Genomic DNA, 57303 nt, shown 5'->3' on the forward strand with positions numbered 1-57303 from the left:
CTCGCTTTATTGCGACCTGATCGCCCGCGCTGCCATCGACGGTATCGCACGTCAGCAGGGCGCTTCCGGCCGCGACATCGGCGCTTCTGAAGAAGCTCCGATCGAGCCCGCTCTCGAAGACGAGGCTGGCGCCTGATTTAGGCCCTGTCTGGCGGTGATTTCTTAATCGCCGTCTCCTCGACCAGGATATGACAAGGCCGTCAAAGACCTTCAATGGGTTGACGGCCTTGTTCGTTTCTAACCGCTCCGCCATGTGTTTTTTTAAAACCGTAGGCGTCCGATGTGGTTGGAACGGCAGGCAGTCTTCATAACGCTGTCACACTAGAGCGGCACCCATCATTTCGATGTATGGCGACGCCGCAGCACTTGGGAATGCGCATGCCCCATCCCGGAACCTCCGGGTTTCAAAGGGTGTGCGGCCGGGTACAGTCATCACCCAGAACTTCGGCACGGCAAATTCCGCCGGCTGACCGATCGAACCGATAAGAGGCAAACAATGACCGAAATCACAGCCGCAATGGTGAAGGAACTGCGCGAGAAGTCTGGCGCAGGCATGATGGACTGCAAGAAGGCTCTTGCTGAAACCAATGGCGACATGGAAGCGGCAATCGACTGGCTGCGCGCCAAGGGCATCGCAAAGGCCGACAAGAAGTCCGGCCGCACGGCTGCCGAAGGTCTGATCGGCGTTGCCACCATGGGTCACAAGGCTGTTGTCGTTGAGCTGAACTCCGAAACCGACTTCGTTGCCCGTAACGACGCGTTCCAGGACCTCATCCGCGGTATCGCGCAGGTTGCCCTGACAACCGACGGCAGCGTTGACGCTGTTTCCGCTGCCACCTATCCGGCAACCGGCAAGTCTGTTGCCGACAGCATCAAGGACGCGATTGCCACCATCGGCGAAAACATGACGCTGCGCCGCTCGGCTGCACTCGAAGTGCCGCACGGTGTTGTTGCGACCTATGTCCACAACGCTGCCGGTGACGGCATCGGCAAGCTCGGCGTTCTCGTTGCCCTGAAGTCGGAAGGCGACAAGGCCGTTCTGAACTCCATCGGCCGTCAGGTTGCCATGCACATTGCTGCAACCAACCCGCTCGCTATCCGCGCTGAAGAAGTTGATGCTGCCGTCGCCGAGCGCGAACGCAACGTCTTCATCGAACAGGCCCGCGAATCCGGCAAGCCGGAAGCCATCATCGAAAAGATGGTTGATGGCCGCATGCGCAAGTTCTTCGAAGAAGTCGCCCTTCTGTCGCAGGCTTTCGTTATCAACCCCGACCTGACCGTCGGCGATGCCGTCAAGGCAGCCGAAAAGGAAGCCGGCGCTTCCATCGAAGTGACGGGCATGGTTCGCCTGCTGCTCGGCGAAGGCGTCGAGAAGGAAGAAAGCGATTTTGCGGCAGAAGTCGCAGCCGTCGCCAAGGGCTGATTATATTTACCCAATCTTGGGAAAACGGGAGGGCATCGCGTGACAACGCGGTGCCCTTCGTGTATCCGCGTTTCGGTTACATTTCCGAGGAGTCATGATGTCTTCCAAGCCGATCTACAAACGTGTTCTTCTCAAGGCTTCCGGTGAAGCCCTCATGGGCGACCAGGGTTTCGGTATCGATGTGGCGGTGGCCGACCGTATCGCCTCCGATATTGCCGAGGCGAGGGCGATGGGCGTTGAAGTCGGCGTCGTCGTCGGCGGCGGCAATATTTTCCGCGGCGTCGCCGTGGCGTCCAAGGGCGGCGACCGCGTCACCGGCGACCATATGGGCATGCTGGCGACCGTCATCAACGCGCTGGCGCTGGCAACCTCGCTGCGCAAGCTCAGCATCGACACGGTCGTGCTTTCGGCAATCGCGATGCCTGAAATCTGTGAGAGCTTCTCGCAGCGCGCTGCCCTTCACCATCTGGCCCAGGGTCGCGTGGTGATTTTTGCCGGCGGCACGGGCAACCCGTTCTTCACCACCGATTCTGCCGCCGCACTGCGCGCCGCAGAAATGGGTGCCGAGGCGATCTTCAAGGGCACCCAGGTGGACGGTATCTATTCCGCCGACCCGAAGAAGGATCCGACAGCCACCCGTTTCGACGAGCTGACGCATAGCGAAGTACTCGGCAAGGGGCTGGCGGTGATGGATATCGCAGCTGTTGCTCTCGCTCGCGAAAACCACATCCCGATCATCGTTTTCTCGATCCATGAGAAGGGCGGTTTCGCGCAGATATTGACCGGCGGTGGTCGCAAGACCATCGTGCACGACAAATAATCAAAAAACGACGTCGCCCCCGGGCGAATCCCGGCCGGCACGGCCGATAGAGATGGAGTATCAAGATGAGTGGTATTGACCTCAACGATATCAAGCGCCGCATGGATGGTGCCATCAACGCCTTCAAGAGCGATATCGCATCGCTGCGTACCGGCCGCGCTTCGGCCAATATTCTCGACCCGGTGACCATCGATGCCTATGGCTCGCGTGTTCCGCTCAACCAGGTTGCGAACATCACCGTTCCGGAGCCGCGCATGCTCGGCGTCAACATCTGGGACAAGTCGATGGTCAATGCCGTCGACCGCGCGATCCGCGAATCCAATCTCGGCCTCAACCCGATCGTGGACGGCCAGAACCTCAGAATTCCGCTGCCTGAACTCAACGAAGAGCGCCGCAAATCGCTCGTCAAGGTGGCCCACGAATATTCCGAAAAAGCAAAAGTGGCGATTCGCCATGTGCGCCGGGACGGCATGGATGGTCTGAAAAAAGCCGAAAAAGACGGCGATATCGGTCAGGACGAAAGCCGTGGACAGTCGGAAAAAGTGCAGAAAATGACCGACGACACGATTTCGGAAATTGACCGCTTGCTTGCCGAGAAGGAAAAGGAAATCATGCAGGTCTAGTATCGCTTGCGATAGACCTGTATTTTATTCGTTTTAATTCCGCGCTTCCTGCTACTGGATCGATATGCCGACGACGACACGTTCCTCCATACCCGAGCACGTCGCCATCATCATGGATGGCAATGGCCGCTGGGCAAAGCAGCGCGGACTTCCGCGCGTGATGGGGCATCGCCGTGGGGTTGAGGCCGTGCGCGAGACTGTGCGTGCGGCAGGCGACTGCGGTATTAGCTATCTCACGCTGTTCGCTTTCTCCTCCGAAAACTGGCGCAGACCGGAATCCGAGGTGAGCGATCTGATGGGCCTTCTGAAGGCCTTCATCCGTCGCGACCTTGCGGAACTGCATCGCGAAAATGTCCGCGTGCGGATCATCGGCGATCGGCAGGGGCTGAAGACCGATATACGCTCTCTCCTCGAAGAGGCGGAGCAGATGACGGCTGGTAATACCAAGCTGACGCTGGTGATCGCCTTTAATTACGGCAGCCGTGACGAGATTGCCCGCGCGACAGCGTCCATCGCCCGTGATGTCGCCGAAGGCCGGCTCAGCGCTGACGCCATTACGCCTGAGATGATTTCGACGAGGCTCGATACATCGGGAATGCCGGATCCGGATCTCATCATCCGTACCAGCGGCGAGGAGCGCCTGTCGAACTTCCTGCTCTGGCAGGCTGCCTATTCCGAGTTCCTGTTCGTGCCGGAATATTGGCCCGACTTCGACCGCCAGCGGTTCTTCTCCGCAATTGAGCAATATGCAACGCGTGACCGCCGCTTCGGTGCTCTGGCCGAGCAGGTTGCCGTGGCAGGCGCCTGATGAGCCGTGAACTCAGACTGCGGATTGTGTCCGCAATCGTCATGGCCGCAGTCATTCTGGCCGCGACCTGGTATGGCGGCATTCTGTTCCGCATCGTTGCCGGTCTTCTGGCGATCCTCATCTATTACGAGTGGTCGACAATTACCCGGATGTCGGAGACCAACTCGACCGGCAATGCCTGGGGCTGGTTTGCGGTTGCCGTCATCGCTGGCAATACGATCTTCGGCGAATCCTCGCTCGATCTGCCGCTTTTATCCGGCTTCACGCTGACTGCGGCACTGTTTCCGGTTTTGCGCGGCAAGAACTGGTGGCTGGTGGGCGGCATTTTTTACGCGGGACTGAGCGGCATATCGCTGGCTGCCATCCGCGGTGACGAACTGGCCGGGTTCGCTTCCATCCTGTTCATTTTTGCCGTCGTCTGGTCGACGGATATCCTGGCCTATTTCGTTGGACGCGCCATTGGCGGGCCGAAACTTGCGCCGTCGATTTCGCCCGGCAAGACCTGGTCCGGCGCTATTGGTGGTGCTGTGGCGGCGGTGATTGGCGGCGCTGCGGTCTCCATGGCCTATCACGGCAGGATCAGCCTGCTGGTGCTGGGGCTCGCGCTTGTCCTTTCGGTGTTCAGCCAGATCGGCGATCTCTTCGAATCCTTCGTGAAACGTCGTTTCCAGGTCAAGGATTCCAGCCATCTCATTCCGGGCCATGGCGGCTTCATGGACCGTGTTGACGGTCTTGTTTTCGCCTGCTTTACGGTATTCCTCATAGCTTTCGTGCATGCGGCGGCAACCGGAGACGTGCCCGGATCGGGCGGCGGTCTGTTGCCGGGTTTCTAGGCGGCGCGAAGGTCACGACATAAAGGGCAGATTGTCATGAACACAATAATGGCGGCGACGGGTTTTCTGACCGGCTATATCGTGCCATTCATCCTGGTGCTTTCCCTGCTCGTTTTTGTCCATGAAATGGGGCATTACCTTGTCGGCCGCTGGTGCGGCATCCGCTCCACCGCATTCTCCATCGGCTTCGGCCCGGAACTGATCGGTTTCACCGACAAGCGCGGCACGCGATGGAAGCTTTCGGCAATTCCGCTCGGCGGCTATGTCAAGTTCTTCGGCGACGAAGATGCGGCGAGCAAGCCGGATAGTTCCGGCCTGACGCAGATGTCGCTGGAGGAGAGGGCGCAGACGCTTTCCGGCGCAAAGCTGTGGAAAAGGGCGGCCACGGTTGCTGCCGGCCCGATCGCCAATTTCATTCTCGCAATTCTCATTTTTGCGGTGCTTTTCGGCATTTACGGCCGGATGATCGCTGATCCCGTCGTGGCCGAGGTGCGTGAAAACAGCGCCGCCGCAGCAGCCGGCGTAAAGCCCGGCGACCGGCTGGTTGCGATCGATGGTGAAAAAGTGATGACCTTCGAGGACGTCCGCCGTTATGTCGGCATCCGGCCGGGCACACCGATTACGGTAACCGTCGAAAGGGCAGGCGAGGAACTCAAGCTGCCCATGGTTCCGACCCGTACCGAGACCACAGACCAGTTCGGCAACAAGCTGGAAATGGGCATTATCGGCATCGTCACCGACCAGACGAGCGGTAATTTCCGCCACATCGAATATTCGCCGTCCGAGGCAGTGGCTGAGGGCGTGCGCGAAACGGGCCACGTCATCACCGGCACTTTCAACTATATCGGCAATCTCGTGACCGGTCGCATGAACGCCGATCAGTTGGGTGGCCCAGTGCGTGTGGCGCAGGCCTCCGGACAGATGGCGACGCTCGGCATTTCTGCTGTCATCCAGCTCGCTGCCGTTCTTTCAGTATCGATCGGACTTCTGAACCTGATGCCTGTCCCGGTTCTGGACGGCGGGCATCTGGTATTTTACGCCATCGAGGCCATCCGTGGCAGGCCGCTTGGCGCCGGCGCGCAGGAAGTGGCGTTCCGTATTGGTATGGTAATGATTCTGGGTCTGATGGTTTTTGCAACATGGAATGATATCAGCAGCTTGATCGGCTGAGGATTGTGTTTTAACGGTTTTGTTAGGGGCTTGTTTACCTTGTTTTTATGCCGAAGTGGCGAATGAGCCACTCTGGATCACGAAGTAAACAGAATTTAACGTTCTGACTTGCTTGTAGGGGAAAAGCAGGTAAAACGACGCACATGGCCGGAGTCGGGTTCCGCCCGCTGAGGGACAACGTAAAAAGGTAAGATTTGAAATGAAGGCTGGTTCAAGATTTTTGAACGCTGTGTCGGCGGTTGCGCTGTCTGCTGGTGTTTCTTCGGTTGCGGGCCTTGGCGTGCTTGCCTCTGCTGGTGCTGCAAATGCAGCGGTTATCAGCAAGATCGATGTTCGCGGGGCCGAGAGGTCCGGTGCGGACTCCGTGCGTTCCAACATCACCATTGCGCCGGGTAAGAACTTTTCCAATTCCGACATCGATGAATCGGTGAAGCGTCTTTACGCCACCGGTTACTTCTCGAATGTCTCCATGCGCGTTTCCGGCAGCACGCTGGTCGTAACGGTCAATGAGAACCAGCTTGTCAACCAGGTCGTCTTCAACGGTAACCGTAAGATCAAGGACGACAAGCTTGCCGGCGTGGTGCAGACCCAGCCGATGGGCCCGTTCAACCAGGCAATCGTGACGGCGGATATCGCCCGCATCAAGGAAGCCTATTCCGCTATCGGTCGTAGCGACGTCGAAATCACCACGCAGACCGTGTCTGTCGGTCAGGGCCGCGTAAACATCGCTTTCGTCATCAACGAAGGTGAACGCACCAAGATCGGCCGCATCGATTTCATCGGCAACAATTCCTATAGCGACGGCCGTCTGGCCGCTGTGATCAATACCAAGAAGTCCAACATGCTGTCGTTCCTGACACGCAAGGACGTCTATAATGAGGACAAGCTGCGCGCCGACGAAGAGGCGCTGCGCCAGTTCTATTACAACCGCGGTTATGCCGACTTCCGCGTCGTGTCTTCCGATGCGGTTCTGGACGAGTCCAAGAACGAATACACCATTTCCATCACGGTCGACGAAGGCAAGAAGTACGACTTCGGCAATGTCGCAGTCGAATCGACTGTTCCGGGTGTTGACGGTTCCGAACTTCAGGGCCTCGTAGAAACCCGCCAGGGTGCAAGCTACAGCGCCAAGGAAGTTCAGCAGAGCATGGAAGCGATCTCCAAGCGCGTTGCCGGTGAAGGTTATCCCTTCGCTCGTGTTACGCCGCGCGGCGACCGTGATATGTCTGGCAACACCATCGGCGTGACCTATATCGTCGATCAGGGCGAGCGCGCCTATGTCGAGCGTATCGAAATCCGCGGCAACACCCGTACGCGTGATTACGTCATCCGTCGCGAATTCGATATTTCCGAAGGTGATGCGTTCAACCAGACGATCATCACTGCTGCAAAGCGCCGCCTTGAAGCGCTCGGTTATTTCTCCAAGGTCAATATCTCGACCGCCGGCGGAAGCGCGCCTGACCGCGTTGTGATCGTGGTCGACGTTGAAGACCAGTCGACCGGCTCGTTCGGTATCGGTGCGGGTTACTCGCAGAACGACGGCGTACTGCTCGAGGCATCGGTCGAAGAAAAGAACTTCCTCGGTCGCGGCCAGTACATCCGTGTTGCTGCCGGTGCTGGCGAAGACGATGCGCGTACCTACTCGCTGTCCTTCACCGAGCCCTATTTCCTCGGCTACCGTCTGGCGGCTGGCTTCGATCTCTTCAAGAACCAGAGCAAGAGCGAAGACTACTACAACTACGATGAACAGGGCTTCGCACTGCGCGTAACAGCGCCGATCACCGAGAACCTGTCGACGACGTTCAAATATACCTATAAGCAGATCAATTATGAAGGTAAGGGCGACTGGCAGAACAACGCCAATCTCGCAGAACCGTATCAGGCTCTGATCCGCGGTGAGGACTGGACCCAGTCCATCCTCTCGAACACGTTGAACTACAATACGCTCGATGACCGCAACATGCCGCGTGAAGGCTGGCAGGCTGCGTTGACGAACGAATTTGCAGGTCTCGGCGGTGATTCCGAATACTACAAGATCTATGCCAAGGCGCGGTATTACTACACGCTGTCCGACGAATACGATGTCATCGGTTCGCTCACCGGCCAGGCGGGTCATGTCATGCCGACGGGCGACAATCTGCTCGTCTTCGACCAGTTCAAGTTCGGCGGTCGTCAGGTTCGCGGCTTTAAGAACGATGGTATCGGCCCGCGCATCGGTTCGGACTCCATCGGTGGCACGACCTACTTCGCAGCGTCTGCTGAAGTCACGGCCCCCATGCCTGGTATTCCCGAAGACTTCGGCCTTCGTCTTGCTGGTTTCGTTGATGCCGGTACGATGTATGGCAACAAGGTCTCGACGTCGCAGACCGTCAAGGATGACAACTCCATCCGTGCATCCGCCGGTATCGGCGTGATGTGGGCGTCGCCCTTCGGTCCGATCCGTGTCGACTACGCCGTGCCGATTGCCAAGGAAGACTACGACGAGGAACAGCGTTTCCGGTTTGGCATGTCCAACACTTTCTGATATCGGCAGTCCAGAACTGCAACTTTGAACGTTCTGGAGTTTCCGGCTGATGGAATACAACGCATTTTTTCCGCCCCACGAGGGACTGCGATTGAAAGATATCGCAGACCGTTTTGGGGCGGAACTGTCTGATGAGGCGGCGGGCGAGCGGATTATCAGGTCCGTTGCACCGGTCTACCGGGCAAAACCGGATCAGCTCTGTTACATTCTTTCCCGCAAGAGCGGCGAAGAGCTGCTGACCTGCGAGGCCGCTGCTGTCATTTGTGACGCGGCCCTGAAGAGCCTGATTCCTTCCCATATTCCCGCATTGATATCGAAGACCCCGCACACGCTGTTTGCGCAGGCTGGTGCTTTGCTGCATCCATCCGCCATGCGGCCGTCGCTTGTTGCTTCGATGGAGGCGGAAATTTCCCCGGCTGCTTATGTCGATCCGTCGGCAAAGCTCGAGCCGGGCGTCATCGTAGAACCCATGGCCGTGATCGGCGCGGGCGTTCATATCGGCGCGGGCACGCGCATTGGCCCGGGTGTCGTTATCGGCTCCAATGTCCAGATCGGCCGCGATTGCACGATTGCTGGTGGAGCGAGCATTCTGGCGGCGCTGCTCGGCAATAATGTCATCATCCACAACGGCGCACGCATCGGCCAGGATGGTTTCGGTTATGCGCCGGGTCCGCGTGGCATGCTGAAGATCGTGCAGATCGGCCGGGTCATCATTCAGGACAATGTCGAGGTCGGCGCCAACACAACGATCGATCGCGGCACGATGGATGACACCGTTATTGGTGAAGGCACCAAGATCGACAATCAGGTGCAGATCGGTCACAACGTTCGCATCGGCCGCCATTGCGGCATCGTCAGTGGCGTCGGCATTGCGGGCAGTACCCGCATAGGCGACGGCGTGATGATTGGCGGCGCAACGGGCATCAATGGTCATATCACCATTGGTGACGGTGTGCAGATCGCCGCGATGAGCGGTGTGGTTTCCGATGTTCCGGCTGGCGCCCGTTACGGCGGAATACCGGCGCGTCCGATGAAGCATTTCCTGCGCGATATGGCCGATATTCTGGCGCGCGTCGATGAGCGTGATAAAAAAACAGGAGAGAAAAACAATGGCTGACGAAACGAAGGCGACGCTTGGCACAGCCGACATCCTGGAAGTCATGAAACTTCTGCCGCATCGTTACCCGTTCCTGCTGATCGACAAGATCATCGAGATTGATGGTAATAATTCAGCGATCGGCATCAAGAATGTGACCGTCAACGAGCCGCATTTCACCGGCCATTTCCCTGATCGCCCGATTATGCCGGGCGTTCTGATCGTTGAAGCCATGGCTCAGACGGCAGGTGCCATATGCGCTCGCAGCCAGGGCGAAGGAGGCCACCTGGTCTACTTCATGACGATCGACAATGCGCGTTTCCGCAAGCCCGTGGTACCTGGTGATCGTCTCGAAATCCATGTCACCAAACAGCGTCAGCGCGGCAATGTCTTTAAGTTCCATTGCGAAGCGAAGGTGGACGGCGCGCTTGTGGCGGAGGCTGATGTCGGTGCTATGATGATCCCCGAGGATCAGCAATGAGCACGATCGCGGCCTCGGCCAGAATTCACCCGACGGCCGTCATTGAAGACGGTGCGGTGGTCGGTGAAAACGTCGTCATCGGTGCGCTCAGCTATGTCGGGCCGAAGGTGACGTTGCATGATGATGTCCGGCTGCACAACCACGCCGTGGTGTCCGGCCTGACGGTCATTGGCCGCGGATCGGTCGTGCATCCGATGGCGGTCATCGGCGGCACGCCCCAGGCGATTCGCCACGATGGTTCGGAAACGACGCTCGAAATCGGTGAACGCTGCATCATGCGCGAAGGCGTGACGATGAATGCCGGCAGTTCCGATGGCGGCGGCAAGACCATCGTCGGCGACGACAATCTCTTCCTCGCCAATTCGCACGTGGCGCATGATTGCCGTCTCGGCAGCCACATCATCCTGTCCAATAATGTGATGCTGGCTGGCCATGTCACCATCGAGGATCGCGCTATTCTGGGTGGCGGATGCGCCGTTCACCAGTTCACCCGCATCGGCCGTCAGGCTTTCATCGGCGGACTGTCGGCGGTCAATTACGACGTCATTCCTTATGGCATGCTGAATGGCAATCCCGGCATTCTCGGTGGTCTGAACGTCGTCGGCATGACACGCTCTGGTATCGAGCGTGCGGACATCCACAAGGTCAGGCGCGTCTACAAGGCGATCTTTGAGGCTGAAGGCACGATCCGCGGCAACGCGGCGGCTATCGATCGTAACGACTATCTGGATTGCCCGCAGGCGCTGGAAATCATCGATTTCATCGGTGCGGGCAGCGACCGCGCGATTTCTTCGCCCAACCGGGGCAAGTGAGCCGTGACAGGTGGCGGGCGTCTCGCCATCGTGGCCGGCAGCGGCCAGCTGCCGCTTTATGTGGCGGCGGCCGCCCGGGAGATGGGCGAGAACCCCTTCATCGTGCGCTTGCGCGATGATTCCCGTTTCGACTGGAGCGGTTTTGACAACGCCGTCATCAGCGTCGGCGATGTCGCAGGGCTTGGCCGTCTGCTGCGCGAAAATCATGTAGACCGTGTCGTCTTGTCCGGCGCCGTGGCGCGCCGGCCGGAATGGCGGGAAATCCGCCCTACCGCCGGCATCCTGCTCAAGCTGCCCTCCATTGTCAAAACGCTGCTCTCGGGTGGCGATGATGCGGTTCTGCAGATGGTGATCAAGATCATCAGTACGCTCGGCGCAAAAGTCATCGGTGCGCACGAGATTGCGCCCGGACTGCTGGCAACCACGGGGCCTTTCGGTGGGCAAAAACCTGCCGAAGAGGATTTGAAGGATATTCGCAAGGCGGCTGAGGCTGCACTTGCGCTCGGCAAGCTCGATGTCGGGCAGGGGGCCATTTCGGTCGGTGGCCGCATCGTGGCGTTGGAAGGTGTCGAGGGCACGGATGCCATGCTGGCGCGTGTCGCCGCTCTACGTGCCGAAGGGCGCATATCGCCCCGCCGTAAAGGCGTGCTGGTCAAGCTCTGCAAGCCCCAGCAGGATATACGTGCCGATCTGCCGACCATCGGCATCGAAACCGTGGAAAATGCGAAAAAAGCCGGACTGGCGGGCATTGCCGTCGAAGCCGGGCGGGCGCTGGTGCTTGATCGTGAGGCGATGTTGAAAGCCGCCGACGAGGCGGGCATATTCGTCTGCGGCATCGATACATCACTCGGTGGTGACATGGTGGGCGGAGACATGATCGGATGACAGCGGCATTAAAAGTGGCGGTAATTGCAGGCGAAGTATCCGGCGATCTCTTGGGCGCGGATCTGATCCGCTCGCTCAAAGCCCGATATGCGGGTTCTGTCGAACTGGTGGGCGTTGGCGGTGAAGCGCTGGAGGCGCAGGGGCTCACCTCCCTGTTCGACTATTCCGAACTCTCCATCATGGGCTTCACGCAGGTTCTCAAGAAGCTGCCGAAACTCATCGCACGGATCAACCAGACCGCCGCGGCCATCGTGGCCGCAAAACCGGACATTCTGTTGATCATCGACAGCCCGGACTTCACCCATCGTGTCGCGAAAAAAGTCCGCAAGCAATTGCCGCAGCTGCCAGTCGTCAATTATGTCTGCCCGAGCGTTTGGGCGTGGAAGGAATATCGCGCCACGGCGATGTTGTCTTATGTCGACCACGTTCTGGCCCTGCTGCCCTTTGAACCGGAAGCCATGCGGCGTCTTGGCGGTCCGCCGACGACATTCGTCGGCCACCGGCTCAGCGTCGATCCCGAAGTGCTGGCGGCAAGGCAGAGGCGGGCTGACCGGCCTCTTCCGGAGCAAGGCCAGCCGAAGACCATCCTTCTACTGCCGGGCTCGCGCTCCACTGAGACGACGCGGTTGATGGAGCCGTTTCAGGAAGCGGCGAAGGCCTTCGTGAGCCGCAATGGCCCCACCCGGTTCCTTCTGCCCACCGTGCCACGGCAGGAACATCGCATCCGCGAAATGGCAGCGGCGTGGCCGGACGATATCAGGCCAGAGATCGGTATCGACTCTGCCTTCAAGTGGAAGGCGTTTGCCGAGGCCGATGCGGCCATTGCCGCTTCCGGCACCGTCATTCTCGAACTGGCGCTGACCGGCGTCCCGACGATCTCGGTCTACAAGACCGACTGGATTTTCACCATGCTGAGCAAGCGGGTGAAGACATGGACAGGCGCCTTGCCGAATCTGATTGCCGATTACGCCATCATACCGGAATATTTCAACGAGGTGGTGCGATCAGGCTCGATGCTGCGCTGGGCCGAGCGCCTGTCTTCCGATACCACCGAACGGCGGGCGATGCTCGAAGGTTATGCGCTGGTGCAGCAGCGTCTGCATACGGAGATCCCTCCCGGCGAAACCGGTGCAGCCATTCTTCTCGATGTCCTGAACACGAAAAATAGCCGCTCAGCCTGATCATATTTCTCCTGTCCGAGCGGCGTAATCGCGGTTCGCAGACAGGTAACGCTCAGTTCCACCTGCCGCCGATCAAGGCAGTCGAGGGCTCTGTTTTAGCGCATTTGATTGCTAGGGCGGCAAGCCGCTGATCATCAGCGGCCCGCGAGCCGTTAAATTTTCGTCTGGCACGGCTCTTGCTTTCAATCTTGTATGCAAGACAGCAATACATCCGAAAGCGCCCAGAGCGCGGTAGAAGACGCCATCATCTCAGGCATTCTTTCCGCGCGCATCCGTCCCGGAACCCGGCTCAGCGAGAACCAGCTCGCCAGCCTTTTCAGCGTGTCGCGCACGCGCATCCGCGAGGCGATGATGCGGCTTGAGACGCGCGGCATCGTCACCGTCAGCCCACGTCGCGGCTGGTTCGTGGTGGAGCCTTCCGCTGAAGAATCCATCAAGGTCTATGAGGCGCGCCGCATCATCGAATATGGCCTTCTGCGCAATCTTTCCACTGTGAGCGCGCAAGGCATTGCCCTGCTTTCCGGTCATCTCGATGAGGAGAGGGCGGCAATTGCCAAAGGTGATCGACAGCGCCTGACCTGCCTGATGGGGGATTTTCACATCCGCATCGCCGAAATCGCCGGAAACGACATCATCGTCGAAGCGCTCCGTGACCTGACGGCCAGAACCATCCTCATCTCCATGCTCTATCAGTCCGATTTCCATGCGCAGCAATCGCATGACGGGCACTGCCGCATCTTCGAGGCGATCAGGGCGGCCGATTTCCATGCTGCCGCCGAACTCGCCATCCGCCATCTCCACGAAGTCGAAACCGGTCTCGATCTCACCCGCAGACCGGACCCGTTTTATGAGCTTCGCAACTCCCTTTCATTGCAGCCCCTTTTCTCAAGCCCCAAGGAGTAGTCTCCCATGTTGTCCAGACGTTCATTGCTCGCCATCGCCGCTGTTTCCGCAACGCTTGGTTTCTCGCCCGCAGCCTTTGCCGATGCGCTTAGCGATATTTCCTCGCGCGGTACGATCCGTGTTGCGGTCCCGCAGGATTTCCCGCCCTTCGGCAGCGTCGGCACGGATATGGCGCCGCAGGGTTACGATATCGACGTTGCCAATCTGATCGGCGAGAAGCTTGGCGTGAAGGTGGAGCTGGTGCCGGTCACCAGCGCCAACCGCGTTCCCTATCTGCAGACCAACAAGGTCGATCTCGTCATCTCGAGCCTCGGCAAGAACCCGGACCGTGAAAAGGTCATCGACTTCTCCACCGCCTATGCGCCCTTCTTCAACGGCGTCTTTGCACCGGACTCGGTTACCGTCGCCAAGGCGGAAGATCTCTCGGGCAAGACCATCGGCGTCACCCGTGGCGCTGTCGAGGATCTGGAACTGACCAAGGTCGCTCCGGCCGACACCACCATCAAGCGTTACGAGGACAATAACGGCACCATCTCCGCCTTCCTCGCCGGCCAGGTGGAAGCCGTGGCCACGGGCAATGTCGTGGCCGCCGCCATTCTGGCTAAGAACCCGCCGAAGCGACCCGAGCTGAAATTCCTGATCAAGAATTCCCCCTGCTATATCGGCCTGAACAAGGAACAGCCGGCGCTGCTGGAAAAGGTCAACGCCATCATCGCGACTGCAAAGACCGATGGTTCGCTGAACACGATCGCGCAGAAGTGGCTGAAAACCGACCTCCCGAAGGATCTCTGACCAACCTGGCAAATCCATGCGCCGGCCGTGTCTGATCCCGGCGCGGCGCATGGTTTGTCCTCCCCGAAAGGAAATATCGGGTGAAATACACATTCGATTTTGGATGGCTTCTCGATTATTACCCGCAGATCGCCAAGGGCATTGCCATCACGCTGGAATTGATTGCCGTCGGCGGCGTTCTCGGCATCGCGCTCGGCATATTCTGCGCCTGGGTGCGCGCGCTCGGGCCCAAATGGCTGCGGCCGCCGGTAGCGACCTATGTGGAGCTCATTCGCAATACGCCATTTCTCATACAATTGTTTTTTATCTTCTTCGGCCTGCCGTCGCTTGGCCTGCAATTGTCGGAACTGAGCGCGGCCAACATCGCCATGGTGGTCAATCTCGGAGCCTATAGCTGCGAAATCATCCGCGCCGGCATTCAGGCGACGCCCAAGGGGCAGTTCGAGGCTGGGGCAAGCCTTGCCATGACCCGTTTCGAAACCTTCCGGCATGTGGTGCTGGTGCCGTCCCTGCAACGCATCTGGCCGGCGCTGTCGTCGCAGGTAGTGATCGTCATGCTCGGCTCGTCGGTCGTGTCGCAGATCGCCGCCGAGGATTTGACCTTCGCTGCCAATTTCATCCAGTCGCGCACCTTCCGCGCCTTTGAAGCCTACATGGTCTCCACCGTCATCTATCTCGTGCTGGCCATTCTCTTGAGGCAGTTGCTGGTCATGGCCGGTAACCTCATTTTTCCGCGCAGGAGTGTCCGATGATCGAATTCTCCACCTGGGATATTCTCAGAAACCTGTTGCTCGCCACGCGCTGGACCGTGCTGCTGTCGCTCGTTTCCTTTGCCGGCGGTGGTCTCGTGGCGTTGCTTCTGCTCTTCATGCGCATTTCCCGCAAAAAATCGATGCGGGTTTTCGCGCGCTATTATGTCGAGCTTTTCCAGGGAACGCCGCTTTTGATGCAGCTTTTCATCGCCTTTTTCGGCCTCGGCCTCGTCGGCATCGATGTGCCGGCCTGGCTGGCAGCGGGCTTGACGCTGATCCTGTGGGCGGCCGCCTTTCTCACCGAAATCTGGCGCGGCTGCGTCGAATCTGTCGCGAAAGGCCAATGGGAGGCGTCGGCAAGCCTTGCCATGGGACGCTTGCAACAGATGCGCTACGTCATCCTGCCGCAGGCCATGCGGGTGGCCGTTCCGCCGACCGTCGGTTTTTTCGTACAGGTCATCAAGGGAACGGCGGTAACCTCGATCATCGGCTTCGTGGAACTGTCCAAGGCCGGCACGGTCGTCACCAACGCCACCTTTCAGCCCTTCACCGTTTATGGGCTCGTCGCCCTCATCTATTTCGCGCTGTGCTGGCCTCTGTCGAAGAGCAGCCAGATCCTCGAAAGGAAGCTCAATGTCGCTCATCGAAATCACTGAAGTCCGCAAAAGCTATGGCAGCAACGAGGTTCTGAAAGGCATCAACCTTGATGTGGAGCCCGGCGAGGTCATCGCCATCATCGGCAAGAGCGGATCGGGAAAATCGACCCTGCTTCGCTGCATCAACGGGCTGGAGACGATTTCGGCCGGTTCCATATCAGTCGCCGGCGCGCAGCTTCTCGACGATGATCTGCATCTGAAAGCTTTGCGGCTGAAGGTCGGCATGATCTTCCAGCAGTTCAATCTCTTCCCGCACCAGACGGTCGGCGGCAACGTCATGCTGTCTCAGACGGTGGTGAAGAAGACACCGAAACCGGAAGCGGAAGCCGTTGCCCGCAACATGCTGGAACGAGTCGGGCTGGCGCATAAGTTCGATGCCTATCCTGACGAATTATCCGGTGGCCAGCAGCAGCGCGTCGCCATTGCCCGCGCACTTGCCATGCAGCCTATCGCGCTCCTCTGCGACGAGATTACCTCGGCGCTCGATCCCGAGCTGGTCTCGGAAGTGTTGGCGGTGGTGCGGGAGCTGGCCAGCGAAGGCATGACGCTGCTGATGGTAACGCATGAAATGAAATTTGCGCGCGACGTCTGCTCCCGCGTCGTTTTCATGCATGAGGGCAGAGTGCATGAAATTGGTCCGCCGGAAGAGGTGTTCTCCAATCCCGCGACGCCCGAGCTCAAGCAGTTTCTCGGCGTTGCCGCGCGCCACTGAGAAATATCCCGAAGACGCCCAACAAAAAGGCCGGCGGGTGAAAACCTGCCGGCCTTTGATCTTACAGGATTTCGAAGCTTAACGCTTGGAAACCGGAACGTAGTCACGTTTGCCGGCGCCCGTGTAGAGCTGGCGCGGACGGCCGATGCGCTGCTGCGGATCCTCGATCATTTCGTTCCACTGCGCGATCCAGCCAACGGTGCGGGCGAGAGCGAAAAGGACGGTGAACATGGTCGTGGGGAAGCCAAGCGCCTTCAGCGTGATGCCCGAATAGAAGTCCACGTTCGGGTAGAGCTTCTTCTCAACGAAATAAGGATCGGAAAGAGCGATCTTTTCGAGTTCGAGCGCGACCTGCATGATCGGATCGTCGGAGTTGCCGGTGGCTTCCAGCACTTCATACATCGTCTTCTGCATGATCTTGGCGCGCGGGTCGTAGTTCTTGTAGACGCGGTGGCCAAAGCCCATCAGGCGGAACGGATCGTTCTTGTCCTTGGCGCGGGCAATGTATTCCGGAATGCGGTCGACCGTGCCGATCTCATTCAGCATGTTGAGCGCAGCCTCGTTGGCGCCACCATGCGCCGGCCCCCAAAGGCAGGCGATGCCAGCCGCGATACAGGCGAAGGGGTTGGCACCCGACGAACCGGCAAGACGCACCGTGGAGGTGGAGGCGTTCTGCTCGTGATCGGCATGCAGGATGAAGATGCGATCCATGGCGCGGGCCAGAACCGGATCCACCTTGTAGTCCTCGCACGGCACGGCAAAGCACATGTGCAGGAAGTTGGAGGCGTAATCGAGATCGTTCTTCGGGTAAACGAAGGGCTGGCCGATATGGTACTTGTAGGCCATGGCGGCGATCGTCGGCATCTTCGCGATCATGCGCAGCGAAGCGACCATGCGCTGGTGCGGATCGGTGATGTCCGTCGAGTCGTGGTAGAAGGCTGAGAGAGCGCCGACCGTGCCGCACATGACAGCCATCGGATGTGCGTCGCGACGATAGCCGGTGAAGAAGCGGCTCATCTGCTCATGCACCATGGTGTGGCGCGTGACGCGGGTGTCGAAATCCTTCTTCTGCGCAGCCGTCGGCAGTTCGCCGTAGAGCAGCAGATAGCAGGTTTCGAGGAAGTCGCCCTGTTCAGCCAGTTGCTCGATGGGGAAACCACGGTGCAGGAGAACGCCCTCGTCACCGTCGATATAGGTGATCTTGGATTCGCAGGAGGCCGTCGACGTGAAACCCGGGTCGTAGGTGAAGGAGCCCGTGTGCTTGTAGAGCGTGGCGATATCGACGACGCTTGGTCCAATCGTGCCTTCCCTTACCGGGAGTTCCACCTGCTTTTCGCCAAGTGTCACTGTAGCGCTTTTTTCCGTCATACTGATCCTCCGAGAACATGCGGGTGGAGGCGTTGAGACACGCCTCGCGGTTAAGCGTCTACCGATTAGCTATATGATCCTGGCGCCGATGCCAAGCTATCCAAAGGTCAAATTGTGCATTGCGGCAAACGCAATCGCGTCGCTTTTCGCTTTATCGATCATGGCAATTCAATCTCGGTCAACGCAGGGTTAAAGGAAAGCATTGCAATCCACCGCGTCGCCTGCAAACCTGTTTCCGGTGCGGCAGGGGCGCGGCGCAGATTGCTTGGTCAAGGGGAAAAACAGCATTTCGGGTATGCCGAAACGATGCAGGGCGGATTGCCCCGCACGGCGGATATCCTGTCACCGCTGCGCCGGACCGGCGAGGTCGCGACATATGATCTGTCGGCCCTCGTCCGCAGGCCGAAACCGCAAACTGCCATTGTCCAGAAAATCACCAACTGCCTCGCCGAGGAACGCGCATTCGGCCATGATTTTCTTTTCGTGCCTGTTTTCATCGGTTGCGGAGCGATCCTCTGGTTTTCACTGGATGCAGCACCTTCTTTGCCGCTTCTCGTCGTTCTTTTTTTGCTCGCCGCCGGCCTGGCAGTCGCCACCCGATATCGCGCGACCCTGGCAGCCACGGCCTGCAGCATCGTCGCTCTGTTGTTGCTGGGCATGCTTTTTGCCGAATTCGAAACGCGGCGGGCAGGGACAGTGGTGCTGGATACGCCCGTCACCACCACCATATCAGGTACGGTGATACGCCGGGAGGTCGATGCCCGCGGCGACTGGCGGTATGTGGTGCAACTGGCTGCGACGGAGGCGCCGACAGTGTCACGTCCTCCGGGAAAGGTCTCTTTGCTGGCCCGCGGCGGCGGCGAGCCGGCGGCACTCGGTGCGACCATCCGCGGCAAGGCGCGGCTTTCGCCGCCATCCGGTCCGGCCTTGCCCGGCCTCAATGATTTCGCCTTCGCCTCTTATTTCAGGGGAATAGGCGCGACCGGCTTTTTTTATAAGCCGCCGCAGACGATAACGGCCCCTGATATCGACGCAAAAGAGGACTGGCTGGAATGGGCCGATATGCGACTTTACGGCCTGCGCACCGCCATTGCCGAGCGCATCCGCAACACCATCGGTGGTGATGCCGGCGCTTTTGCCGCCTCTATCGTCACCGATGAGAGACAGGCCATATCGGCCGGGACGATGGAAGCCCTGCGGCTTTCCGGCCTTGCCCATATCGTCGCCATATCCGGGCTCAACATGGCGCTGGCCTCAGGCATATTTTTTGTGGGGCTGAGGCTCGCCTTCAGCCTGTTTCCGGCTTTCGCGCAGCGCTGGCCGGTGAAGAAAATGTCCGCCTTCGCGGCGCTCCTGATGACGCTTGCCTATTACCTGATTTCAGGTTTTGCCGTTTCCGCCGAGCGTGCCTGGCTGATGATGTCGGTGATGCTGATCGCGGTACTGTTCGATCAGCCCTCGCTCAGCCTCAGGAATGTTGCGTTGTCCGCTCTGGTCATCCTCGCTCTCTCTCCTTCGGAAATCATGGGGCCGAGCTTCCAGATGTCCTTTGCCGCGACGATCGCGCTTGTTGCCGCTTATGCCGCCTGGAGCCGCTGGCGCACCGACCGGGAGCGTCTGTTCATCGGGCGTAAACCGGCGTGGATGACGGTGGCGGGAACGGCAGGCGCCATCATCGGTGGTGTTGTCACCACATCGCTGATCGGCGGGCTCTCGACGGCGATCTATTCGGTTGAGCATTTCCAGCGTGTCACCACCTATGGACTTTTCGCCAATCTGGCGGCTATGCCGCTGATGTCGCTGGTCGTCATGCCCTTCGGCCTCATCGCCATGCTGTTGATGCCCTTCGGGCTTGATGCACCATTTCTGAAGGTCATGGGTTACGGCATGGCGCTTGTCATCGAGGTTGCGCAGGAAGTGGCGTCCTGGGGCGGCAGCGCTGCGACCGGGCGGCCGCATGGCTGGTTCATCGGCATCGCCTCCGTGGGTTTCCTGCTGCTGACATTGCTGCGCACCCGGCTGGCACTGCTTGGAGTTCCACCTTTGCTCCTCGCCTTCGGCCTCTCAGGCGCCGTCGCCCAACGCAGTCTGCCCGATCTGCTTATCCATGAGGAAGGCAAGCTGGTGGCGCTTCTGGACGAGGGCAGGGTCTACACCACAAAAACGCGGCCGCAGGGCTTCATCTATGAGCAATGGCAGAGGGTGCTGCTGTTGCCTGAGAAACCGCTCTCACCCGTCCTTCTCAAGACGGGGTTTCCGGCAACTACCGTTGCTCTCAGCGCAAAATCGAAGCTGGCGCCCGAGGATATGAAGGCCGTGGCCCGGGAGATGATAACGACGCTGAGAGATGCCGCGCCCGGTGTCTTCACCTGCAGGACAGGCATCTGGTGTGCGGCGCGTGCGAAAGGCGGCGAGTTTATCATCGTGCTGGAAGACGGCCGATTTGCCGGGAAAGCCTGTGACATCGCCGATATCGTTATCGTCTCCCGCAGGACGTCGTTTGCGCAATGCCGCTCGGGTGCCCTGCTGCTCGATCGCGACGTATTAAGGCGCATCGGCTCGGTGGAGATAAATTTCGCCGGCAGCGATCAAGCAGCGGTGGTAGGGCGGATGCGCGCGGCAACCGCCGGCACCGATAGGCCGTGGAGTGAACACCGCTTCTATGATTGGAAGAGCGGCCGTTTTGACCATGACGTGCCTGACGCCGTGACCGGGTTGCTGACGGCATCGCAATGAGTGCCGCCAGCCGGGATCATCAGGCCGTGGCGCGCAAATCCGCGGTCAATTCGCCAATGTTGCCGATTTCCTCTTCATGCGCGGCATCGCGCCATGTCTCCTTCAGTCCCGCTTCATACCATTCGCGCATGGCGGGCAGGGCAAGCAGCCGGTCGCAATAGGCCTTCGCCGCCGGCGAAAGATCGGCGCCATAGGTCTGGAAACGGAACGCCACCGGGCAGAAGAAGGCGTCGACCGCCGTGAATTTTTGACCAGCGAGAAACGGACCGCCGAATTTTGCGAGGCCTTCGCTCCACAACGCATCGATGCGCTTTATGTCGGCCGAAAGCCCGGCATCGCCGGCTTTGGGTTTTACGCGGATACCGACCGACATGGGGTAGAGATTGCGCAGCGAGGAAAATCCCGCATGCATTTCACTCGCCGCCGAGCGTGACCAGGCCCGTGCCTGCTTGTCGCTTGCCCAGACGCCCTGATGTCTCTCGGCCAGATATTCGGTGATCGACAGCGTTTCCCAGATCGTCACGCCCTCATCAACAAGGCAGGGCACCTTGCCGGTCGGCGAAAAGCTTGAGAAGGAAACACCTTCACTAAAGGGAACGAGTTTTTCATCAAAGGCGATGCCAAGCGTGCGCATCAAAACCCAGGGCCGCAATGACCATGAGGAATAGTTCTTGTTGGCAATATAGAGATCGTACATGGCGTTTTCCCCGATAGAACGCACATTTCTATACATGCAAAGGGGCCTTGGAATATCGCAAAGAATCCATGGCTCCCATAACGCCAATTGATGGACGGGCCGTCATACACGACGGAATTTCGCAGCAACGAGCGCTTTTGCCAATTTTACAAAGAAAAGGCGCATCAATTCAACGGAACGATGCGCCATTCATTTCGAACGCCAAATCTGTCGCGCCTGAAAACCTATTCGGTTTCAGTGATACCGGCAACAGCATCCAGATCTCAATGGTAACGGCGGATCAACCCCACCAGCTTACCCTGGATTTTTACCCGATCTGGTCCAAAAATGCGGGTCTCGTAGGCCGGGTTCGCCGCTTCCAGCGCGATGGACGCACCCTTGCGGCGGAAACGTTTCAGCGTGGCTTCTTCATCATCCACCAGCGCCACGACGATATCGCCCGGATTGGCGGTGTTGCCGTTGCGGATGATGACGGTATCGCCATCAAAAATTCCGGCCTCGATCATCGAATCGCCTTTGACCTCGAGCGCGTAATGCTCGCCGGAACCCAGCATGTCCACCGGCACGGCCACATCATGGGTATTGTTCTGGATGGCGGAAATCGGCACACCGGCAGCGATACGACCCATGACCGGAATGGTGGCGGCTCCGGCGAAATCATTGGCGGGCGCCTTCGCGGCAGGGGCCTGTTCCGGCTCCTTCGGTTTTCCAAGGCTGCCTTCGATGACGCTCGGCGAAAAGCCGCGCTGCGGCCTTGCGCCCGGCGTATAAGCCTCGGGCAGCTTGATGACTTCCAGCGCCCGCGCCCTGTTAGGTAGCCGGCGAATAAACCCGCGCTCTTCGAGCGCGGTGATCAGCCGGTGGATGCCGGATTTGGAAGCAAGATCGAGTGCGTCCTTCATTTCATCGAAGGAGGGCGGCACGCCGGACTCTTTCATTCTTTCATGAATGAAGAGAAGCAATTCCTGCTGTTTGCGCGTGAGCATGAGGAAAACACCCTTGAGAATCGTCGTTGGAGTCGCGAAACAAATACAGAACGAACACTATATGTTCCATATGTGTTCTGCAATCCCCTAAAATTTCGTGAAGGATGCATATCGAATCCTGATTCAATCTTCGAAACATGAAGAGATCAGGCAGATGATATAAGCAGCGTTGTGAATAGACGCCGGGCGGGGATTCCGGTCAATGAAATTGTCCCGGGAACGGTTTCCAGGTCCGATCACGACCTCGGAGCCGAAGCGGCCTGAACGCGCCGAAGCAACGCAGAGTGATGGCCATCTCCGTTGCTTCTTTTATTCGCCTTGAAGCGACAGCCTCGTGGCGCAGGGTCGGTGACTGCGTTTGCCTGACCTGCTCTTCCGCCGCCTATTTCACGCCGTTGGAGAGGAATGCCTGCAGCTCGGGCGTTTGTGGTTTCTCGAACAGCTGTTTCGAAGCGCCCATTTCCCAGATCTTACCCTGATGCATGAAGACGGTCACATGTGCGACGCTGCGGGCAAAGCTCATTTCATGGGTCACCAGCAACATCGTCATGCCTTCCCGCGCCAGCTGTTCCATGACGAGTAGCACTTCTCCCGTCAGTTCGGGATCGAGGGCGGATGTCACTTCGTCGAACAACATGACTTTCGGCCGCATCGCCAGCGAGCGGGCGATGGCAACACGCTGCTGTTGTCCACCCGACAGCATGTCGGGATAAGCGTCGAATTTTTCCGCCAGCCCCACCTGCGCCAGCACTTTGCGCGCCAGCACATCGGCATCAGCCCTGGCGACATCCTGCGTTATCTTCGGAGACAGCATGATGTTTTCACCGACGGTCAGATGCGGAAAGAGATTATAGCTCTGGAAGACGATGCCGACGTCCTTGCGCAACTGTCTGAGCTTGGTCTGGTCCTGCTCCACCCTGTGTCCCGCGGCGGTGATACTGCCGGATTGAAACTCTTCGAGACCGTTGATACAACGCAGCATCGTGCTTTTGCCGGAGCCGCTGCGCCCGATGATGGCGACCACCTGTCCCGCCTCGACATTCAGCGATACACCCTTCAGAACTTCGAGGGCGCCATAACGCTTGTGCACCTGATCAATTGTTACGACCGACATGGAGAACCCTTTCGAGATGGCGACTGAGGCGCGATAGCGGAAAGCAGATCGCGAAATAAAGAAGGGCGACGACAAAGAACACCTGGAAGGGTCTGAACGTCGCATTGTTGACGAGCTGGCCTGCGCGGGAGAGTTCCACGAAGCCGACCACGGATACGATGGAGGTGTTCTTGACGAGCTGGACAAGGAACCCCACCGTCGGAGGCAGGGAAAGCCGCAGCGCCTGCGGCAGGATGACGTAGCGATATTGCTGGAAACGCGTGAGCGCCAGCGAGGCCGAGGCCTCCCATTGCGGCTTTGGCACCGCCTGAATGGAGCCGCGCCAGATTTCCGCCAGATAGGCCGAAACATAGACCGACAAGGACACCGATGCGGCGAGCAGTGGCGGTATTTCGAACCCGAACAGCGTCAACCCGTAATAGGACATGAACAGGATCATCAGCACCGGTATCGACTGAATGACGGTGATGTAACCTGCCGCGACGCTGCGAACCGATCCGTATTGCGAAAGCCGCATGATGGCGAAGAAGCCGCCCGTCAGCGAGCCGATACTGAAGGCAATGGCGGTCAGGACGATGGACCAGCCGGCCCCACGAAGCAGGAAAAGAAATTCAGGCCAACCGAATGTGGACATCAGGCAATTCCTTCCTGGACGGTCATCGGGGAGAAAACCTTGACGCGGCGGCGGAACAGCCAGTGACCGAGCCATGCGAGAATGATTTTCAGCGCCAGCGCGAGAAGGAGGTAGATGACGGTCACGACGATGTAGGTCTCAAAGCTTCGAAACGTCCGTTGCTCAATGATCGAAGCCGCACCGGAGAGCTCCGGCACAGAGATGAAGGAGCAGATGCTCGATGCCAGAAGCATCAGCACGAACTGACTGGACAGCGCCGGCCATATTTTTGCAAAGGCCGGTTTCATCACGACGTAACGAAACACCTGAAGGCGGCTGAGCGAGAGCGACAGGCCCGCCTCCACCTGTGAGCGGTGTATGGACTCCACCCCGGCGCGAATGATCTCCGTCGCATAGGCCGAAAGGTTGAGCGTCATGGCAAAGAGTGCGGCCTGTGTCCCGGACATGCGAAAGCCGACGAGCGGCAGTCCGAAAAAGACCATGAAGAGCTGGACGAGAAATGGCGTGTTCCTGAGCAGTTCGACATAGGAATCGACGCCGAAGCGGATGGCTCCGTTGCCGAGACTGCGCATGGCGACCAGCGCCACGGCGATAATCGTGCCGAGGACGATAGCGGTTGCCGACAGGCCTATCGTCAGCAGGATGCCGCGCCAGATCAGATCCGATTCAGCAAACACGGCCTCGAAGTGAAGTGAAAAATTCATGCTGGCTCCTCCCGAATAAGCTGTTCCGGCGCGCCTGTGGAAGGGCGCGCCGGAGTTTTGCCGTCCGATCAGAATGTCGGGAGAACGGGCAGGGGCGTGCCGACCCATTTGCGGGCAATCGCGTCCAGCTCTCCATTCTGCTTGATGTAATAGATCGTATTGTTCAGCCACTGATGCAGGTCGACGGCATCCTTGCGAACGGTCATCGAGTTCGGCTGCATGGAGAAGAAGAATTTCATCTCCGTCGTCGTATCGCCGCGCAGCTTGATGGCCGCGTTGGCCTGCGCATCCGGCCCGGCGATCGCCTGCACCTGACCCGAGAAAAGAGCCTGCATGGTCGTCGCATCATCATCAAAGCGCAGGATCGTCAGGCCAAGTTCCTTCTCTCGGTTGACGAATTCGCGCTCGACGCTCGATCCGCGATTGACCCCGACAGTCATGCCTTTCAGGTCTTCCCATTTTGCAATCTTGGTATCCTTGTGGGAATAGATCCCCACCTGGAAGGCGCTGTAGGGGTTGGTGAACATCACCGCCTTGGCGCGCTCCGGCGTCGGCGCCAGCGTCGCGACAAGGAAGTCAACCTTGCCGGATTCCAGAGCCGGAATGCGCGACGGCGGCGTCAGCTGAACCATCGTAACCGGTACGCCGAGATATTTGCCGATCAGCGTTGCGACATCGGCATCATACCCGACCGGATTTCCCTGCGCATCCACCGAGCCGAAGGGCGGCGCACCCACCAGCACGCCGATCTTCACCGAGCCGCGCTTGACGATGTCATCGACGCTCTGTGCATTTGCCGAAAAACCGGTGAAGATACCGGCACAAACCGCGATTGCGGCAGCAACGGATTTAAAAGATTGAAAGATGCTCATCACTCTCTCCCTGGTTGATTGAGCTGTGGTTTACGGCCGGCTCCTCCCGGCCATGCGGTGATCTGCTATTCAGACGCGGTACGGACGATGTTGATACAGTCTTGCCCCTGCAGCCGCCGATTGATGTTTTCCGCGATCGTCTGCTGACGCCGCCGCACGGTTCCACTGGTCCAGCCGGACATGTGCGGCGTCATGATGATGTTCTCGAGTTGATTGAATGGCAGTGCAGACGGTTGTTTTGTCGGCGCGTCTGGTGACGGATAGGCGTACCATGTGTCGATGACCGCGCCGCCGATGGTCCCGCCCTTCAGCGCGTCATAAAGCGCCTGCTCGTCTATGGTCGGGCCGCGCCCGACATTGATGATGACGGCATCGGATTTCATCGCGGCGAATGCCTCCGCATCGACGATCCCGCGTGTCGTGTCCGTTAATGGTACGGAGACGACGATGAAATCTGCGGTCGGCCAGAATTCGTTGAGCTGATCCAGTGTGAAGGAGCGGTCAACCAGATCCGATGGTTCCACGCGGCTGCGATTGGCGACGCTGACCTGCATTCCGAACGCCTTCGCGCGGACCGCGATGGCCTTCCCTATATGGCCGAAGCCGAGAAGACCGATGGTTTTTCCGGCAATTTCATCGTGCAGGCGCTCGGTCGAACCGGACCAGTAGGCCCATTGGCCGGCGCGCAATTTGTTGTCGGCATCGCGCAACGGAACATGACGGTTGAGAATGGCTGAAAACACATATTCGGCAATTGCAGGATCATGGCCAAAGCAGTTGCAGACGACGGCGCTTTTCGGCAGCAGGTCGAGGTTGACGGCGTCATAACCGGCGCCGGGCACATGAAACAGCGTCAGTCTCTCCGGCGTCGGCAGCGATGCATCAAATTTGACGCCGACGATGATATCGGCGTTGCGATAGGCGTTGCGGTCTTCCTCGGTGACGAGTTGATCCGGCAGCAGAGCGATTTCCGCGCCGCCCTCCACCAGGCTTGTGAAGTCATCGCTGAAACAGGCGGCATTTTCGCCGTGAAAAACGATCCGTTTTGACATGTCTATTTCCCCCGCTGCGGATATTTCTGGAGATTGAAAAATGGTTGCGCTGGTGCAGGTCCGGTCACGATCACGACCGGATCCGCTCGCCCGTCACGGCCGAAAACAGGATGGCCTGATCGGGATCGATCGTCAGCGAAACCTCCTGCCGTAGTGAAAGCGTGCAATATCCGGGAACGGTCACCATCACCGCATCCATATCGCCGTCCTCGTCATGCGCGGTGCGGCCGTCTTTGAGGCGAACGGCGATGATCGAATCTGCGCCGATATGTTCGACCATCACGACCTCGCCCCGCAGGGAGGCCTCGGTCGGCTCCGTCGTCAGGGAGAGGGCGTTTGGCCGAACACCCAGCAACACGGTGGAAGCCGTCTCCGACTGTGGCGCATCCACCCGGATGGGGGTGGAGCCGATGAAGAGGCCATCAGGCTTTTTATCCGCGACGATCAGGTTCATCGGCGGCGTGCCGATGAAGCGGGCGACATAGGTATTGGCCGGATCGGTATAGATTTCGCGCGCCGTTCCGAATTGCTGGATGATGCCGTCGCGCATCAGGGCGATTTTTGTGCCCATGGTCATGGCTTCGACTTGGTCATGCGTCACGTAGACGAAGGTTCCACCGATCTCCTGGTGCAGCCGCGAGATTTCCGAACGCATGGAGGTTCGAAGCTTGGCGTCCAGATTGGAGAGCGGCTCGTCCATCAGGAACACTTCCGGCTCCCGCACCATGGCCCGCCCGAGGGCGACGCGCTGGCGCTGTCCGCCGGAGAGCGTGCGCGGGAAACGATCTAGCATCTCCGTCAGCCCGAGGATTTTTGCGATCCTTGCGACTTTTTCGACAACGCTTGATGATTTCTCGATCCGGCGTTTTGCCAGGCCGCCGATGATCGGCAGGTGGTGCCACCAGCGAAACTGCTGCATCAACAGCGGGAAGGACATGTTCCTGCGCACGGAAAGATGCGGGTAAAGCGCGTAAGACTGAAACACGAAGGCGATATCGCGGTCACCGGGCGGCAATTGATCGACCCGCCTGCCGCCGATCAGGATTTCACCGCCGGAAATGCTCTCAAGGCCTGCGAGCATACGCAAAAGCGTGGATTTGCCACAGCCGGAAGGGCCGAGAAGGACGAGGAAATCTCCCTCTTCGATCGAGACATTGATGTCGCGAATGACTTCCTTCGCACCGAATTTCTTCGAGATATTATTGAGTTCAATAGCGGGCATCTGGTTTTCCTGTCAGCCTTTGACACTGCCGGCGGTCATTCCGGCGACCACGTAGCGTTGGGCAAAGAGGTAAAAGACGATGGCGGGCAGGGTGTAGATCACCCCCACTGCCATGACGGAATGGATGGGCGTGGAAAGCTCACCGACAAAACTGGCGAGCCCGACGGAAGCCGTCCTGAGGTTTTCACTGCTGATCAGGGTCTGCGCGAAGACGTATTCGTTCCAGCCGTGGAAGAAAGAGATGACGGCAGCGGCAGCGAGCGTCGGCGCAATCAGCGGAATGATGATGCCGAGCACAATATCGAGACGCGAGCAGCCATCGACCCTTGCCGCTTCTTCGATCTCGATCGGAATGCCGTCGATCGCACCCTTGATGATCCAGGTGATGACAGGCACCACGAAGGCGGTGTTTGCCAGCACGAGGCCAGGGATCGTATTGAGCAGGTTGAGATCGCCGAATATCGAATAGAGCGGCACGACAAGCATGGCTTCCGGCAGCATCTGCGTCGCAAACAATGCAAAGCCCAGTATCGCAAGTCCTGCAAACCGGAAGCGGGAAAGGGCGTAAGCCGGCAGGACGGCAAGCAGGATGCTGAGGACGGTGGTGCCTGTGGCGACCAGAAAGCTGTTCTTCAGCCATGTCGTCACCGGAATGGTATCGAAAACCTCGAGATAGATTCCAAGCTGCGACCAATCAGGCACGAGCCGTGGAAAGGGCGCGAAGAGTTCCGATGACGGCGTCATGGACGTGACGAACATCCAGTAGATCGGAAAAGCCGCAAAGCCGAGCATGAAGAGGACGGCGAGGATGCGAACAAAGTGGGCGTTGCCTGTGGTGTTCATCAACGCTTCCCCTGTGCCTGTTCAGTTATCCGGGTGACCTTGAAATAGATGACGGTGACCAGAAGCGCGATCGACAGGCCGATCATGCCGATGGAGGCCGCCGATCCGAGATCGCGATAGACGAAACCCTGGCGATAAAGCTCGATGACGAGTGTGTTGGTCGCGCCGATCGGACCGCCCTGCGTCATCAGCCAGATGAGGTCGAAGCGGCGCAGCGACCAGATGGTGACGAACAACGTCAGCATCAGCACGGTCGGCTGTATGGTTGGCCATGTGGCGGTCTTGAAGATGTTGAGCCGGTCCGCACCATCGATGACGGCAGCTTCTTTAAGCTCATGCGGCACGCCCTGCAGCGCCGCAAGGATGACCACGGAGGAGAAGGGAAATATCTGCCAGACGGTGGTGAGCAGGATGGCCGGCAGGGCGAGGTTTGGATCGTCGAGCCAGTTCTCGCCGCCGAAGGGAAGGCCGAGACCGGTGAGAACCCGGTTGAAAATGCCGTATTGCGAATTGAATATCCAGGTGAACACCAGCGCGACGGCAACGGATGGCGCGGCCCAGGGAACGGTGATCAGCGCCCGGGCAATACCCCGGCCGAAAAAGGGGGAATCGAGCAGCATGGCCGAACCGAGACCCGTGCCGATGGCAAAGATCACGCAGGCGACGGTATAGATCGCCGTGATCCACAGGACCTTCCACAATTCGCCATCCTCGATCAGGAAGGAATAATTCTCGATACCGACGAACGGGTTGACGTTGGGCGTCAGCAGGTCGGTGGCGGTGAAGCTCATGAAGAACTGCTGGACCAGCGGATAAAACTGAAACAGCAGGAGATAAATGCCGACCGGTGCGGCGAAGAGATAAGGAGTCAACGGATGACCGTCGAGCCTTGCTCCTGCGAGCTGGGCACGTTTCATAACTGACCTCGATGGAAATAGAGCCGGGGTTGCGGAGGCCGATCAGACAGCCTCCGCATCGATCTCAGCGAAGGACGCGTCGCTCCACCAGCGTTTGGGCGCGATCCATGGCGTCCTTTGGATCGGCATTTTCGAGAAGCACCTTCAATACCTGCTCGAGCACGATCTGCTGGATTTCGGGCGTCTTGCCCTCATGTCCCATCACAAGCTGCGGAAGTGCATTCTGCATCTGGCCTTCATAGACCTTCAGCCATGGCCGCTTTGCCTGCTCTTCGGCAGACATGTCGATCTTGGTGCCGACACCCGTCCCCATTGCGGCCTGAAGGCCTTTCTGGTTTTCGGGGGAATAGGCCCATTTGATGAAGGCGCCCGCAGCATCCTTGTGCTTCGTGTTGGCGTTGACCACAAGAGCGGTCATGATGAGGCCCTGCGCCTTGTCCGGGAAAGGCGAGGGTGCTGCGGCGAAATTGAGCTGCGGGGCGTTCTGGTTGAAGATGGCCGCCACGCCGCCATTATCGACATTCATCGCGATCTTGCCTTCCCAGAACATGCGGCGATAGGTGGCCGCATCCGCGCCGCGTGGCGTCACGGCGGCATCATAAACCTGCTTGTAGGCGGTAACGCCCTTGATGACGTCAGGGCTGTTGAGCGTGAGCTTGCCGTCCTTGTCGCTCCAGCGACCGCCAAATCCGAAGACGTAGTTGCAGAGATCCTGCCAGAAACCGGCGCGCTCCGCCATTGTGCCGCGGTAGGCATAACCATACACGCCGTCCTTGGTTTTCTCCTTGGCTGCTTTCAGGAAGCTTTCGAAATCCTTCGGTGGTTCCGGCAGGATGTCCTTGTTGTACAGCAGCGCATAACCCGTCGTGTCGAACAGCAGACCGTAACGGACGTCCTTCACCTTCATGAAGCGGTCCGGCCCCAGGAATTCGTGATCTTTGTCGCTGATCATATCATCGAGTGGCAGCAGGCGCCCGGATGGAATGGCAGCGAAGAAATCGGTCTGGTCGAAGCGCACGAGGTCCGGTCCGCCGCCGCCACCCATCTGGGTGAAGACCGTGTTGGCGAGGCTGGAAAACGGAATTGCGATGGGTTCAACTTCGACCTTGTCCTGACTTTCGTTGAACTTCTGGATCCAGGCTTTGACCCGGTCGCCACGTCCGGCTTCCGCAAAAACCGCGGCGGCGAAGGTGATCTTGTCCTTGGCGAGCGCAGGCGCTGCCCAGGATGCAAGCGCCGTCGCCATTGTGGCCGCAATCAAGGATTTTACGATATTGCTCATCCATGCTCCTCCCTGAGCTTTTTGGTGGCGCCTCCCGAGCGCCATAAGTCATTGTAAAATATGTATTTCAGAAATCTTTCTTCGTGGCGGACGGATGTCGGACATCCAATGGCGCCGCTATTTCAAATCTTGAAAATCGGTTCGATGCTGCAATCCAGCAGGCGAGGGTCTATGCCCGTTTCCATTTCATCGAACATGGAATCGACGAAGCCGACCAGTGCGTCCGTTGCGGCAAGCGCCGTGTCCAGATGGCGGTTCGCGACGGCATTCAGGACCGAAAGATGGCAGTCGACCGTCTGCGTCAGGTCGGATTTTCCATGTGTCACCGTGTGGTGAATAAAGCCGATGCGCCGATAGATCGTGTGCAGCGGCCGCAGGGTATGTTCGAGGAAGGGTTCATTCGCCGCCGCCAGCAATATCTGGTCAATCCGACGGTCGAGCAGGTTGAATTCGCTGAGCGTAATCTGCTCCCGCCGTTCCCGCAGGGCACGTTCAATATGCAGCATCTGATTGCGATGGGAGAGACTTGCCCGCTCTACCGCCAGCCGCATGACGAAGCGTTCCATGTCCCGGCGAAGCTGTAGCAGCAGGCGTTCACGCGCCAGATCGATCGGCGCGACCCTAAGACCGTGGCGGGGCAGCACCACCAGCAGCGTATCGGCGGCGAGACGGCTGACGGCATTATGAACCGGCGTCCGGCCCAGCCCAGTTGCGTCCTGCAATTCCTGCAATGTCAGTTGCCGGCCTGGCTTCAGCTCGCAATTGATCAGCAGCTCCTCGATGCGCTCATAAGCGAGATCGAAGAAGTTGACGCGGTTTGCCCGCTTCGGCTTTTCGCCGTCTTTTACCAATTCCGGCCTTGTCTGCTTGCGTGCCATCTCCGGTCTCCTCCCGTCGCGGTCAACAAACTCAGTACATAAATCGCTATAAAACATGTTGTGAAATTTTACAAGCAACATTATTGTCCTGATCGAGACTGGCTGGGAGGCTGGTCAGTCAATCGGGAGACGCGACCGAGGTGGGCGCGCGGAGGAGCTAATGAAGATTACGTCTGTCGAAACTTTGCGGACCGAAGAGTTCTCAAATGTGCTTTGGGTGCGCATCCACACCGATGCCGGGGTGATCGGGCTGGGTGAGACCTTCTATGGCGCAGGCGCGGTCGAGGCTCATATCCACGATGTGCTCGCCGGTCGCCTGCTTGGCCGCGACCCGATGCGGATTGAGGCGCATTCCCGCGAACTGGTGAATTTGCCGATGGCGCAGGCCTCGACCGGTGCCGAATATCGTGCTGCTTCGGCGATCGATCTGGCGCTGTGGGATATTTTCGGCAAGGTCTGCAACCAGCCGGTCCATCAGATGCTGGGCGGCCTCTGCCATGATCGTATTCCCGTCTACAACACCTGTGCCGGTTACGGTTACGTGCGGTCGAACAAGATCAAGCCGGTCGATACCTGGAATTTTCGCGACGATGCCGAAGGCCCCTATGAAGATCTCAAGGCTTTCATGACGGATGCGGGCGCGCTTGCCGAAAACCTGCTGGAGCAGGGCATTTCGGCCATGAAGATCTGGCCGTTCGATCCCGCGGCCATCGAAAACGACGGACGCTATATCACCAGCGAGCAGCTGCGCGCAGCCCTTTTGCCGTTCGAGCAGATACGCAAACGTGTGGGTGACCGCATGCAGATCATGGTGGAGTTTCACAGCCTCTGGAATCTGCCGACGATCAAGAAGATCGCCCGCGAACTCGAGGCCTTCGACCCGACCTGGTACGAGGATCCGATACGGATGAACTCGGTATCCGCCCTTTCGGAACTCGCTGCCTCCACCAGCGTGCCGATCTGTGCCTCGGAAACGCTCGGTTCCCGTTTCCCCTATAAGGACATGCTGGAAGCCGGCGCGATCGGCATCGTCATGACCGACCTCGTCTGGACAGGCGGTCTGACCGAAGGCCGCAAGATCGCCGCACTGGCCGATACCTATCATCGCCCTTACGCGCCGCATGATTGCACCGGGCCCGTCGCCTATGCCGCAGCCGTTCATTCCTCTTTTTCACAGACCAACACCATGATCCAGGAGTCGGTCCGCGCTTTTTATACCGGCTGGTACAGCGAGCTGGTGACAAATCTGCCCGTGATCGAAAACGGCTTCGTGCTGCCGATGGAAGGACCCGGCCTCGGCACCGAATTGCTGCCCAAGGTCTTCGATCGGCCGGACCTGACCGTCCGCGTCAGCACGCTGTGAGGGGGGCATTATGAGCAATCAGACCATCTTCGATCTCTCCGGGCGCACGGCGCTTGTTACCGGTTCTTCACGCGGCCTCGGCCGCGCAATGGCGGAAGGGCTTGCCGTCGCGGGGGCACGCATCCTCATTAACGGCACCGATCCGTCGCGTGTCGCGCAAACGGTTCAGGAGTTTCGCAATGCCGGCCATGATGCCGAGGCGGTCGCCTTTGACGTCACCTCCGAAAGCGAAATCATTGAGGCTTTCGCCAGGCTTGATGAGCAGGGGATAGAGGTCGATATTCTCGTCAACAATGCCGGCATCCAGTTCCGCAAACCGATGATCGAGCTGGAGACGGCGGACTGGCAGCGGGTGATCGACACCAACCTCACAAGCGCCTTCATGATTGGCCGCGAGGCGGCAAAACGGATGATCCCGCGAGGATATGGCAAGATCGTCAATATCGGCTCGCTGACCAGCGAACTGGCCCGCGCGACGGTGGCGCCCTACACCGTAGCCAAGGGCGGCATCAAGATGCTGACCCGCGCCATGGCGGCGGAATGGGCGCAATATGGCATACAGGCCAACGCCATCGGCCCCGGCTACATGCTGACCGACATGAATCAGGCATTGATCGACAATCCGGAATTCGACGCCTGGGTGAAGGCGCGCACGCCCGCGAAACGCTGGGGCAAGCCGCAGGAACTTGTCGGAACCGCCGTGTTCCTGTCTGCTTCGGCCTCCGACTACGTCAATGGCCAGATAATCTATGTCGACGGTGGAATGCTGTCGGTTCTCTAGAACCGCCGCCATCCTTGATACCAACAGAAATTGACGGGAGGAGACGCGCATGCGCGGAGTCGTCATTCATGCAGCAAAAGACCTGCGGGTAGAGGACGTTGCTGGCCAGCCACTTGCCGCGGACGAGGTGCGGGTGGCCGTTGCCGTCGGCGGAATTTGCGGCTCGGATCTGCATTATTACAACCATGGTGGCTTCGGTACGGTGCGCGTTCGCGAGCCGATGGCGCTCGGTCATGAGTTTGCCGGCACGGTGGTTGAAGCGGGCAGTTCGGTCTCACATCTCGTGCCCGGCATGCGCGTGGCCGTCAATCCGAGCCTGCCTTGCGGCACCTGCCGCTATTGCGCTCAGGGCAGGCAGAACCAGTGCCTGGACATGCGCTTCATGGGCAGCGCCATGCGCTCCCCCCATGTTCAGGGCGGTTTCCGTGAAGTCGTGACGGTCCATTCAACGCAACCGGTAGAGATCGCCGACGGACTTTCCATGGGTGAGGCAGCCATGGCCGAGCCCTTGGCCGTGTGCCTCCATGCCGCGCGTCAGGCCGGATCGCTTCTGGGCAAGACGGTGCTGATAACCGGCGCCGGACCGATCGGCATGCTGAGCCTGCTCGTTGCCCGTCTTGCCGGCGCGGCGCATATCGTCGTTACCGATGTCGCCGATGCACCGCTCGATCTGGTGCGACGTATCGGCGCGGATGAAGCCGTCAACATCCTGCGCGATGCCGACATGCTTGAAAAATACCGATTTGAAAAAGGCGTCTTCGACGTCCTGTTCGAAGCCTCCGGCAATCAGGCGGCACTTGTCCCGGCGCTGGATCTGCTCCGGCCGGGCGGTATTATCGTCCAGCTCGGTCTTGGCGGAGACTTCACCATTCCGATGAACCTCATCGTTGCCAAAGAGCTGCAGCTGCGCGGAACGTTCCGCTTCCACGAGGAATTTGCCCAGGCGGTGAATATGATGGGACGTGGCCTGATCGACGTTAAGCCTTTGATCAGCGCCACATTGCCGTTCGATCAGGCCCGCGAGGCTTTCGATCTTGCCGGTGACCGCGCAAAAAGCATGAAAGTGCAGCTTGCCTTCAGCGGAGCAGCCTGATGAAGACCGTTACCGCCAGGCCGCTGACAGCGGAAGCCTTCGCGCCCTACGGCTCTGTCGCCGACATCTCCGAACTTGAAAATCTGGTGTCGCTTGCGGATGCCTATGAGGGAACCGGCGAAGCAAAAACACCAGTGCTTCAACTCGTACAGGCGAAGGCGATGTCGGGTTCGCCGGTCATTTCGCAAATGGAAATACATCCATTCTCCAGCCAGACTTTTCTGCCGCTCGACCAGTCGTCATCTCTGATCGTGGTTTGCGAAGCAGGTGAGGACGGGATGCCGGACGAATCCACCATAAAGGCCTTTCTGGCAAGCCCCAGCCAGATCGTCACCTATCGTCACGGTGTCATGCATCACAGGCTGACGCCGCTTGCGCCCTCCGGCAGATTCGCCATGACGATGTGGCAGACGGGACGTGGTGGAGACACCGTCCTTTACCCGCTGCACACACCCGTATCGGTGGATATCTCCGACATCACCCCGTGAGCATGCGGTCGTCGGTTTTGCTCTTCTGGTCAATCAAACCGCTGCCTGAAATGTGCATGTGAAGGCAACGCTGTGTTTCAGGCATCAGCGCATCATGACCAGTCCGTCCCTCAGCGACGGGAACCCGTTCTCATCCGGAGGGAGGGCTCTCTAGACGGCGTGTTCACCGGGGCCGAGATAGCTTGCCATCAGTGCCGGATCGACGGCGAGTTCAGCGGCAGGACCTGAGCGGCGGACCTCGCCGAGCTCAACGAGATAGGCCTCGTCGGCGATTTCAAGCGCGGCGCGGGCGTTCTGTTCGACCAGCAGGATGGAGACGCCGGTACGGCGCAGTTCGGCGACGATGCGCAGGATTTCGGCGACGATCAACGGCGCAAGCCCGAGGCTTGGCTCATCCAGCAGCAGCAGTCTCGGCCGGCTCATCAGTGCCCGGGCGAGCGCCAGCATCTGCCTTTCGCCGCCGGAAAGCGTTCCGGCAAGCTGCTTGCTGCGCTCGCGAAGGCGCGGGAAGAGTGCATGGACCTCTTCACGGGTTTCGTTGCGCTCCTGGCGTGAGCGCAGGAAACCGCCGAGTTCGATATTGTCCTCGACCGTCATCGATCCGAACAATTCGCGCTTTTCCGGCACCAGACAAAGGCCGGCGGCAACCCGGCCCTCGATGGTATCGGGCACCGGCGCGCCGTCGTAAAGAATGGTCCCGCGCGAGGGGATCACGCCCATGATGGCGTTGAGCAGCGTCGTCTTGCCGGCCCCATTCGCCCCGATGACGGTGACGATGCTACCTGCGGCCATGGAAAGCGATATGCCATGCACCACCTCGGCGCGACCGTAAGCGACATGGATGTCCCTGATATCGAGTAGATTTCCGCTCACGCCGCACCCCCGAGATAGGCCGCGATCACGGCCGGATGTTGCCTTATATCCGCAGGCTTGCCTTCGGCGATCAACGTGCCGAAGTCCAGCACGACGATATGATCGACCAGCCCCATGACGAAGCCCATGTCGTGCTCGACGAGCAGCACGCTCACACCTTCGGCCCGCAGTTTTTTCAGGAGATCGCCCAGCTCCTGTTTTTCGCCGTGGCGCAGGCCTGCCGCTGGTTCATCGAGCAACAGCAGGGTCGGGTTGAGGCAGAGCGCGCGGGCAATTTCAAGGATACGGATCTGCCCGAGCGCGAGGTCGCCGGCCGGACGGTCGCGATGGGCGCCGAGGCCGACGCGGTCAAGCTGGTCGGCGGCTTCGGCAAGTAGCGCCCGCTCCTGACCGCGTTCGAGCCGGAAGAAGCTGCGGAACATGCCCGCATTGCCGCGCAGATGTGCGCCGAGGGCCACGTTCTCCAGAACAGACATGGTCGGCAGCACCTTGGCGTGCTGGAAGGTTCTGGCAATGCCTCGTCGTGCGATCAGCCGCGGATTGAGGCCCGACAACCTTTGTCCCTGATAGGTGACTTCTCCACCGGACAGGTTGAGGATGCCGGTGATAAGGTTGAAGGTGGTGCTCTTGCCGGCGCCGTTCGGGCCGATCAGGCCGATGATCTGCCCGGCCGTGATGTCGAAGCTGACATCATTGACCGCTGTCAGCCCGCCAAAGGCCTTGCGGACCCTGTCGACCCGCACCAGCGGGCTGCCCGTTTGCGGCATGGGGCGTCTGTCCAACGCTTCGCCATCACGCCGGATGGTGCGGGGCGGCCGCGCGGGCAGGTATCTTTCCAGAAGCGGCCAGAGACCATCACGGGAAAGCTGCAGGATAAGGACGAGCAGCACCCCGAACACGATCATTTCGAAATTGACCGATGTGCCGAGAAGGCCGGGCAGTACCCGTTGCAGCACCTCCTTCAACACCAGCACGACACTTGCGCCGAAGATCGCGCCGGCGACACGGCCGGAGCCGCCCACCACGGCCATCAGCATATAGGTGATGCCCATGTCGAGGCCGAAGGGCGTCGGGTTGATCGATCGCTGCATATGGGCGTAAAGCCAGCCGGAAAGCGCCGCCACCACGGCCGCAAACACGAAGACGGTAAGCTTGGCGCGCTCGATATTGACACCGAAGGCCTCCGCCGCCTGCGAACCGCCGCGCAGGGCGCGAATGCCGCGCCCGACGCGACTGTCGAGCAGGTTCTGTGCGCCGATCGCCACCGCGATGACGAAGATCCAGATGATGTAATAGATCGAACTGCTGCTCATCAGCGCTTCGCCGCCAAGCGATAGCGGCGGTATGCCTGAAATTCCGTCATAACGGCCGAGAAGTTCGATGCGGCCGAACAGGTAATAAATCGCAAGACCCCAGGCGATGGTGCCAAGCGGCAGGTAGTGGCCAGATAGCCGAACCGTCATCAAGCCCAGCGGCAGGGCGACAACCGCGCCGACGAGGAGGGACAGCGGCAAGGTCAGCCAGGGCGAGAAGCCGTAGGCAGAGGTCAGAACCGCCGTTGTATAGGCGCCGAAACCACAGAATGCTGCCTGACCGAAAGAGGTCATGCCGCCGACGCCGGTCAACAGCACGAGCCCGATGGCGACAAGCGAAGCAAGGCCGATATTGTTGGCGAGCGTCACCCAGAAGGGCGGAACAGGCAGAAGCGGAAAGGCGGCGACGAGAAGAAGCGCAGCTACCGCAGGATAAAGATGTTTACCCAAGGTCATGTCACTCCTCCTCGTGATGGCTGGCGCCGAAGGAAAGCCAGATCAGGACGGGCACGATGAGGCCGAACACGATGATCTCCTTGAAGTCGCTTGCGAAAAAGGAGGCGAAAGCCTCGATGAGGCCAACGCCGACAGCCGCAATCGCGGTGACGGGAAAGCTCGCCATGCCACCGAGAATGGCCGCGACAAAACCCTTGAGACCGATGAGGAAGCCCGTATCGTAGAAGATGGTCGTGATCGGCCCGATCAATACGCCGGAAATCGCGGCTATGGCTGCGGCCAGCACAAAGGCGGTGACGCCGGTGAGTTCCGTGCGAACACCGACGAGACGGGCGCCGAGCCGGTTGATCGCCGTTGCTTTCAGCGCCTTGCCGAGCAATGTCTTTTCGAAAAACAGGTAAAGACCGATCATGACGAGGATGGTCGCGAGATAGATGAAAATGCTCTGGGCGGTGACGAGCATTGGCCCCAGTGTGAAACCACCATCACTGAGCGCCGCCGCGCGCAGGCCTTCCGGACCGAAGAAAGCGAGCCCGAGGCCCATCAACGCCAGATGCACACCGACGGAGGCAATCAGCAGAACGAGAACGGAAGCATCGGAAAGCGGCCGGTAGGCGATGCGATAGACGTAATATCCCATGGGCGCGATGATCGCGATGGTAATCATGGCACGCAGGAAAGAGGGGAGCTGCATGGGCGCCAGAATTGCGACGAGCCCGTAAATCGCGCCGGGCAGGGCAAGGTTGACGGCAAGTGCCCGCAACAGTCGCGGAAGGTGCATATCCCGCCACATTGCCCACAGATCCAGCAGAAGAGCGACGACGCCCATACACAGCAGCAGGTTCAGCGTGCCCGGCACACGGCCGGCATCCAGCAACGCCAGGGTCAAAGCGCCATGGGCGACGAACTCACCCTGCGGAATGAAGATCACCCGCGTGACCGAGAAAACCAGAACGATGGCAAGGCCCAGCAGCGCATAGATCGCGCCGTTGGTGACGCCGTCCTGGATCAGGAAAGTGGCAATTGTCGCGTCCAAAATACACCCTTTGGTTTGGCCTTGCGTGATGCGAGATGGGCATTTTCGATGACCGGCGAACCGTCATCGGGCTCGCCGGGTCTGCGGCTGCGCGTTCGAGCCGGGAGAAGGCTCCCGGCCCGTCTTGAACGTGGAGCTTTATTTATTGTCCGGCAGCAACACGAACTTGCCGTCGGCCGCCGTCAGCAACACGACCCCGCGCTGGTCGAGCCCGTAATGATTGTCAGCGGTGAATTCGTAGACGCCGTGGGTGGCGTTGTACGGGCCGCTGGTCTCAATGGCGTCGCGGAGGGCGGCGCGGAATTCGGCAGTGCCGGGCTTTGCCTTTTTCAACGCCACCGGAACGGCCTTCTTGAGGATCACCATGACATCCCAGACATGCGAACCGAACTGGGTGCGGGTGTTGGGGCCGAACTTGGCTTCGAAAGCCTTGAGATAAGCGAGGCCTTCCTGTTTGGTCGGCGCGCTGTCCGGTTGATCTTCCGCTACCATGACCGGACCGGACGCAAACACGGTATTGTCGACGGCCTTGCCGGCAATGCGCAGGAAATCGAAGGTGACGGCGCCGGAAACGACGTAGACCTTGCCCGTGAAACCGCGCTCGCGCACGCCGATCTGGGGCAGGGCGGCGCCCGTGCCGGAAGCGCCGATGAAGATGGCGTCCGGGCGTGCCGCAAGCGACTTCAGCACCTGACCGGAAACGGACGTGTCGGCGCGCGCATAACGCTCCTCCGCGACCAGTTCGAGGCCGTAGTCCTTACCGGTGGCCTTCAGCGCGTCGACCCATTGTTGGCCGTAGGAATCGGCAAAACCGATAAAGGCGACACGTTTGATGCCGTCCTTCTGCATGCGCGCAAACATGCTCTTCACCAGAACCGTGGAAAATTGCGGCATGACGAAGTTCCATTTCTTCGTTGCCGTCGGCGGGATCGGCGACAGCGCGAAATGCGGAACCTCCGTCTCATTGGCAACGCCGGCGACGGCAATGGCTGCCGGCGTCAGCGCCGAACCGACGATAACATCGACCTTGTCGTCACTGGCAAAACGCCGGGCATTGGTGGTTGCGACGGACGGATCGCCGGCATCGTCGAGCAGGATGACCTTCAGCTTTTCACCATCAATATCAGCCGGCCAGAATTCGATCGATTGCTTGAGCGGAATGCCGAGCGCAGCACCCGGCCCGGTGGTCGGTATGGTCACGCCGATGGTCACATCGGCAAAGGCGGAGCCTGCTGTGATCGTCAAGGCGACGGCAGTTGCCATCCATGTGTTGATGCTTTTATTCATTGTCTTCCCTCCCAATGATCGGGCGTCGGTGACAGCCCTGAAAAATGCGTCTCATTCTATTCGTGACGTCAGGCCGCTTCTCCCGTCCGCCGTGCCTGCGCATCCGCCACGCCTTCGACCCGCACGGTCATCCATGCGGCGAATGCCTCCCAGGCGGCGTTCAGATAGTTGTTGGCCTGCCAGAGGCCGGTTTCCGGCTCGTTTTCCAGCGCCGCCATGCGTCGGCTCTCGGCCTCGAAAGCATCCAGCACGGATGCTGCCGCTTTGGTTTTGTCGGACCGGTAATCAGCGAGTTCGCTGCGGGCGCGTTTCAGAAAAACGTCGAGACCCTTTCCGCCTTCCCGCCACAGCCGCCTTGTCAGAAGGTCGATCGCCTGCATGCCGGTGGTGCCTTCATAGATCGTCATCACCCGGGCATCGCGCAGATATTGCTCGAGCGGCCATTCCCGGGTGTAACCCGCGCCGCCGAGTATCTGGATGGCCTGATTGGAGACGGTAAAGCCGGCATCCGCACCGAAATTCTTGACGAGCGGCAGCAGCCAGCGCGAGAGCGCCTGCAAATCGCCGCGCAGCTCTTCATTTGGCTCCATGCGGGCAAGATCCATGACCGTGGCGAGTTCGAGCGTCGCTGCCCGCAATGTTTCCGTGCGCAGACGGGCTTCCTGGAGCTGGCGGCGAATATCGGGGTGGTGTGCGATGGCGATGGCGGGTTTTGCCGGATCGCCGCCTTGTTGGCGCTCTCGCGCATAGGTTTCCGCAATATCGATGGCGGCGGAGGCCAGTCCCAGCCCCTGACAGCCGGTCTGCAGCCGCATCAATTCGATCATGGCGAAAAGCTGCGCCAGCCCGCGCCCTTCCTCACCCAGCAAGAGGCCGCGGGCACCTTCGAAACGCAGCGTGCAGGTGGGCGAACCGTGCAGCCCCATTTTTTCCTCGATACGCTCGACGGTGACGCCATTGCGTTCGCCATCGATCTCGTCAGGCACAAGGAAAAGGCTGAGGCCGCGCGTCCCGGTTTCTTCGCCGGTGCGGGCGAGAAGACAATGGCCGATACGCATCGCCATGTCATGGTCGCCGAAGGATATCCAGATTTTCCGACCCTCGATGCGCCATGCGCCTTCCCTGAAGACGGCGCGACTGCGCAGACGGGCGAGGTCGGAGCCGGCATCAGGCTCGGAAATGCAGATGGTGGCGGCCCATTCCCCTGCCGCAAGGCGTGGCACCCATTCGTCCGCAACGGCTCCTTCCGCGGTCTCGGCAAGAAGGTGACAGGCGGCGCGGGTCGAGCCGGACGCCATCATCAGCGCCACGCAGCCCCGTTCGAAAAGCGGAGCGCAGGCGGCCTGCGTCGCAAGCGGCAACCCCTGACCGCCAAAGCGTTCCGGTACATCCATCGCCAGCCAGCCATCGCCCGCATGCCGCCGAAAGGCATCGGTAAAACCGGTGGGAACGCGAACACGGCCATCGACCACGGTGCAGCCTTGACGATCGGCGGGTGTATTGAGCGGTTCGAGGACGGTTTCGGCAAAACGCGCCGCTTCGTCGAGGATGGCCGTTACCAGGGCATCATCGCAATCGCCGCGAAGAGACTGGATGCGACGCCAGCCGGGCGTTGCCTTCAGAAGCTCCATCGTGCGGGCCGCCTGGGTTGAAAAGCTCATCACATCACCGCGGCTGCATGCGGATCGCGCCATCCAGCCGGATGACTTCACCGTTCATGTAATCGTTCTCGATGAGAAAGCGCACCGTATCGGCAAATTCGGCGGGATCGCCGAGCCGGGAAGGATGAGGTATCTGGCCGGCAAGGCTTTCCTGAACCTCCTGTGGCAATCCCTGAAGCAGGGGTGTCAGGAAAATGCCGGGTGCCACGGTATTCACCCGAATGCGGAAGCGGGCAAGTTCGCGTGCTGCGGGCAGGGCGAGTGAAACGATGCCGCCCTTCGACGCGGCATAAGCCGCTTGCCCGATCTGGCCCTCGAAAGCGGCAACCGACGCCGTGTTGACGATCACGCCATTATCTCGGCCTTCATCCTGTTCCCTCTCAGCCATGCGAGCGGCCGCAAGCCGCATCATGTTGAAGGTGCCGATCAAGTTGACGCGGATGACCTGTTCGAAATCGCCAAGCGGCTGCGGCCCCTCGCGACCGAGAATTCGCCCCGCGGTGCCGATGCCCGCGCAATTGACGAGAATGCGAAGGCCGCCTTTGGCGGAAGCGGCTGCGTTTATGGCCGCCTGCGCGTCGGCGTCGCTTGTCACATCGCCTTGAACGGCCTTGCCGCCGATCTCCGCCGCCAGCTTTTGGCCGGCTTCGCCGTTACGGTCGAAAATGGTGACCGCCGCGCCACGAGCCGCGAGCATTCGCGCCACGGCCGCGCCGAGGCCGGATGCCGCACCCGTGACCAGTGCGCCTGCGCCTTCGATATTCATGCTGCTACCTCTCTGCCAACGGTGATGACCTGCGGCGCGTCGCCGTAAAGTGACTCGACGAGCTCCTTGCGATGCAGAAGCACGGCTCGCTGGTTGATCGATCCTTTGTCCGTAACCTCGCCTTTTTCAAAGCGCAGGGCGTCTTCCATCACGAGAATGCGCATGACGCGGCTTGCGGAACCGCTCGCCTGTTTTTGATGCGCCGAAAGCTTCGCGACAATCTGCGCCCTGACATTCGGGTGCCGGATGATCTCCGCATCGGACAGATGTTGCGAACCGGGAACAAGCTCGCGTAGCGCCGGCATGAAGGGCACGACAAGGGCGCCCAGTTCGGCCCGGTTTTCGCCCGTTATGACGGCATCGCGGATAAGTCCGGCGAACATGTTGACGAATTGCGCGCGCAACGGCCCTACGGCCACCCAGGTGCCGGTCTGCAGCTTGAAGTTTTCCGCCATGCGGCCATCGAAATAAAAGCCGCGGCGCGGATCGTCCGCGACGGCGAATTTGACGGTATCGCCGATTCGATAGAACCCTTCCTCGTCGAAGGCCGCCGCCGTCAGTTCGCCATTACGCCAGTAACCGGGCGTGATGTTCGGGCCTTTCAGCCGTAATTCGTAACGGCCATCGAAGGGTACGAGTTTCATCGTCACGCCCTGGGCCGGGATGCCGATATTGCCGGGCTTATCCTGCGGTTCGGTGCAGAACAGCGAGAAGGGTGCCGTCTCCGTCGAGCCGAGGCCGGCGCCCATGGGAACCGCATGGCCGACCGTCGCCAAGGAAAGCTCCGTCAGCGCATCCCATGTGTGCTGCGCCATGCCGGCACCGGCATACATCAGCATTTTCAGGTCGCGAAAAAAGCTGCGGCACAGTGCCTCGTCCTTGCGCATGGCCTGGATCAGCATTTCGTGGCCGGCGGGAACGTTGAAATACCAGGTGGGCGATATGTCCCGGAGATTGTCCAGCGTCTGGCCGATCTGCGCCGGGCTGGGCTTGCCGCGATCGATATAATAGGTGCCGCCATTATAGAGGACGAGGTTGAACACCTTGTTGCCCGCAGCCGTGTGGTTCCATGGCGCCCAATCAACGACGACAGGCGGCTCCTCGCGAAAGTAGCCATAACAATCGGCAATCATCTCCTGATTGGAGCACAACATGCGTTGCGTCTGGATGACCGCTTTGGGCGAACCGGTCGTGCCTGACGTGAACAGGAATTTGGCGACGGTATCCGGCCCGACCGCATCGAAAGCACGATCCACCGCTTCGGTCGGTTCCGTTTTAAGCAGGGTTTCGAAGTGAAACGTATTGGAGCGATCCTCCGGCAGGTTGCGAAGGCCGACCAACGGTGTACCGTCGTCGAAAACCTCGCTGAGCGCCCGGCGAAAGGGCGTCGCATCCTCGGCAAAAACCATCCCCGGGGTGATCTGCCCGCGGATGTCGGCGAGCTTGGTAAGATCGGCCGAGGTGGCATAGGCCGGCGTGATAGCGGCCGAGGCGATGCCGACGTGCTGGGCCGCAAGCACCATCAGCGCATGCTCGATGGAGTTTTCAGAAAGCACCAGCAGCGGCCTCTCGACCGAAAGGCCATGATCGAGAAGGAACTGGCCGATACGCCGTATCTTGTCGAGAGCCTCGGCATAGCTGACCCGGCGCCATGGCTCGCGACCCTGGCGGTCGGCCATCCATGTGCGCTCCGGTGCCGAACGAGACCAGTGAAGGAGACGCTCATTCAATTTCTGCGGATAGGGGCCAAGCGGATCGTTCCGCCAGATCATGATCTCGCCGTTCGGCCGCTTCTCCCATGCGACATCGGGCGACCAAAGTTTCACACTCATCGTCACGACCTCCTCCCAGACGTCATTCACGCGAACCGTACGAATAATCTTTTGTCAAAAAAATGATTACAAGAAAATAATATCCTTGTAAACAAAATGCGGAAGATAGATTGTATATGAGACGAAATTATCGGAGACCTCGCCATGAGCGAAAAAATGACAGACGAATTTGTCTCTTACGAATTGCGGGGTGACATCGCCCTTGTTGGCCTCAACAGGCCGCAAAAGCGTAACGCCATCAGCGACCGTTTCGTGGAGGCTATTGCCGCCGCCGCCGCACGGGCGGAAAACGAAGCCCATGCCGCCGTCATTTTCGGTCATGGCGATCATTTCTGCGCCGGCCTCGATCTTGGCGAACATATCCACAAGACGCCGATCGAAGGTGTGCGCGGCTCCCGCCGCTGGCACGCCGTGTTCTCGCAGATCGAGCATGGCACCATACCGTGGGTTTCCGCCCTGCATGGCGCGGTCGTCGGCGGTGGGTTGGAACTGGCCGCCTCGACCCATCTGCGGGTTGCCGACGAAAGCGCCTTCTTTGCGTTGCCCGAGGGCCAGCGTGGCATTTTCGTCGGGGGAGGCGGATCCGTCCGCATCGCGCGGCTGCTGGGGGTCGCCCGCATGAGCGACATGATGCTGACCGGACGGGTCGCTTCGTCCGCCGAAGCCGAACGCTGGAACCTTGTGCAATATGCCGTGCCGCGCGGTGAAGCGCTTGCGAAGGCGCAGGAACTCGCCACCATTGCAGCGTCCAATGCACCTTTGTCCAACTATGCCGTGATCAACGCGCTTCCCCGCATTCAGGATATGGCCAAGGAGGACGGGCTGTTCGTCGAGTCCTTCATTTCCTCCTTCACGGCGGCCAGCCCCGAAGCCGAAGAACGCCTGCGCGCCTTTCTTGAAAAACGCGCGACGCGGCTGAAAGCGCCGGACACGACGGCCTGACGACGCTGTCCTCAAGCCATCTCGCAATATCGCCTGGGAACAAGTTTTCTCAGGCGACATTGGCCATAGTCCCGATGGAGGCATGTTTCTTCATCCACTCGGCGGAGGGCTTGATGCCGCCGAGCGGAAAAATATGGACCTGCTCGATGAGACTATCGGGATTTGCCGCCTTGTGGTCGATAAGTTCGGCGATGAAATCGGTCGGCTCGTAAGGAACGAAGAGCCTCGAAAGATCAAGCGCGCGCTTCTGCAGCACCTTCAAAGACGGCCCAACGCCGCAGGCGATTGCGAATTTGATCAATGTCTGCAGTTTTGTCGGACCAGCGATGCCGACGTGAACAGGAATTGTGACACCCATATTCCCGATGCGTTTTGCCCATTCGATAACCACCTTCGCATCGAAGGCGAACTGGGTCGTCAGGGCAAGCCGGGCGTCGGTGCGGCTGGCGAAATCCTGCTTCCACAACAAGGCCTGATCGACACCTCTTGAAGAGCCGTCGCTGTCTATGTCGCGATTGCCCTCCGGATGGCCGGCCAGATGAAGGTGAGTAAAGCCCATCTTGTCGAAGAGGCCCGTCTCAATCATGTCGATCGAGCTCGAAAAACTGCCAACCGGCTGTTTCTGGCCGCCACCCAGCAGCAGCGCCTGCGTCACGCCGGCCTCGCCCTGGTAACGCTTCAGCCATTCCTCCAGCTCGTTTTTGCCGCTGATGCCACGCGCCGGCAGATGCGGCATCACGGTAAAGCCTTCGTCATGCAAGCGCCTTGCGGTTGATACCATGTCGGCTATCGGCGTTCCGTCTATGTGGGCGATGTAAACCCGCGTGCCCTCAGGCAGAATATTTCTGAAATCATCGATCTTTGCCGCAGTGCGCGGCATGACCTCGATCGACCAGCCAGCCAGGATGTTGCCAGATCTGACAACATCTCCGTCGGCACCGGAATTATCCCAAAAACTCGACCAACCCATCGCTTTCTCCCTTAGCGAGACCTGATTATGTATACATGAAACGGCTACTTCAATCAAAATTTTGCGAAAAACCAAGAATATTGACGAATTATTTAATCTTAATTAGATTGAATGAATACATGTTGATGTGATGGTGTCGGTTTTGCCTGTGATTTCTGCGCGATTTCAAAGGGAGGCGGCGTGTCCTGTTGGTGGTGAAGTTGTGTGTCCTGTTGCTTGAGTTGCTAATGTATGCATGGCATGTCGATTGAATAAGCGTGCTCGACGCCGTTGATGGCGGCGCTCCGGTGGATGGAAGGGGTGAGGTATGAAGCAGGTGGATGCTGCGACACATGGCGGCCGGGCGGTGATCGAGCTCAGGGAAAAAATCCTGAGTGGCGAATTGCCGGGCGGCATGCGGCTCTTCGAAGTGTCGACCGCCGAGCTTCTGGATATTTCCCGAACTCCGGTGCGCGAAGCGCTGTCACGCCTCACGGAAGAAGGTTTGCTTAATCGTCTGCCGGGCGGCGGATTTGTTGTGCGTCGCTTTGGCTTTGCGGATGTCGTGGATGCCATTGAAGTCCGTGGCGTCATGGAGGGAACGGCAGCGCGGCTTGCCGCTGAGCGCGGTGTCTCGAAAGTGGCGCTGGAGGAGATCGGCGCCACCGTGCAGCAATTGGACCTGTGCTTCGGTGATCGTGTCGATGACGTCGATTTCGATGGTTACGCAGCGCTCAATCGGATTTTTCATCATCAACTGGCGGCGCTCTGCGGTAGTGAGTTGATTCGCCGCGAGGTCGAGCGCGCAAGCTCCCTGCCTTTTGCGTCTCCCTCGGCCTTTCTGCCCGACAAGGCGAATATTGGCGCCTTTCGCCGCTCGCTGCGAGGTGCGCAGGAGCAGCACAAGGCGATAGTCGCGGCAATCGTGGCGCGGGAAGGTGCGCGCGCGGAGGCTGTCGCGCGGGAGCATTCCCGCACAGCACGCACCAATCTTGAATACATGATCCGCGAAGCGCCCGAACTGATTGCGCAGGTTCCGGGTCTCGCACTCATCAGCGACTAAGCGGCGGAAATCGCTGGAAATCCAGGGGTGGCGCCTTTTGGCGCCGCCTTTATTTTTGTCGATACTCTCCCTGACGCGGTAATTTTGCGCTTGCAATTTATTGACGCGCAGCGTTTCATGTATACATCAATGCGATTGCCAGGGAGGAGATGACAATGGCAAATTCCAGTCTGACCGAGGTTTTGAAGCAATATCCGAACCCCGTTGAAATGCTCCGCAACTCAAAAATCGGGATGTATGTATACCCGGTTGTCGCCGGTGAGTTCAGCAACTGGCGTTCTGAGCAGGCCGCCTGGCGCGAGGGTGCCGTGTTGTTTGACCAGTCCCACCACATGGACGAATTGATCGTTGAAGGGCCCGATGCGGAGAAATTCCTTGCCTATCACGGCATCAACTCCTTTTCGAATTTCCATCTCAACCGCGCCAAGCATTTCGTTCCGGTAACGCCTGATGGTCACGTCATTGGTGACCACATCATCTTCCGCGAGCGTCAGGACAAGTTCATCCTCGTCGGCCGCGCTCCGACCTCGAGCTGGCTGATGTTCTGCGCTGCCTATGGTAAGTGGAATGTGCGCATCAAGCACGATCCGCGGTCTCCGTCACGGCCGGAAGGCGAGCGTGTGCTTCGCACCCATTATCGCTACCAGATCCAGGGTCCGGATGCGCCGAAGATCTTCGAGAAGATGAATGGCGGGCCGATACCGGATATCAAGTTCTTCCATGTAGACTGGATCAATATCGGCTCGAAGAAGGTACAGGCGCTGCGTCACGGCATGTCCGGCGCGCCCGGTCTGGAAGTATGGGGACCGTATGAGGACAAGAGCTACATCCTGTCCTGCATCCTCGAGGCAGCCAAACAGGCCGGCGTCAATCTCGTGCGCTGCGGCAGCCGGGCCTATTCCACCAACACGCTCGAATCGGGCTGGATCCCGTCGCCTCTGCCGGGCATTTACACTGGCGATGGCATGTTGAAGGATTATCGCGACTGGCTGGGCGCGGATAGCTACGAGGCCACGGGCGCGATCGGTGGAAGCTTCGTTTCTGAGAATATCGAGGACTATTACGTCAATCCGTTCGAACTCGGTTACGACTTCTATATCGGTTGGAAGAAGGACGATTTCATCGGCAAGTCGGCACTTGAGGCCATGAAGGGCAAAACGCATCGCAAGAAGGTGACCTTCGAATGGAATGCGGAGGATGTCGTCGACGTCATCGCCTCAGCCTTCCGCCCTGGCGAAGATCATTACAAGTGGATCGATTTCCCGCAGGCCAATTACGCTTCGACTGGCGCAGACCTTATCCTGAAGGGCGGCAAACATGTGGGGATGTCGATGTTCACCGGCTATTCCTATAATGAGCGCTGCATATTGTCGCTCGGCATCGTCGACAATGACATCCAGATCGGCGACGTTCTCACGCTTGTCTGGGGCGAGCCAGATGGCGGCTCCGCCAAGACCTCGACGGAGCGCCACAAGCAGAAGGAAATCCGCGTCCGCGTTTCAGAAACGCCTTACGCCGCGGAAGCACGCGACAACTACGCCGACAGCTGGCGCACCAAAAAGGCGTCCTGAGAAGGCTCTCTCTGTCCGCGCCCGTTCGCGCTGCACCATATGAAGCGATCAAAAACAACAAGGCCCGCCGGAACCGGTGGGCCTTTGCTATTGTGAAAAGCAGGAACGCGGCGTCGCTATCAAAATCTCAAGGATGCGTTTCTTTCAAAAAAGCCCCGGCTCGATGCCGAGGCTTGAATCTCTGCTTTGCAGACTGAGGCTACAGTTTCAGCAGCCTGCGCGCATTTTCCTTGAGGATGAGCGGACGAACTTCGTCCTTTATCGGAATATTGGCGAAGTCATTGAGCCAGCGCTCCGGCGTCATTGCCGGCCAATCCGAGCCGAACAGCATTTTGTGTTTCAGGAGCGAATTGGCATATTGCACCAGGATCGGCGGGAAATATTTCGGCGACCAGCCGGACATGTCGATATAGACATTCGGCTTGTGGGTGGCGACTGACAGCGCCTCTTCCTGCCAGGGGAAAGAAGGATGTGCGAGGATGATCGGCATGTCGGGAAAATCCACCGCCACATCATCGAGATGGATCGGGTTCGAAAATTTGAGCCGCATTGCCATGCCGCCGCGAAGACCAGCGCCAACGCCGGTCTGCCCGGTGTGAAAAAGCGTAATCGCGCCTTCCTCGGCAATGGCTTCGTAAAGTGGATAGGCCATCCGGTCATTCGGGTAAAAACCCTGCATCGTCGGATGGAATTTGAAACCCTTTACCCCGAATTCGCGCACAAGCCGTCGTGCCTCGCGCGCGCCGGCCTTGCCCTTGGCGGGATCGATCGACGCGAAAGGGATCATGATATCGCTGTTCTCGGCGGCGATCTTCGCCACCTCTTCATTTTCGTAACGTCGAAAACCGGTCTCCCGCTCCGCGTCGACCGGAAAGATCACACAGCCGATCTTGCGCTCACGGTAATAGGCGGCGGTTTCCTGCACGGTCGGCAACATGCCTTTGTGGCCGGCGGGATTCTTGAAATATTTCGCCATGCCCGCCTGAAATTCATCGTAACCATCGTCGCGCGGACCGCAGCAGGGCTCCTCCGCATGGGTATGCACGTCGATGGCAATAAGTTCATCAATATTCACGGCCTGTTTCTCCCAAATTCATGCCTAGAAATTTATGCAGCAGGACAATGAACTGATCGCGCTCGGCATTGGTCAGGCCTGCGCCGAGCGTTGCCTCATGCGAAAAGAACCATTCGCTTTCCTTGCGCACATGCGCCACGCCTTCGGCCGTCAATGTCAGCTCGATGGCCCTGCGGTCATCGTCCGGAACGCGGCGGGTCACGAGGCTCCTGTCTTCGAAGGCGCGGATCAGCTTGGTCATATGGGCGCGCTTGATCATCAGCCGCTGGCCGAGCGCCGTCTGGCGAATGCCGGGATTGTGCATGATGACGAAAAGCACTGAGAATTCGCCCGGCCGCATGCCGGATTCACCAAGTGCGGTGAAGAAATCATCGTAGGTCTTGAGCTGCGCCAGGCGGATGAGAAATCCAAGCGCTGTCTCCAGCCGGTCGATATTGACGTCCATCGTCTTGCGGGGGAGGTGGTCCATGATGTTTCCGTTTCATGCTTCGCCAAATTTGCCGCGTGTCTCAAAAAGAGCGCGACCGGCGTCATCATATCGTTCGCATGAGGCGCCATCAAACCCGACAATCTGTTCGGAAAATCTACAAATAGATTGTTTACAAGTCAACAATTATACCATCAGACAGAATTATGCAGGCGATACCCGGCCACGAAATAACACCTCTCCTCCGGCGAACGGTTTGCCTCGCCGTTTTCCGCGTGCTTTTCTGGTGCCAGACAATGCCTCCTCCTGACGAAGGGCCTTTCCATTGAGTCCTCACCACATAGATCATCTCGTATTGCCGGTTGCACAGATCGACATCGCCACCGCGCGGCTTGCAAATCTCGGCTTCACCGTTGCGCCTTTGGCGGTTCATCCTTTCGGCACAGCGAATGCCTGTGTGTTCCTTACCGATGGCACCTATCTGGAGCCGCTCGCAGTTAATGACCCGGCTAAATATGGTGAGTCCGCTGACAGAGGTGACGTATTCACCGGCAGGGACAGAGCCTTTCGTGAGAGCCTTGGCCCGGAAGGCTTCTCGGCTCTCGTTGCCAGGAGTGGCGATGCTTTCGCTGATCATCAACGGTTCGTCACGGCGGGCCTGTCGGCGGGTGATCTTTTTGAATTTTCGCGGCCGGTTCAGATGCCGGATGGTTCCCGCAGCGAAGCGGCATTCCGGCTGACTTTTGCGGCAAGCGGGGCGGCGGCGGATTTTTTCCTGTTCGGCTGCCAGCGGCTGAAGGCCTTGCCGGGAGACCGCGCGGAGCTGGAGCGGCATGCCAACGCTGTCAAGGGGCTCCGCGAGATCGTGCTGTTTTCTGGCGGAGATGCGAAGGCGGCTCGCCTGATCGAGACGGTGTTTGACTGTGAATCCGCGATGTCTCCGGGCGGAGATATGATTTTCGCAACCGGCAATGCCAGGATCAGATTGACCGATAAGCCGGCCTTCGCCGGCCTTGATCTGAATACTTCAAATCGGGGTGACGGTGGGCTGCGCGGCGCAGGCATCGTCTTCTCCGTCACCGATCTTGCCGTGACAGCGGCAGTACTTGCTGCTAATGGCGTCTCCAGCATGGAAGCGGGCGGCCGGCTGGTGGTGCCCGCAGCACCCGGTCAGGGCGTCGCCTTCGCCTTCGAGGAAATATGATGAGCGTTACGAACAATCTCAAAGTCACCGCCGGCGATGGTGCCAGCAAGGTCTCCTTCTGCAATAGCGAGCGTTTTTCGCTGATTGCCGGCCCCTGCCAGATGGAAAGCCGTGACCATGCCTTCATGATTGCCGGCGTGCTCAAGGAACTGTGCGACAGTCTGGGCATCGGCCTCGTTTACAAATCCTCCTTCGACAAGGCCAACCGCACCTCGCTTTCCGGCAAGCGCGGCATCGGTCTTGACAGCGCGATGCAGATTTTTGCCGATCTCAAGAAGGAATTCGGCTTTCCGGTTCTGAGCGATATTCACACCGAGGAACAATGCGCCATCGTTTCCGAAGTGGTGGATGTGCTGCAGATCCCGGCCTTCCTCAGCCGCCAGACCGACCTTCTCGTTGCCGCCGCCAAAACCGGCCGCGTTATCAATGTCAAAAAAGGGCAATTCCTGGCGCCCTGGGACATGAAGAACGTGCTGGCCAAGCTGAATGAAAGCGGCAACCCGAATGTGCTGCTCTGCGAGCGCGGCGCGTCCTTCGGTTACAACACGCTGGTCTCCGACATGCGTTCGCTGCCGATCATGGCTTCACTCGGTGCGCCTGTTGTCTTCGACGCCACCCATTCGGTGCAGCAGCCGGGCGGGCAGGGCGGTTCCACCGGTGGCCAGCGTGAATTCGTAGAGACTTTGGCACGGGCGGCGGTGGCTGTCGGCGTAGCCGGTCTCTTCATCGAGACCCACGAGGACCCGGACAATGCGCCTTCCGATGGCCCCAACATGGTCCACCTGAAAGACATGCCGAAACTGCTGGAAAAGCTTCTGGCCTTCGACGCCATCACCAAAGCCTGACGCAGTGCGTTCGGTTTGTGCCAATCGATTTTAATGGCGGGCGCTCCGTTTCTGCCGCCCGCCGTCATTGTAATTTCTTCGTCATCGTCTAAGACAGGCGACGGAAAATATCTGTTCCATTCCCAAGGGAGAGACCATGACTGCCATTACCGATATCATCGCGCGCGAAATCCTCGACAGCCGCGGCAACCCGACCGTTGAAGTCGATGTTTACCTCGAAGACGGCTCCATGGGCCGTGCGGCCGTTCCGTCCGGCGCCTCCACCGGCGCGCATGAGGCGGTTGAGCTGCGCGATGGCGGCAAGCGTTATCTCGGCAAGGGCGTGGAAAAGGCGGTCGAAGCCGTCAATACCGAAATCTTCGACGCCATCGGCGGTTTCGACGCTGAAAACCAGATCCAGATCGACCAGATGATGATCGCGCTCGACGGCACGCCGAACAAGTCGCGCCTCGGCGCCAACGCCATCCTCGGCGTCTCGCTTGCCATCGCCAAGGCTGCGGCCGAGGCTTCCGGCCTGCCGCTTTATCGTTATGTCGGTGGCCCGAACGCCCATCTGCTGCCGGTTCCGATGATGAACATCATCAACGGCGGCGCACATGCCGATAACCCCATCGACTTCCAGGAATTCATGATCCTGCCGGTTGGCGCGGAAAACATCCGCGAAGCCGTGCGTATGGGTTCGGAAGTGTTCCATACGCTGAAAAAAGAACTGTCCGCACAGGGCCACAACACCAATGTCGGCGACGAGGGCGGTTTTGCACCGGGTCTCGAAAGCGCGCCGGCAGCGCTCGATTTCATCATGAAGTCGATCGAAAAGGCTGGCTACCGTCCGGGTGAAGACATGTATGTCGGCCTCGACTGTGCATCGACCGAATTCTTCAAGGACGGCAAGTACGTTCTGGAAGGCGAAGGCCGCACGCTGGAGCCCGGCGCCATGGCCGAATATCTTGCCGAGCTTGTCACTAAGTACCCGATCATCTCGGTTGAAGATGGCATGGCCGAAGATGACTGGGAAGGCTGGAAGACGCTGACCGATCTCGTTGGCAACAAATGCCAGCTCGTTGGCGACGATCTCTTCGTCACCAACTCCGCGCGTCTTCGCGACGGGATCAAGATGGGCGTTGCAAACTCCATCCTCGTCAAGGTCAACCAGATCGGTTCGCTTTCCGAGACGCTGGATGCGGTTGAGACGGCGCACAAGGCCGGTTACACCGCTGTCATGTCGCACCGCTCTGGCGAGACGGAAGATTCCACCATCGCCGATCTCGCTGTCGCCACCAACTGCGGTCAGATCAAGACCGGCTCGCTTGCCCGTTCCGACCGGCTCGCAAAGTACAACCAGCTGATCCGCATTGAAGAGATGCTCGGTCCGCAGGCTGCTTACGCCGGCCGTTCGATCCTGCGCGGTTAATTCGCCAGGGTTTTGTGGGAGAGCTTTTCTGCCTTAAGAGCTAGTAGTATTACAGGCTAGCAGCACATTCTACGTCATCCTCGGCCTTGTGCCGAGGATCTGCCAACGTCTCGTCAATTCGATACGTAGCAGATGCTCGGGACAAGCCCGAGCATGACGGAGGAGGAGAGCTTTTCAGAACTACGTCATTGTTGAAGCCCGCCTCTCGGCGGGCTTTTTCATGTCCATTTGCCAATCGCCCGTTAAGGTCAACGGATAGTTAAACAATCCGCTTTAGTCTCAGAATCACGTTGTGCGTTTTAGGGCTTCTCTCCGGCATGTGGACCAGACATCATAAAAAAAGACGATTCGGCCGTTTGATCGTTCCGGCCATCACGATCGCTTTTCTTTCCTATTTCGGTTATCATTCCATCCATGGCGACTTCGGCCTTCAGGCGACGGAGCGGCTGGAGCGGCAGCGTTTGACCAGAACGGCTGAGCTTGCAAAGCTGACGCAGGCCCGTGTGGCGCTGGAGCGGCAGGTGGAATTGCTGAGCGACGGTTCGCTTGAACGCGACATGATCGACGAGATTTCCCGTTATCAGCTGAATATGTCCCGTTCGGACGAAATCGTCATCATGAACACATATTTCTAATTAACCTAAATCAAGTTAATTTAACATTTTTTATTGATTCACAGCATCTTAGCGTGAATATGTGCCATGCGTTTAAAGCATTGCTGCATGGCATTTTCTTGCATATGGTACGCGCCAATCTATCCATTCAAACGGCAACTCAGGGAGGGATGAATGGCGCCGCGAAAACCAGCGACCGTATCCGGCCGCAAGACCACGGCAAAGTCCGCAACCGAATTCACTGGCAAGAACAGCCCGGACTTCTCGAAGGACGAAGAGCTTCACGCCTATCGTGAAATGCTGCTCATCCGCCGTTTCGAAGAAAAGGCAGGCCAGCTTTACGGCATGGGCTTTATCGGTGGTTTCTGTCACCTCTACATCGGCCAGGAAGCCGTTGTTGTCGGCATGCAGATGTCGCAGAAGGAAGGTGATCAGGTTATCACCGCTTACCGTGACCACGGCCACATGCTTGCTTTGGGCATGAGCGCGCGTGGCGTCATGGCCGAGTTGACCGGCCGCAAGGGCGGCCTGTCGAAAGGCAAGGGCGGCTCCATGCACATGTTCTCCAAGGAGAAGCATTTTTACGGCGGCCACGGCATCGTTGGCGCGCAGGTTTCGCTTGGAACCGGTCTCGCCTTCGCCAACAAATATCGCGGCAACGACAATGTCTCCGTGACCTATTTCGGTGACGGCGCGGCAAACCAGGGCCAGGTCTACGAGAGCTTCAACATGGCTGCTCTCTGGAAGCTGCCGATCATCTATATCGTCGAGAATAACCGTTACGCGATGGGCACCTCGACCGCCCGCGCCACCGCCCAGTCCAACTATTCGCTGCGCGGCCAGTCCTTCGGCATTCCCGGCGTTCAGGTGGATGGCATGGATGTGCGCGCCGTCAAGGCCGCCGCTGACCAGGCGCTGGAACATTGCCGTTCCGGCAAGGGTCCGATCATCCTGGAAATGCTGACCTACCGTTACCGTGGCCACTCCATGTCGGACCCGGCGAAATACCGCTCCAAGGATGAAGTGCAGAAGATGCGCTCCGAACATGACCCGATCGAGCAGGTCAAGGCACGGCTTCTGGACCATGGCTGGGCAAGCGAAGACGAATTGAAGGCCATCGACAAGGATGTCCGTGATATCGTCGCCGACAGCGCCGACTTCGCCCAGAACGACCCCGAGCCGGATGTATCCGAGCTCTACACCGATATTCTGCTCTGATCGGGAAAGGGAAACCCATGCCTGTAGAAATTCTTATGCCCGCCCTTTCCCCGACCATGGAGGAAGGCACGCTTTCCAAGTGGCTTAAAAAGGAAGGCGACAAGGTCACCTCCGGCGACGTGATTGCCGAGATCGAGACCGACAAGGCGACCATGGAAGTGGAAGCCGTGGATGAAGGCGTGATCGGCAAGCTGCTGATCGACGCCGGCACCGAAGGCGTCAAGGTCAATACGCCGATCGCCGTTCTCATCCAGGAAGGCGAAAGCGCCGACGACATCTCTTCCTCTGCCAAGAGGGAAGAACCGAAGGCAGAAGCTGCCAATTCCGGTTCGGACGCCGCCGGCGGCAAGACCCGCGAAGCGGCCGAAGAGCCGAGCGCTGCCAAGGAAGCCGCCAAGGTTCCCGCAGCACCCAAGATCGAAGTTGCAGCCGATCCGGATATTCCTGAAGGCACGGAAATGGTGATGACGACGGTGCGTGAAGCGCTGCGCGACGCCATGGCCGAAGAAATGCGCGCCGACGAAAAAGTCTTCGTCATGGGTGAAGAAGTCGCCGAATATCAGGGCGCCTACAAGATCACCCAAGGGCTGCTGCAGGAATTCGGTGAGCGCCGCGTCATCGACACCCCGATCACCGAGCATGGTTTTGCCGGTATCGGCGTCGGCGCTGCGATGACGGGCCTCAAGCCCATCGTCGAATTCATGACCTTCAACTTCGCCATGCAGGCGATCGACCAGATCGTCAACTCGGCGGCAAAGACGCTTTACATGTCGGGTGGCCAGATGGGTGCACCGATGGTGTTCCGTGGTCCCTCGGGCGCTGCTGCCCGCGTTGGCGCGCAGCATTCGCAATGTTACGCCGCATGGTACAGCCATATTCCGGGCCTCAAGGTCGTCATGCCTTACACGGCAGCCGACGCCAAGGGTCTTCTGAAAGCGGCTATCCGCGATCCTAACCCGGTCATCTTCCTTGAGAACGAAATTCTATACGGCCAGAGCTTCGAAGTGCCGAAGCTCGATGATTTCGTGTTGCCTATCGGCAAGGCGCGCATTCACCGCAAGGGCAAGGATGCGACCATCGTTTCCTTCGGCATTGGCATGACCTATGCCATCAAGGCTGTTGCGGAACTCGAGAAGCTCGGCATCGACGTCGAACTGATCGATCTGCGCACCATCCGTCCGATGGACCTGCCCACCGTCATCGAATCGGTCAAGAAGACCGGTCGTCTGGTGACCGTCGAGGAAGGTTTCCCGCAGTCA

55 protein-coding genes (2 of these 55 only partly in view) are annotated in these 57303 nt (G+C 59.3%); 32 read left to right on the top strand and 23 right to left on the bottom strand.

Annotation, left to right across the window (positions count from 1 at the left end; translation table 11 throughout):
- From rpsB to NYR50_RS05120, 18 genes are all read left to right on the top strand, one after another.
- Nucleotides 1-136, top strand: partial view of a 30S ribosomal protein S2 gene (gene rpsB / locus NYR50_RS05035; RefSeq protein ID WP_006312546.1) — the final stretch only. It extends 632 nt beyond the left edge of the window; 136 of the gene's 768 nt are visible here — the last part of the coding sequence; its start codon lies beyond the left edge, outside the window; its stop codon occupies nucleotides 134-136.
- Nucleotides 137-496: 360 nt separating this feature from the next.
- Nucleotides 497-1423, top strand: a complete 927-nt coding sequence (gene tsf, locus NYR50_RS05040) for a translation elongation factor Ts (RefSeq protein ID WP_418136962.1) — start codon at nucleotides 497-499, stop codon at nucleotides 1421-1423.
- Between the two features lie 97 nt (nucleotides 1424-1520).
- Nucleotides 1521-2243 (top strand): UMP kinase, encoded by a 723-nt coding sequence (gene pyrH, locus NYR50_RS05045; RefSeq protein ID WP_003502561.1) that lies wholly within the window; start codon nucleotides 1521-1523, stop codon nucleotides 2241-2243.
- Between the two features lie 65 nt (nucleotides 2244-2308).
- Complete coding sequence (gene frr, locus NYR50_RS05050; RefSeq protein WP_006312543.1) at nucleotides 2309-2866, top strand: ribosome recycling factor; 558 nt, start codon at nucleotides 2309-2311, stop codon at nucleotides 2864-2866.
- 64 nt (nucleotides 2867-2930) lie between these two features.
- Nucleotides 2931-3674, top strand: a complete 744-nt coding sequence (locus tag NYR50_RS05055) for an isoprenyl transferase (protein WP_006312542.1) — start codon at nucleotides 2931-2933, stop codon at nucleotides 3672-3674.
- The gene (locus NYR50_RS05060; protein WP_174008323.1) at nucleotides 3674-4507 is read left to right on the top strand and encodes a phosphatidate cytidylyltransferase; all 834 of its coding nucleotides are present in this window, start codon (nucleotides 3674-3676) and stop codon (nucleotides 4505-4507) included. The genes NYR50_RS05055 and NYR50_RS05060 overlap by 1 nt, the downstream gene beginning before the upstream one ends.
- Nucleotides 4508-4555: 48 nt before the next feature.
- On the top strand, nucleotides 4556-5677 hold the full coding sequence (gene rseP, locus NYR50_RS05065; RefSeq protein ID WP_418137256.1) for an RIP metalloprotease RseP: 1122 nt from the start codon (nucleotides 4556-4558) through the stop codon (nucleotides 5675-5677).
- 199 nt (nucleotides 5678-5876) lie between these two features.
- Nucleotides 5877-8201, top strand: coding sequence for an outer membrane protein assembly factor BamA (bamA, locus tag NYR50_RS05070; RefSeq protein ID WP_418136963.1), 2325 nt, complete (start codon nucleotides 5877-5879; stop codon nucleotides 8199-8201).
- Between the two features lie 49 nt (nucleotides 8202-8250).
- Nucleotides 8251-9318, top strand: a complete 1068-nt coding sequence (gene lpxD / locus NYR50_RS05075; RefSeq protein ID WP_418136964.1) for a UDP-3-O-(3-hydroxymyristoyl)glucosamine N-acyltransferase — start codon at nucleotides 8251-8253, stop codon at nucleotides 9316-9318.
- Nucleotides 9311-9778, top strand: a complete 468-nt coding sequence (fabZ, locus tag NYR50_RS05080; protein WP_080809102.1) for a 3-hydroxyacyl-ACP dehydratase FabZ — start codon at nucleotides 9311-9313, stop codon at nucleotides 9776-9778. The genes lpxD and fabZ overlap by 8 nt, the downstream gene beginning before the upstream one ends.
- Nucleotides 9775-10590: an acyl-ACP--UDP-N-acetylglucosamine O-acyltransferase gene (gene lpxA / locus NYR50_RS05085; protein WP_418136965.1), complete on the top strand. Its 816-nt coding sequence runs from the start codon at nucleotides 9775-9777 to the stop codon at nucleotides 10588-10590. Before fabZ ends, lpxA begins: the two co-directional genes overlap by 4 nt.
- 3 nt (nucleotides 10591-10593) lie before the next feature.
- Complete coding sequence (locus NYR50_RS05090; RefSeq protein ID WP_418136966.1) at nucleotides 10594-11475, top strand: LpxI family protein; 882 nt, start codon at nucleotides 10594-10596, stop codon at nucleotides 11473-11475.
- Nucleotides 11472-12656, top strand: coding sequence for a lipid-A-disaccharide synthase (gene lpxB, locus NYR50_RS05095; protein WP_418136967.1), 1185 nt, complete (start codon nucleotides 11472-11474; stop codon nucleotides 12654-12656). The genes NYR50_RS05090 and lpxB overlap by 4 nt, the downstream gene beginning before the upstream one ends.
- Nucleotides 12657-12848: 192 nt before the next feature.
- On the top strand, nucleotides 12849-13559 hold the full coding sequence (locus tag NYR50_RS05100) for a GntR family transcriptional regulator (RefSeq protein WP_418136968.1): 711 nt from the start codon (nucleotides 12849-12851) through the stop codon (nucleotides 13557-13559).
- A 6-nt stretch (nucleotides 13560-13565) separates the two neighbouring features.
- Entirely contained in the window at nucleotides 13566-14351 is a 786-nt protein-coding gene (locus tag NYR50_RS05105; protein WP_418136969.1) for a transporter substrate-binding domain-containing protein, read from the top strand.
- A gap of 80 nt (nucleotides 14352-14431) precedes the next feature.
- On the top strand, nucleotides 14432-15103 hold the full coding sequence (locus NYR50_RS05110; protein ID WP_418136970.1) for an amino acid ABC transporter permease: 672 nt from the start codon (nucleotides 14432-14434) through the stop codon (nucleotides 15101-15103).
- On the top strand, nucleotides 15100-15759 hold the full coding sequence (locus tag NYR50_RS05115) for an amino acid ABC transporter permease (protein WP_418136971.1): 660 nt from the start codon (nucleotides 15100-15102) through the stop codon (nucleotides 15757-15759). Before NYR50_RS05110 ends, NYR50_RS05115 begins: the two co-directional genes overlap by 4 nt.
- Nucleotides 15737-16471, top strand: a complete 735-nt coding sequence (locus NYR50_RS05120; RefSeq protein WP_174008331.1) for an amino acid ABC transporter ATP-binding protein — start codon at nucleotides 15737-15739, stop codon at nucleotides 16469-16471. The genes NYR50_RS05115 and NYR50_RS05120 overlap by 23 nt, the downstream gene beginning before the upstream one ends.
- 78 nt (nucleotides 16472-16549) lie before the next feature.
- Here the strand turns inward: NYR50_RS05120 and gltA are convergent, their stop codons facing one another.
- Entirely contained in the window at nucleotides 16550-17839 is a 1290-nt protein-coding gene (gltA, locus tag NYR50_RS05125) for a citrate synthase (protein WP_003502585.1), read from the bottom strand.
- Nucleotides 17840-18145: 306 nt separating this feature from the next.
- Here gltA and NYR50_RS05130 point away from each other — a divergent pair, with 306 nt between their 5' ends.
- Nucleotides 18146-20575: a ComEC/Rec2 family competence protein gene (locus NYR50_RS05130; RefSeq protein ID WP_418136972.1), complete on the top strand. Its 2430-nt coding sequence runs from the start codon at nucleotides 18146-18148 to the stop codon at nucleotides 20573-20575.
- 19 nt (nucleotides 20576-20594) lie between these two features.
- On the opposite strand, the gene NYR50_RS05135 is transcribed toward NYR50_RS05130, so the two are convergent.
- The 12 genes from NYR50_RS05135 to NYR50_RS05190 form a co-directional block, all read right to left on the bottom strand.
- Nucleotides 20595-21272, bottom strand: a complete 678-nt coding sequence (locus NYR50_RS05135) for a glutathione S-transferase family protein (protein ID WP_418136973.1) — start codon at nucleotides 21270-21272, stop codon at nucleotides 20595-20597.
- A 263-nt stretch (nucleotides 21273-21535) separates the two neighbouring features.
- A complete protein-coding gene (gene lexA, locus NYR50_RS05140; protein ID WP_174008333.1) occupies nucleotides 21536-22258 on the bottom strand; it encodes a transcriptional repressor LexA in 723 nt (240 codons plus the stop codon).
- 382 nt (nucleotides 22259-22640) lie between these two features.
- The gene (locus tag NYR50_RS05145; RefSeq protein WP_080811996.1) at nucleotides 22641-23372 is read right to left on the bottom strand and encodes an amino acid ABC transporter ATP-binding protein; all 732 of its coding nucleotides are present in this window, start codon (nucleotides 23370-23372) and stop codon (nucleotides 22641-22643) included.
- A complete protein-coding gene (locus tag NYR50_RS05150) occupies nucleotides 23353-24006 on the bottom strand; it encodes an amino acid ABC transporter permease (protein WP_230057936.1) in 654 nt (217 codons plus the stop codon). The genes NYR50_RS05145 and NYR50_RS05150 overlap by 20 nt, the downstream gene beginning before the upstream one ends.
- Entirely contained in the window at nucleotides 24006-24710 is a 705-nt protein-coding gene (locus tag NYR50_RS05155; protein WP_418136974.1) for an amino acid ABC transporter permease, read from the bottom strand. The genes NYR50_RS05150 and NYR50_RS05155 overlap by 1 nt, the downstream gene beginning before the upstream one ends.
- Before the next feature lie 68 nt (nucleotides 24711-24778).
- Complete coding sequence (locus NYR50_RS05160) at nucleotides 24779-25582, bottom strand: transporter substrate-binding domain-containing protein (RefSeq protein WP_418136975.1); 804 nt, start codon at nucleotides 25580-25582, stop codon at nucleotides 24779-24781.
- A 65-nt stretch (nucleotides 25583-25647) separates the two neighbouring features.
- Complete coding sequence (locus NYR50_RS05165) at nucleotides 25648-26634, bottom strand: 2-hydroxyacid dehydrogenase (protein WP_418136976.1); 987 nt, start codon at nucleotides 26632-26634, stop codon at nucleotides 25648-25650.
- A gap of 70 nt (nucleotides 26635-26704) precedes the next feature.
- Nucleotides 26705-27856, bottom strand: coding sequence for an ABC transporter ATP-binding protein (locus NYR50_RS05170; protein WP_418136977.1), 1152 nt, complete (start codon nucleotides 27854-27856; stop codon nucleotides 26705-26707).
- 12 nt (nucleotides 27857-27868) lie between these two features.
- Nucleotides 27869-28699 carry a carbohydrate ABC transporter permease gene (locus NYR50_RS05175; RefSeq protein WP_035256603.1) on the bottom strand — a complete coding sequence of 277 codons (831 nt, stop codon included), beginning with the start codon at nucleotides 28697-28699 and terminating at the stop codon, nucleotides 27869-27871.
- Nucleotides 28699-29616 (bottom strand): carbohydrate ABC transporter permease, encoded by a 918-nt coding sequence (locus tag NYR50_RS05180; RefSeq protein ID WP_418136978.1) that lies wholly within the window; start codon nucleotides 29614-29616, stop codon nucleotides 28699-28701. Before NYR50_RS05180 ends, NYR50_RS05175 begins: the two co-directional genes overlap by 1 nt.
- A 64-nt stretch (nucleotides 29617-29680) precedes the next feature.
- The gene (locus tag NYR50_RS05185) at nucleotides 29681-30898 is read right to left on the bottom strand and encodes an ABC transporter substrate-binding protein (protein WP_418136979.1); all 1218 of its coding nucleotides are present in this window, start codon (nucleotides 30896-30898) and stop codon (nucleotides 29681-29683) included.
- Between the two features lie 122 nt (nucleotides 30899-31020).
- A complete protein-coding gene (locus NYR50_RS05190) occupies nucleotides 31021-31776 on the bottom strand; it encodes a GntR family transcriptional regulator (protein ID WP_174008341.1) in 756 nt (251 codons plus the stop codon).
- Nucleotides 31777-31936: 160 nt separating this feature from the next.
- Here NYR50_RS05190 and NYR50_RS05195 point away from each other — a divergent pair, with 160 nt between their 5' ends.
- Genes NYR50_RS05195 through NYR50_RS05210 form a run of 4 tightly spaced genes read left to right on the top strand, consistent with a single transcriptional unit; the run spans nucleotide 31937 to nucleotide 35501 of the window.
- Nucleotides 31937-33139 (top strand): mandelate racemase/muconate lactonizing enzyme family protein, encoded by a 1203-nt coding sequence (locus NYR50_RS05195; RefSeq protein ID WP_121690257.1) that lies wholly within the window; start codon nucleotides 31937-31939, stop codon nucleotides 33137-33139.
- Between the two features lie 10 nt (nucleotides 33140-33149).
- Nucleotides 33150-33920, top strand: coding sequence for an SDR family oxidoreductase (locus NYR50_RS05200; RefSeq protein WP_418136980.1), 771 nt, complete (start codon nucleotides 33150-33152; stop codon nucleotides 33918-33920).
- Between the two features lie 49 nt (nucleotides 33921-33969).
- The gene (locus tag NYR50_RS05205; RefSeq protein WP_418136981.1) at nucleotides 33970-35013 is read left to right on the top strand and encodes an L-idonate 5-dehydrogenase; all 1044 of its coding nucleotides are present in this window, start codon (nucleotides 33970-33972) and stop codon (nucleotides 35011-35013) included.
- Complete coding sequence (locus NYR50_RS05210; RefSeq protein ID WP_010971600.1) at nucleotides 35013-35501, top strand: ureidoglycolate lyase; 489 nt, start codon at nucleotides 35013-35015, stop codon at nucleotides 35499-35501. Before NYR50_RS05205 ends, NYR50_RS05210 begins: the two co-directional genes overlap by 1 nt.
- A 150-nt stretch (nucleotides 35502-35651) precedes the next feature.
- On the opposite strand, the gene NYR50_RS05215 is transcribed toward NYR50_RS05210, so the two are convergent.
- The 7 genes from NYR50_RS05215 to NYR50_RS05245 form a co-directional block, all read right to left on the bottom strand.
- Nucleotides 35652-36374 carry an ABC transporter ATP-binding protein gene (locus NYR50_RS05215; RefSeq protein ID WP_006312503.1) on the bottom strand — a complete coding sequence of 241 codons (723 nt, stop codon included), beginning with the start codon at nucleotides 36372-36374 and terminating at the stop codon, nucleotides 35652-35654.
- Nucleotides 36371-38143, bottom strand: a complete 1773-nt coding sequence (locus NYR50_RS05220) for an ABC transporter permease subunit (protein WP_258113918.1) — start codon at nucleotides 38141-38143, stop codon at nucleotides 36371-36373. The genes NYR50_RS05215 and NYR50_RS05220 overlap by 4 nt, the downstream gene beginning before the upstream one ends.
- A 1-nt stretch (nucleotide 38144) precedes the next feature.
- Nucleotides 38145-39179 carry a branched-chain amino acid ABC transporter permease gene (locus NYR50_RS05225; protein ID WP_258113917.1) on the bottom strand — a complete coding sequence of 345 codons (1035 nt, stop codon included), beginning with the start codon at nucleotides 39177-39179 and terminating at the stop codon, nucleotides 38145-38147.
- Between the two features lie 138 nt (nucleotides 39180-39317).
- Complete coding sequence (locus NYR50_RS05230; RefSeq protein ID WP_418136982.1) at nucleotides 39318-40466, bottom strand: ABC transporter substrate-binding protein; 1149 nt, start codon at nucleotides 40464-40466, stop codon at nucleotides 39318-39320.
- A 68-nt stretch (nucleotides 40467-40534) separates the two neighbouring features.
- Nucleotides 40535-42127, bottom strand: coding sequence for an acyl-CoA dehydrogenase family protein (locus NYR50_RS05235; protein ID WP_418136983.1), 1593 nt, complete (start codon nucleotides 42125-42127; stop codon nucleotides 40535-40537).
- Nucleotides 42128-42131: 4 nt separating this feature from the next.
- Nucleotides 42132-42893 (bottom strand): SDR family NAD(P)-dependent oxidoreductase, encoded by a 762-nt coding sequence (locus NYR50_RS05240; protein ID WP_418136984.1) that lies wholly within the window; start codon nucleotides 42891-42893, stop codon nucleotides 42132-42134.
- Entirely contained in the window at nucleotides 42890-44725 is a 1836-nt protein-coding gene (locus NYR50_RS05245) for an AMP-binding protein (protein WP_418136985.1), read from the bottom strand. The genes NYR50_RS05240 and NYR50_RS05245 overlap by 4 nt, the downstream gene beginning before the upstream one ends.
- 144 nt (nucleotides 44726-44869) lie before the next feature.
- Here NYR50_RS05245 and NYR50_RS05250 point away from each other — a divergent pair, with 144 nt between their 5' ends.
- A complete protein-coding gene (locus tag NYR50_RS05250; protein WP_418136986.1) occupies nucleotides 44870-45667 on the top strand; it encodes a crotonase/enoyl-CoA hydratase family protein in 798 nt (265 codons plus the stop codon).
- A gap of 49 nt (nucleotides 45668-45716) precedes the next feature.
- Here NYR50_RS05250 and NYR50_RS05255 read toward each other — a convergent pair whose 3' ends face one another.
- Nucleotides 45717-46712, bottom strand: a complete 996-nt coding sequence (locus NYR50_RS05255; RefSeq protein ID WP_418136988.1) for a methylenetetrahydrofolate reductase — start codon at nucleotides 46710-46712, stop codon at nucleotides 45717-45719.
- Nucleotides 46713-46944: 232 nt separating this feature from the next.
- Between NYR50_RS05255 and NYR50_RS05260 the strand changes: the two genes are divergently transcribed.
- Nucleotides 46945-47679 (top strand): GntR family transcriptional regulator, encoded by a 735-nt coding sequence (locus NYR50_RS05260; protein WP_418136989.1) that lies wholly within the window; start codon nucleotides 46945-46947, stop codon nucleotides 47677-47679.
- A 155-nt stretch (nucleotides 47680-47834) separates the two neighbouring features.
- The gene (gene ligM, locus NYR50_RS05265) at nucleotides 47835-49250 is read left to right on the top strand and encodes a vanillate/3-O-methylgallate O-demethylase (protein WP_418136990.1); all 1416 of its coding nucleotides are present in this window, start codon (nucleotides 47835-47837) and stop codon (nucleotides 49248-49250) included.
- Nucleotides 49251-49449: 199 nt separating this feature from the next.
- Here the strand turns inward: ligM and NYR50_RS05270 are convergent, their stop codons facing one another.
- Both NYR50_RS05270 and NYR50_RS05275 read right to left on the bottom strand, forming a co-directional pair.
- Complete coding sequence (locus NYR50_RS05270; RefSeq protein ID WP_006312491.1) at nucleotides 49450-50325, bottom strand: 4-hydroxyphenyl-beta-ketoacyl-CoA hydrolase; 876 nt, start codon at nucleotides 50323-50325, stop codon at nucleotides 49450-49452.
- The gene (locus tag NYR50_RS05275; protein ID WP_418136991.1) at nucleotides 50315-50794 is read right to left on the bottom strand and encodes a MarR family winged helix-turn-helix transcriptional regulator; all 480 of its coding nucleotides are present in this window, start codon (nucleotides 50792-50794) and stop codon (nucleotides 50315-50317) included. The genes NYR50_RS05270 and NYR50_RS05275 overlap by 11 nt, the downstream gene beginning before the upstream one ends.
- A gap of 313 nt (nucleotides 50795-51107) precedes the next feature.
- Here NYR50_RS05275 and NYR50_RS05280 point away from each other — a divergent pair, with 313 nt between their 5' ends.
- From NYR50_RS05280 to NYR50_RS05305, 6 genes are all read left to right on the top strand, one after another.
- Complete coding sequence (locus tag NYR50_RS05280) at nucleotides 51108-51956, top strand: VOC family protein (protein ID WP_418136992.1); 849 nt, start codon at nucleotides 51108-51110, stop codon at nucleotides 51954-51956.
- Nucleotides 51956-52801 (top strand): 3-deoxy-8-phosphooctulonate synthase, encoded by an 846-nt coding sequence (kdsA, locus tag NYR50_RS05285; protein WP_418137257.1) that lies wholly within the window; start codon nucleotides 51956-51958, stop codon nucleotides 52799-52801. The genes NYR50_RS05280 and kdsA overlap by 1 nt, the downstream gene beginning before the upstream one ends.
- Nucleotides 52802-52937: 136 nt before the next feature.
- Entirely contained in the window at nucleotides 52938-54212 is a 1275-nt protein-coding gene (eno, locus tag NYR50_RS05290; RefSeq protein ID WP_418136993.1) for a phosphopyruvate hydratase, read from the top strand.
- 317 nt (nucleotides 54213-54529) lie between these two features.
- Nucleotides 54530-54847, top strand: a complete 318-nt coding sequence (locus NYR50_RS05295; RefSeq protein WP_174008358.1) for an FtsB family cell division protein — start codon at nucleotides 54530-54532, stop codon at nucleotides 54845-54847.
- A 153-nt stretch (nucleotides 54848-55000) separates the two neighbouring features.
- Entirely contained in the window at nucleotides 55001-56044 is a 1044-nt protein-coding gene (gene pdhA, locus NYR50_RS05300) for a pyruvate dehydrogenase (acetyl-transferring) E1 component subunit alpha (protein WP_174008359.1), read from the top strand.
- Nucleotides 56045-56061: 17 nt separating this feature from the next.
- Nucleotides 56062-57303, top strand: partial view of a pyruvate dehydrogenase complex E1 component subunit beta gene (locus NYR50_RS05305; RefSeq protein ID WP_418136994.1) — the 5' portion only. Its footprint extends 180 nt past the window's final position; the window shows 1242 of its 1422 coding nt (coding positions 1-1242); its start codon is at nucleotides 56062-56064; its stop codon lies off the right edge, out of view.

This window comes from Agrobacterium sp. El2ro-1b (assembly GCF_048298475.1).
GTDB classification, from domain to species: Bacteria; Pseudomonadota; Alphaproteobacteria; order Rhizobiales; family Rhizobiaceae; genus Agrobacterium; species Agrobacterium fabrum.

Bases quoted from the DNA above. Each gene is read 5' to 3' on its own strand.
- NYR50_RS05180 (WP_418136978.1), bottom strand. From the start codon at position 29,616: ATGAAACGTGCCCAGCTCGCAGGAGCAAGGCTCGACGGTCATCCGTTG.
- NYR50_RS05195 (WP_121690257.1), top strand. From the start codon at position 31,937: ATGAAGATTACGTCTGTCGAAACTTTGCGGACCGAAGAGTTCTCAAAT.
- NYR50_RS05145 (WP_080811996.1), bottom strand. From the start codon at position 23,372: ATGTCGGTCGTAACAATTGATCAGGTGCACAAGCGTTATGGCGCCCTC.
- lpxB (WP_418136967.1), top strand. From the start codon at position 11,472: ATGACAGCGGCATTAAAAGTGGCGGTAATTGCAGGCGAAGTATCCGGC.
- pyrH (WP_003502561.1), top strand. From the start codon at position 1,521: ATGTCTTCCAAGCCGATCTACAAACGTGTTCTTCTCAAGGCTTCCGGT.
- frr (WP_006312543.1), top strand. From the start codon at position 2,309: ATGAGTGGTATTGACCTCAACGATATCAAGCGCCGCATGGATGGTGCC.
- NYR50_RS05165 (WP_418136976.1), bottom strand. From the start codon at position 26,634: ATGTCAAAACGGATCGTTTTTCACGGCGAAAATGCCGCCTGTTTCAGC.
- bamA (WP_418136963.1), top strand. From the start codon at position 5,877: ATGAAGGCTGGTTCAAGATTTTTGAACGCTGTGTCGGCGGTTGCGCTG.
- rseP (WP_418137256.1), top strand. From the start codon at position 4,556: ATGGCGGCGACGGGTTTTCTGACCGGCTATATCGTGCCATTCATCCTG.
- NYR50_RS05220 (WP_258113918.1), bottom strand. From the start codon at position 38,143: ATGACCTTGGGTAAACATCTTTATCCTGCGGTAGCTGCGCTTCTTCTC.
- ligM (WP_418136990.1), top strand. From the start codon at position 47,835: ATGGCAAATTCCAGTCTGACCGAGGTTTTGAAGCAATATCCGAACCCC.
- NYR50_RS05275 (WP_418136991.1), bottom strand. From the start codon at position 50,794: ATGGACCACCTCCCCCGCAAGACGATGGACGTCAATATCGACCGGCTG.
- lpxD (WP_418136964.1), top strand. From the start codon at position 8,251: ATGGAATACAACGCATTTTTTCCGCCCCACGAGGGACTGCGATTGAAA.
- NYR50_RS05250 (WP_418136986.1), top strand. From the start codon at position 44,870: ATGAGCGAAAAAATGACAGACGAATTTGTCTCTTACGAATTGCGGGGT.
- lexA (WP_174008333.1), bottom strand. From the start codon at position 22,258: ATGCTCACGCGCAAACAGCAGGAATTGCTTCTCTTCATTCATGAAAGA.
- NYR50_RS05130 (WP_418136972.1), top strand. From the start codon at position 18,146: ATGCAGGGCGGATTGCCCCGCACGGCGGATATCCTGTCACCGCTGCGC.
- NYR50_RS05185 (WP_418136979.1), bottom strand. From the start codon at position 30,898: ATGAGCAATATCGTAAAATCCTTGATTGCGGCCACAATGGCGACGGCG.
- NYR50_RS05295 (WP_174008358.1), top strand. From the start codon at position 54,530: ATGTGGACCAGACATCATAAAAAAAGACGATTCGGCCGTTTGATCGTT.
- pdhA (WP_174008359.1), top strand. From the start codon at position 55,001: ATGGCGCCGCGAAAACCAGCGACCGTATCCGGCCGCAAGACCACGGCA.
- tsf (WP_418136962.1), top strand. From the start codon at position 497: ATGACCGAAATCACAGCCGCAATGGTGAAGGAACTGCGCGAGAAGTCT.
- NYR50_RS05105 (WP_418136969.1), top strand. From the start codon at position 13,566: ATGTTGTCCAGACGTTCATTGCTCGCCATCGCCGCTGTTTCCGCAACG.
- NYR50_RS05190 (WP_174008341.1), bottom strand. From the start codon at position 31,776: ATGGCACGCAAGCAGACAAGGCCGGAATTGGTAAAAGACGGCGAAAAG.
- NYR50_RS05240 (WP_418136984.1), bottom strand. From the start codon at position 42,893: ATGAATATCGAAGGCGCAGGCGCACTGGTCACGGGTGCGGCATCCGGC.
- NYR50_RS05230 (WP_418136982.1), bottom strand. From the start codon at position 40,466: ATGAATAAAAGCATCAACACATGGATGGCAACTGCCGTCGCCTTGACG.
- eno (WP_418136993.1), top strand. From the start codon at position 52,938: ATGACTGCCATTACCGATATCATCGCGCGCGAAATCCTCGACAGCCGC.
- NYR50_RS05155 (WP_418136974.1), bottom strand. From the start codon at position 24,710: ATGAATTTTTCACTTCACTTCGAGGCCGTGTTTGCTGAATCGGATCTG.
- NYR50_RS05150 (WP_230057936.1), bottom strand. From the start codon at position 24,006: ATGTCCACATTCGGTTGGCCTGAATTTCTTTTCCTGCTTCGTGGGGCC.
- NYR50_RS05120 (WP_174008331.1), top strand. From the start codon at position 15,737: ATGTCGCTCATCGAAATCACTGAAGTCCGCAAAAGCTATGGCAGCAAC.
- NYR50_RS05160 (WP_418136975.1), bottom strand. From the start codon at position 25,582: ATGAGCATCTTTCAATCTTTTAAATCCGTTGCTGCCGCAATCGCGGTT.
- NYR50_RS05245 (WP_418136985.1), bottom strand. From the start codon at position 44,725: ATGAGTGTGAAACTTTGGTCGCCCGATGTCGCATGGGAGAAGCGGCCG.
- gltA (WP_003502585.1), bottom strand. From the start codon at position 17,839: ATGACGGAAAAAAGCGCTACAGTGACACTTGGCGAAAAGCAGGTGGAA.
- NYR50_RS05235 (WP_418136983.1), bottom strand. From the start codon at position 42,127: ATGAGCTTTTCAACCCAGGCGGCCCGCACGATGGAGCTTCTGAAGGCA.
- kdsA (WP_418137257.1), top strand. From the start codon at position 51,956: ATGAGCGTTACGAACAATCTCAAAGTCACCGCCGGCGATGGTGCCAGC.
- NYR50_RS05100 (WP_418136968.1), top strand. From the start codon at position 12,849: ATGCAAGACAGCAATACATCCGAAAGCGCCCAGAGCGCGGTAGAAGAC.
- NYR50_RS05260 (WP_418136989.1), top strand. From the start codon at position 46,945: ATGAAGCAGGTGGATGCTGCGACACATGGCGGCCGGGCGGTGATCGAG.
- NYR50_RS05170 (WP_418136977.1), bottom strand. From the start codon at position 27,856: ATGCCCGCTATTGAACTCAATAATATCTCGAAGAAATTCGGTGCGAAG.
- NYR50_RS05060 (WP_174008323.1), top strand. From the start codon at position 3,674: ATGAGCCGTGAACTCAGACTGCGGATTGTGTCCGCAATCGTCATGGCC.
- NYR50_RS05055 (WP_006312542.1), top strand. From the start codon at position 2,931: ATGCCGACGACGACACGTTCCTCCATACCCGAGCACGTCGCCATCATC.
- NYR50_RS05115 (WP_418136971.1), top strand. From the start codon at position 15,100: ATGATCGAATTCTCCACCTGGGATATTCTCAGAAACCTGTTGCTCGCC.
- NYR50_RS05175 (WP_035256603.1), bottom strand. From the start codon at position 28,699: ATGAACACCACAGGCAACGCCCACTTTGTTCGCATCCTCGCCGTCCTC.
- lpxA (WP_418136965.1), top strand. From the start codon at position 9,775: ATGAGCACGATCGCGGCCTCGGCCAGAATTCACCCGACGGCCGTCATT.
- NYR50_RS05205 (WP_418136981.1), top strand. From the start codon at position 33,970: ATGCGCGGAGTCGTCATTCATGCAGCAAAAGACCTGCGGGTAGAGGAC.
- NYR50_RS05210 (WP_010971600.1), top strand. From the start codon at position 35,013: ATGAAGACCGTTACCGCCAGGCCGCTGACAGCGGAAGCCTTCGCGCCC.
- NYR50_RS05135 (WP_418136973.1), bottom strand. From the start codon at position 21,272: ATGTACGATCTCTATATTGCCAACAAGAACTATTCCTCATGGTCATTG.
- fabZ (WP_080809102.1), top strand. From the start codon at position 9,311: ATGGCTGACGAAACGAAGGCGACGCTTGGCACAGCCGACATCCTGGAA.
- NYR50_RS05200 (WP_418136980.1), top strand. From the start codon at position 33,150: ATGAGCAATCAGACCATCTTCGATCTCTCCGGGCGCACGGCGCTTGTT.